This window comes from Arthrobacter sp. KNU-44 (assembly GCF_051843155.1).
In the GTDB taxonomy this organism is placed as follows: domain Bacteria; phylum Actinomycetota; class Actinomycetes; order Actinomycetales; family Micrococcaceae; genus Arthrobacter.
The window spans coordinates 686,866-744,536 of the sequence record NZ_JBPXNG010000002.1; the positions used below are offsets into that span (position 1 = coordinate 686,866).

At 64.4% G+C, this 57,671-nt stretch carries 47 protein-coding genes (2 of these 47 only partly in view); 31 read left to right on the plus strand and 16 right to left on the minus strand.

Annotated features, from left to right (window positions below):
- From ACSVHC_RS04020 to ACSVHC_RS04050, 7 genes are all read left to right on the plus strand, one after another.
- Positions 1–776, plus strand: the final stretch of a protein-coding gene (locus tag ACSVHC_RS04020) for a DUF885 domain-containing protein (RefSeq protein WP_437772979.1). Its footprint begins 910 nt before the window's first position; the window shows 776 of its 1,686 coding nt (coding positions 911–1,686); its start codon lies beyond the left edge, outside the window; its stop codon occupies positions 774–776.
- 285 nt (positions 777–1,061) lie between these two features.
- Positions 1,062–2,474, plus strand: a complete 1,413-nt coding sequence (locus ACSVHC_RS04025) for a dicarboxylate/amino acid:cation symporter (protein ID WP_437772978.1) — start codon at positions 1,062–1,064, stop codon at positions 2,472–2,474.
- A 90-nt stretch (positions 2,475–2,564) separates the two neighbouring features.
- The gene (locus ACSVHC_RS04030) at positions 2,565–3,005 is read left to right on the plus strand and encodes a YbjQ family protein (protein ID WP_437772977.1); all 441 of its coding nucleotides are present in this window, start codon (positions 2,565–2,567) and stop codon (positions 3,003–3,005) included.
- Between the two features lie 37 nt (positions 3,006–3,042).
- The gene (locus tag ACSVHC_RS04035; protein ID WP_437772976.1) at positions 3,043–3,729 is read left to right on the plus strand and encodes a TetR/AcrR family transcriptional regulator; all 687 of its coding nucleotides are present in this window, start codon (positions 3,043–3,045) and stop codon (positions 3,727–3,729) included.
- 26 nt (positions 3,730–3,755) lie between these two features.
- On the plus strand, positions 3,756–6,278 hold the full coding sequence (locus ACSVHC_RS04040; protein ID WP_437772975.1) for an MMPL family transporter: 2,523 nt from the start codon (positions 3,756–3,758) through the stop codon (positions 6,276–6,278).
- 170 nt (positions 6,279–6,448) lie between these two features.
- A complete protein-coding gene (locus ACSVHC_RS04045) occupies positions 6,449–7,123 on the plus strand; it encodes a Maf family protein (protein WP_439180606.1) in 675 nt (224 codons plus the stop codon).
- Between the two features lie 149 nt (positions 7,124–7,272).
- Complete coding sequence (locus tag ACSVHC_RS04050; RefSeq protein WP_437772973.1) at positions 7,273–9,081, plus strand: acetyl/propionyl/methylcrotonyl-CoA carboxylase subunit alpha; 1,809 nt, start codon at positions 7,273–7,275, stop codon at positions 9,079–9,081.
- Positions 9,082–9,227: 146 nt separating this feature from the next.
- Here ACSVHC_RS04050 and ACSVHC_RS04055 read toward each other — a convergent pair whose 3' ends face one another.
- The gene (locus ACSVHC_RS04055) at positions 9,228–10,637 is read right to left on the minus strand and encodes an MFS transporter (protein WP_345449649.1); all 1,410 of its coding nucleotides are present in this window, start codon (positions 10,635–10,637) and stop codon (positions 9,228–9,230) included.
- 292 nt (positions 10,638–10,929) lie between these two features.
- Between ACSVHC_RS04055 and ACSVHC_RS04060 the strand changes: the two genes are divergently transcribed.
- The 3 genes from ACSVHC_RS04060 to ACSVHC_RS04070 are packed head-to-tail and all read left to right on the plus strand — an operon-like array spanning position 10,930 to position 16,155.
- Positions 10,930–12,336, plus strand: a complete 1,407-nt coding sequence (locus ACSVHC_RS04060) for an MFS transporter (RefSeq protein ID WP_437772972.1) — start codon at positions 10,930–10,932, stop codon at positions 12,334–12,336.
- A gap of 1 nt (position 12,337) precedes the next feature.
- Positions 12,338–14,596 (plus strand): molybdopterin oxidoreductase family protein, encoded by a 2,259-nt coding sequence (locus ACSVHC_RS04065; protein ID WP_437772971.1) that lies wholly within the window; start codon positions 12,338–12,340, stop codon positions 14,594–14,596.
- Positions 14,593–16,155, plus strand: a complete 1,563-nt coding sequence (locus ACSVHC_RS04070; protein ID WP_437772970.1) for an FAD-dependent oxidoreductase — start codon at positions 14,593–14,595, stop codon at positions 16,153–16,155. The genes ACSVHC_RS04065 and ACSVHC_RS04070 overlap by 4 nt, the downstream gene beginning before the upstream one ends.
- 12 nt (positions 16,156–16,167) lie before the next feature.
- Here ACSVHC_RS04070 and ACSVHC_RS04075 read toward each other — a convergent pair whose 3' ends face one another.
- The 3 genes from ACSVHC_RS04075 to ACSVHC_RS04085 form a co-directional block, all read right to left on the minus strand.
- Complete coding sequence (locus tag ACSVHC_RS04075; protein ID WP_437772969.1) at positions 16,168–16,935, minus strand: tyrosine-protein phosphatase; 768 nt, start codon at positions 16,933–16,935, stop codon at positions 16,168–16,170.
- Between the two features lie 121 nt (positions 16,936–17,056).
- Entirely contained in the window at positions 17,057–17,452 is a 396-nt protein-coding gene (locus ACSVHC_RS04080; RefSeq protein ID WP_437772968.1) for a YybH family protein, read from the minus strand.
- 47 nt (positions 17,453–17,499) lie between these two features.
- Positions 17,500–19,296 (minus strand): HNH endonuclease signature motif containing protein, encoded by a 1,797-nt coding sequence (locus ACSVHC_RS04085; RefSeq protein WP_437772967.1) that lies wholly within the window; start codon positions 19,294–19,296, stop codon positions 17,500–17,502.
- Positions 19,297–19,417: 121 nt separating this feature from the next.
- Between ACSVHC_RS04085 and ACSVHC_RS04090 the strand changes: the two genes are divergently transcribed.
- The gene (locus ACSVHC_RS04090) at positions 19,418–19,684 is read left to right on the plus strand and encodes a type II toxin-antitoxin system Phd/YefM family antitoxin (RefSeq protein WP_437772966.1); all 267 of its coding nucleotides are present in this window, start codon (positions 19,418–19,420) and stop codon (positions 19,682–19,684) included.
- A complete protein-coding gene (locus ACSVHC_RS04095; RefSeq protein WP_437772965.1) occupies positions 19,681–19,938 on the plus strand; it encodes a type II toxin-antitoxin system RelE family toxin in 258 nt (85 codons plus the stop codon). The genes ACSVHC_RS04090 and ACSVHC_RS04095 overlap by 4 nt, the downstream gene beginning before the upstream one ends.
- A 24-nt stretch (positions 19,939–19,962) precedes the next feature.
- Here the strand turns inward: ACSVHC_RS04095 and ACSVHC_RS04100 are convergent, their stop codons facing one another.
- Positions 19,963–20,949 carry a S66 family peptidase gene (locus ACSVHC_RS04100; RefSeq protein ID WP_437772964.1) on the minus strand — a complete coding sequence of 329 codons (987 nt, stop codon included), beginning with the start codon at positions 20,947–20,949 and terminating at the stop codon, positions 19,963–19,965.
- A gap of 95 nt (positions 20,950–21,044) precedes the next feature.
- The gene (locus ACSVHC_RS04105; RefSeq protein ID WP_345449641.1) at positions 21,045–22,460 is read right to left on the minus strand and encodes an NAD(P)H-quinone dehydrogenase; all 1,416 of its coding nucleotides are present in this window, start codon (positions 22,458–22,460) and stop codon (positions 21,045–21,047) included.
- Between the two features lie 145 nt (positions 22,461–22,605).
- Here ACSVHC_RS04105 and ACSVHC_RS04110 point away from each other — a divergent pair, with 145 nt between their 5' ends.
- From ACSVHC_RS04110 to ACSVHC_RS04135, 6 genes are all read left to right on the plus strand, one after another.
- Entirely contained in the window at positions 22,606–23,406 is an 801-nt protein-coding gene (locus ACSVHC_RS04110) for a purine-nucleoside phosphorylase (protein WP_439180607.1), read from the plus strand.
- A 104-nt stretch (positions 23,407–23,510) separates the two neighbouring features.
- Positions 23,511–24,116 (plus strand): hypothetical protein, encoded by a 606-nt coding sequence (locus ACSVHC_RS04115; RefSeq protein ID WP_437772963.1) that lies wholly within the window; start codon positions 23,511–23,513, stop codon positions 24,114–24,116.
- A 115-nt stretch (positions 24,117–24,231) separates the two neighbouring features.
- A complete protein-coding gene (locus ACSVHC_RS04120) occupies positions 24,232–24,963 on the plus strand; it encodes a YcnI family copper-binding membrane protein (RefSeq protein WP_437772962.1) in 732 nt (243 codons plus the stop codon).
- A gap of 551 nt (positions 24,964–25,514) precedes the next feature.
- Positions 25,515–27,119, plus strand: a complete 1,605-nt coding sequence (locus tag ACSVHC_RS04125) for a glycoside hydrolase family 68 protein (protein WP_437772961.1) — start codon at positions 25,515–25,517, stop codon at positions 27,117–27,119.
- Between the two features lie 106 nt (positions 27,120–27,225).
- On the plus strand, positions 27,226–28,887 hold the full coding sequence (locus ACSVHC_RS04130) for a glycoside hydrolase family 32 protein (protein ID WP_437772960.1): 1,662 nt from the start codon (positions 27,226–27,228) through the stop codon (positions 28,885–28,887).
- Between the two features lie 154 nt (positions 28,888–29,041).
- On the plus strand, positions 29,042–30,826 hold the full coding sequence (locus ACSVHC_RS04135; protein ID WP_437772959.1) for a phospho-sugar mutase: 1,785 nt from the start codon (positions 29,042–29,044) through the stop codon (positions 30,824–30,826).
- On the opposite strand, the gene nirD is transcribed toward ACSVHC_RS04135, so the two are convergent.
- Entirely contained in the window at positions 30,827–31,198 is a 372-nt protein-coding gene (gene nirD, locus ACSVHC_RS04140) for a nitrite reductase small subunit NirD (RefSeq protein ID WP_437772958.1), read from the minus strand.
- Positions 31,199–31,478: 280 nt separating this feature from the next.
- Here nirD and nirB point away from each other — a divergent pair, with 280 nt between their 5' ends.
- Genes nirB through ACSVHC_RS04155 form a run of 3 tightly spaced genes read left to right on the plus strand, consistent with a single transcriptional unit; the run spans position 31,479 to position 36,325 of the window.
- Positions 31,479–34,106, plus strand: coding sequence for a nitrite reductase large subunit NirB (gene nirB / locus ACSVHC_RS04145; RefSeq protein ID WP_437772957.1), 2,628 nt, complete (start codon positions 31,479–31,481; stop codon positions 34,104–34,106).
- Between the two features lie 13 nt (positions 34,107–34,119).
- A complete protein-coding gene (cobA, locus tag ACSVHC_RS04150; protein ID WP_437772956.1) occupies positions 34,120–35,154 on the plus strand; it encodes a uroporphyrinogen-III C-methyltransferase in 1,035 nt (344 codons plus the stop codon).
- A 10-nt stretch (positions 35,155–35,164) separates the two neighbouring features.
- The gene (locus tag ACSVHC_RS04155; protein WP_439180608.1) at positions 35,165–36,325 is read left to right on the plus strand and encodes a uroporphyrinogen-III synthase; all 1,161 of its coding nucleotides are present in this window, start codon (positions 35,165–35,167) and stop codon (positions 36,323–36,325) included.
- Here the strand turns inward: ACSVHC_RS04155 and ACSVHC_RS04160 are convergent.
- A complete protein-coding gene (locus ACSVHC_RS04160; RefSeq protein WP_437772954.1) occupies positions 36,322–37,779 on the minus strand; it encodes a sugar porter family MFS transporter in 1,458 nt (485 codons plus the stop codon). The genes ACSVHC_RS04155 and ACSVHC_RS04160 overlap by 4 nt on opposite strands.
- Before the next feature lie 133 nt (positions 37,780–37,912).
- On the opposite strand from ACSVHC_RS04160, the gene ACSVHC_RS04165 reads away from it, so the two are divergent.
- The 6 genes from ACSVHC_RS04165 to ACSVHC_RS04190 all read left to right on the plus strand — a co-directional run bounded on the left by ACSVHC_RS04165 (position 37,913) and on the right by ACSVHC_RS04190 (position 43,331).
- On the plus strand, positions 37,913–38,923 hold the full coding sequence (locus ACSVHC_RS04165) for a LacI family DNA-binding transcriptional regulator (protein ID WP_437772953.1): 1,011 nt from the start codon (positions 37,913–37,915) through the stop codon (positions 38,921–38,923).
- A 79-nt stretch (positions 38,924–39,002) separates the two neighbouring features.
- Positions 39,003–39,950 (plus strand): acetoacetate decarboxylase family protein, encoded by a 948-nt coding sequence (locus ACSVHC_RS04170; protein WP_437772952.1) that lies wholly within the window; start codon positions 39,003–39,005, stop codon positions 39,948–39,950.
- Between the two features lie 177 nt (positions 39,951–40,127).
- Positions 40,128–41,036 (plus strand): FAD-dependent oxidoreductase, encoded by a 909-nt coding sequence (locus tag ACSVHC_RS04175; protein WP_437772951.1) that lies wholly within the window; start codon positions 40,128–40,130, stop codon positions 41,034–41,036.
- Positions 41,037–41,217: 181 nt separating this feature from the next.
- Positions 41,218–41,922 carry a deoxyribose-phosphate aldolase gene (gene deoC / locus ACSVHC_RS04180; RefSeq protein ID WP_234750836.1) on the plus strand — a complete coding sequence of 235 codons (705 nt, stop codon included), beginning with the start codon at positions 41,218–41,220 and terminating at the stop codon, positions 41,920–41,922.
- 57 nt (positions 41,923–41,979) lie between these two features.
- A complete protein-coding gene (locus ACSVHC_RS04185; protein ID WP_284989806.1) occupies positions 41,980–42,204 on the plus strand; it encodes a hypothetical protein in 225 nt (74 codons plus the stop codon).
- Positions 42,205–42,305: 101 nt separating this feature from the next.
- Complete coding sequence (locus ACSVHC_RS04190) at positions 42,306–43,331, plus strand: OmpL47-type beta-barrel domain-containing protein (protein WP_439180610.1); 1,026 nt, start codon at positions 42,306–42,308, stop codon at positions 43,329–43,331.
- Between the two features lie 9 nt (positions 43,332–43,340).
- On the opposite strand, the gene ACSVHC_RS04195 is transcribed toward ACSVHC_RS04190, so the two are convergent.
- The gene (locus ACSVHC_RS04195; protein WP_437772949.1) at positions 43,341–44,147 is read right to left on the minus strand and encodes a metal-dependent hydrolase; all 807 of its coding nucleotides are present in this window, start codon (positions 44,145–44,147) and stop codon (positions 43,341–43,343) included.
- Positions 44,148–44,150: 3 nt separating this feature from the next.
- Positions 44,151–47,879, minus strand: coding sequence for a transcription-repair coupling factor (gene mfd / locus ACSVHC_RS04200; RefSeq protein ID WP_439180611.1), 3,729 nt, complete (start codon positions 47,877–47,879; stop codon positions 44,151–44,153).
- 159 nt (positions 47,880–48,038) lie between these two features.
- Between mfd and ACSVHC_RS04205 the strand changes: the two genes are divergently transcribed.
- The 3 genes from ACSVHC_RS04205 (at position 48,039) to nhaA (ending at position 50,250) form a co-directional block, all read left to right on the plus strand.
- Positions 48,039–48,536: a DUF2505 domain-containing protein gene (locus ACSVHC_RS04205; protein WP_345449620.1), complete on the plus strand. Its 498-nt coding sequence runs from the start codon at positions 48,039–48,041 to the stop codon at positions 48,534–48,536.
- Between the two features lies 1 nt (position 48,537).
- Positions 48,538–48,759, plus strand: coding sequence for an SCO4848 family membrane protein (locus tag ACSVHC_RS04210; protein ID WP_437772947.1), 222 nt, complete (start codon positions 48,538–48,540; stop codon positions 48,757–48,759).
- Positions 48,760–48,942: 183 nt separating this feature from the next.
- Positions 48,943–50,250, plus strand: coding sequence for a Na+/H+ antiporter NhaA (gene nhaA, locus ACSVHC_RS04215; protein ID WP_437772946.1), 1,308 nt, complete (start codon positions 48,943–48,945; stop codon positions 50,248–50,250).
- Positions 50,251–50,636: 386 nt separating this feature from the next.
- On the opposite strand, the gene ACSVHC_RS04220 is transcribed toward nhaA, so the two are convergent.
- The 5 genes from ACSVHC_RS04220 to ACSVHC_RS04240 form a co-directional block, all read right to left on the minus strand.
- Entirely contained in the window at positions 50,637–50,774 is a 138-nt protein-coding gene (locus ACSVHC_RS04220; protein ID WP_437772945.1) for a hypothetical protein, read from the minus strand.
- Between the two features lie 68 nt (positions 50,775–50,842).
- Positions 50,843–51,355 (minus strand): Fe-S cluster assembly sulfur transfer protein SufU, encoded by a 513-nt coding sequence (sufU, locus tag ACSVHC_RS04225; RefSeq protein WP_437772944.1) that lies wholly within the window; start codon positions 51,353–51,355, stop codon positions 50,843–50,845.
- A complete protein-coding gene (locus ACSVHC_RS04230; RefSeq protein WP_437772943.1) occupies positions 51,352–52,686 on the minus strand; it encodes a SufS family cysteine desulfurase in 1,335 nt (444 codons plus the stop codon). The genes sufU and ACSVHC_RS04230 overlap by 4 nt, the downstream gene beginning before the upstream one ends.
- A gap of 122 nt (positions 52,687–52,808) precedes the next feature.
- A complete protein-coding gene (locus tag ACSVHC_RS04235; RefSeq protein WP_437772942.1) occupies positions 52,809–55,463 on the minus strand; it encodes a LuxR C-terminal-related transcriptional regulator in 2,655 nt (884 codons plus the stop codon).
- Positions 55,464–56,001: 538 nt separating this feature from the next.
- The gene (locus ACSVHC_RS04240) at positions 56,002–56,238 is read right to left on the minus strand and encodes a hypothetical protein (protein ID WP_437772941.1); all 237 of its coding nucleotides are present in this window, start codon (positions 56,236–56,238) and stop codon (positions 56,002–56,004) included.
- A gap of 1 nt (position 56,239) precedes the next feature.
- Between ACSVHC_RS04240 and ACSVHC_RS04245 the strand changes: the two genes are divergently transcribed.
- On the plus strand, positions 56,240–56,977 hold the full coding sequence (locus ACSVHC_RS04245) for a hypothetical protein (RefSeq protein WP_439180612.1): 738 nt from the start codon (positions 56,240–56,242) through the stop codon (positions 56,975–56,977).
- A gap of 128 nt (positions 56,978–57,105) precedes the next feature.
- On the opposite strand, the gene ACSVHC_RS04250 is transcribed toward ACSVHC_RS04245, so the two are convergent.
- Positions 57,106–57,671: the 3' portion of a glycosyltransferase family 2 protein gene (locus ACSVHC_RS04250; protein ID WP_437772939.1), read on the minus strand. It continues 814 nt past the right edge of the window; only the last 566 of its 1,380 coding nucleotides appear in the window; its start codon lies beyond the right edge, outside the window; its stop codon occupies positions 57,106–57,108.

The following is a 57,671-nucleotide window of genomic DNA, read 5'->3' on the forward strand; positions in this document are numbered from 1 at the left end:
GCACCGATGCCCTCAAGGCTTGGATGCAGGACCTCTCCGACCGCGCAGTAGCCGAACTGGCCGACGTGCACTTCGAGATCCCGGACATCATGAAGACGCTCGAATGCCGCATTGCGCCCACGGACGAAGGCGGCATTTACTACACAGGTCCCTCTGACGACTTCTCCCGGCCCGGGCGCATGTGGTGGTCTGTCCCCGCCGGCGAAGATACCTTCACCACCTGGGCCGAAACCACCACGGTGTTCCACGAAGGCGTCCCCGGCCACCACCTCCAGGTGGCCACCGCCGTCTATCGCCGCGAACTCCTCAACAACTGGCGACGGAACGTCTGCTGGGTGTCCGGGCACGGTGAAGGCTGGGCCCTCTATGCCGAAAAGCTCATGCTGGAGCTCGGCTACCTCAAGGACCCGGGCGACCACATGGGCATGCTGGACATGCAGCGCATGCGCGCTGCCCGCGTCGTGTTCGATATCGGCGTCCACCTTGAGCTGGAAGTTCCCGAACGCTGGGGCAGCGGCACCTGGACCTCTGAAAAGGGCTTCGAATTCCTCAAGGCCAACCTTCCCATCAGCGCGGGCCAGCTCCAGTTCGAATTCACCCGGTACCTCGGCTGGCCGGGGCAGGCTCCGTCGTACAAGGTAGGGCAACGGCTATGGGAAGAAATCCGGGCTGAACTCGAACGCCGCGACGGATTCGACCTGAAGGCCTTCCACACGGATGCGCTGAATATCGGCTCGGTTGGCCTGGATACTCTCAAGCGCGCTTTGCTGGGTTGACCCAACTCCCCGCCCGGAGGGCGGACATCCTCTGCGTGCTCGCTCGTTCCTCGCTTAGACGCACGCTGCCGGATGCCCGTCCTCCGGGCTTCGCGACCCAACAATTCGCTCCCATATCGAAGCCCAAACGCTGTTACATTCCCCACATTTGCTCCGGGAATAACTTCATAAATGGGTGGATTGGCCACGAATTCGTGGGCCTCTTTTGTAGTGGGTTGAATTTGGGAATGTAACATTTCTCAACGTCGGGTCGCGGTGGTATTTGTCGGGGCCTAGTTTGTTCCGGTGAGCAATTCATCCAACACTTTGACTTCCGCCGGAAAGACTGGGTCCCGGCTTCCCAAGTGGGCAACGTCTTTCGGCGTCCAGATCATCGCGGCCCTGGTGATCGGCCTGGCGCTCGGTCTCCTGGCCAAAGCCACCGGCAGCACCACGAAGACTCCCAACGGGCTCGGCGCCACGCTGCAGACCATCGGCTCGAGCTACGTCTCGCTGCTGCAGACCGCCGTCGTGCCCTTGATCTTCACCGCTGTAGTGAGCTCCATCGCGAACCTCCGCCAAGTGTCCAATGCAGCGAAATTGGCATGGAACACTTTGCTCTGGTTCGCCATCACCTCGCTCATCGCAGTGATGATCGGCATCGGACTTGGAGTGCTCCTGCAGCCGGGCTCCGGCACCGGCATCACCAAGAAGGCCGCATACGCCGGAAAGACCGGCGACTGGTGGGCGTTCCTCACCGGCCTCTTCCCCAAGAACTTCCTGGGCATCGGCGCGAGCACGAGCGTCACGGACGGCGTCGCCAGCACGTCGATCAGCTTCAACGTGCTGCAGATCCTGGTGATCGCCATCGCCGTCGGCGTCGCCGCCCTCAAGGTCGGCAAGCAGGCCGAACCGTTCCTGAACCTCAACGCTTCTGCCCTTGCGGTCATCCAGAAGGTCCTCTGGTGGATCATCCGCATCGCCCCGCTGGGTACTATCGGCCTGATCGGCAACGCCGTGGCTGTTTACGGTTGGGACACCATCGGTTCGCTCGGCAAGTTCACGGTGGCCATCTACGCGGGCCTGGCCCTGGTGCTCTTCGTCGTCTACCCGATCCTGGTCAAGGCCCATGGACTGTCCGTCAAGCAGTACTTCTCGGGCGTGTGGCCGGCCGTGCAGCTGGCATTCGTCTCGCGTTCCTCGATAGGCACGCTGCCGCTCACGCAGCGCGTCACCGAACGCAACCTCGGAGTTCCCCAGGGTTACGCATCCTTCGCCGTGCCGCTCGGCGCCACCACCAAGATGGACGGTTGCGCCGCCATCTACCCGGCCGTTGCCGCGATCTTCGTTGCCCAGTTCTTCGGCATCAACCTGGACTTCAGCCAGTACTTGCTGATCGTGGTGGTTTCGGTCCTTGGTTCGGCAGCAACGGCAGGCACCACGGGCGCCGTCGTCATGCTCACGCTGACCCTGTCCACGCTGGGACTGCCGCTCGCCGGCGTCGGGCTCCTCCTTGCGATCGACCCGATCCTGGACATGGGCCGCACGGCCGTCAACGTCGCAGGACAAGCGCTGGTTCCGGCCATCGTCGCCAAACGGCAGGGAATCCTGGACGAATCGCTCTACAACGCGCCACGCAAGGGAACAGCGTTCGCAGCCGAGACCGAGTCTGCGGAAGCATCCGGGGACACACGCGAGCTCGCTGACGCCAAGGCCTAGCGGAGGCCCATCGTCGCGCGGACGAATCCCCGGGGAATGCCCCGGGGATTCGTCCTTTTAACAGGGGTGGATTCTGGATAGGCTCTGTCCATGCTGATTGTCACCTCAAACAAGATTCCGGGCCACAGGATCGACGCCGTCTTCGGCGAAGTCATGGGCCTCACCGTCCGCTCCCGGGATCTCGGCTCCCAAATGATTGCCGGTTTCCGCTCCCTCGGCGGCGGCGAACTGCCCGAAATGACCAAGGCACTCTATGAAAGCCGCCAGGAGGTCATGGCCCGTATGGTCAGCGAGGCACAGCAGCGCGGCGCCAACGCTATTGTCGCCATGCGCTTCGACACGTCCGAGATGGGCGGCAACTGGACCGAAGTGTGCGCCTACGGGACCGCAGTGTTCGCCATCCCCCTCGCCGAAGGCGAGCCCGGCGCTACTGGCCAGTCGATCTACCTGACCAGCACCGCTGCCCAGCAGCCCGCACAGCCCGCGACGTCGGCCGCGCCCCGGGAAGACACGGCACCGCCGGAGATTTAACTTGCCCTGAGTGCAAAGTTGCACTTAGTGTAAGTACGTGACAACCTCCGACACCGCCGCCCTGCCCTCGCGCCGGGAACAGAACAAACTGGCTACCCGCCGAGCAATCGCGGATGCGGCCCTCGCCATGCTGCGCAGCAGGGGCGCCGGCAATTTCACGGTGGAGGACCTCGCGGAAGAGGCCGGCGTATCCCGGCGCACGTTCTTCAACTACTTCCCCAGCCTCGAGGCGGCGTTGGCCTCGGTGACCGAGGGCTTCCTGGACCATGCCCTGGAACAATTCCGCCTGCGCCCGTCGGACGAACCCATCCTCGATTCCGCCCGGGCCGCCCTCATGGCACTGGCTGACCCCATGACGGTTTCCCCCATGGCCGAGCTCTTCAGCCTGACCCACGACAACCGCGCCCTGGTGCGTTCCGAACTCGAAGCCTGGGACCACTGCACCATGCAGATCATCGACGCCGCGCGTCTTCGCCTCGGCCCGGATGTCGATGAGCTCTATTTGCGGGCCTTGGCCGGGTCTATCATTTCGTGCGGCAAGGCAGCCATGAGCGTCTGGTTCGAACAACACGGCCCGGACCTTTCCCCTGATTCCCTCGCGAGCCTGCGGCAGTACTTGATCGACGCCATTGGCCTGCTCGGTTCGGGCTTCACGACACCCGCCCCTCGAAGCCCGGCGTCGCGCGGCACTCAGCCCGCGGCTGACCCACAACACTCGGCATAACCACACACCGACAGATCGGTTCCGATATGGCACTCCTGCTCTACCGCCTTGGCAAGTTCTCCTACCGTCGCCGCTGGCTGGTGATCTCCCTCTGGCTGGCCGTGCTCGTGGCAGTCGGCGGCTCCGCAGCCGCCTTCCACGGCACCATGTCCAACAACTTCCAGATCCCGGGTACCGAGACCCAGCAGATGCTGGACAAGCTCAAAAAGGACCTTCCGGCTTCTTCGGGTGGTTCCGCGGGGATCGTCTTCGAAGCCGGCGACGCCGGATTCAACCAGGCCGGCAAGGACGCCATCGCGTCGGCCCTCGCCCAGCTGGAAAAACTGCCCGATGTGCAGTCAACGGTCAACCCGTTCACGACCCAAGCCACCTTGGACAAGGCACCGTCCGATATTGCTGCCGGGGAACAGAAAGCCGCCGCCGGGCAAGCTGAGCTGGACAAGGCGCGGGCCACGCTCGATGCGGGCGATGCCCAACTGAAGGCCGCCGAGCAGCAAATGACCGCTGCGGGCATGCCCGCTGCGCAGATCCAGGCCCAGTTCGCCCCGCAGAAGGCCGAACTTCTGGCCGGACGCCAAAAACTCGACGCCGGCCAGAAACAAGCCACTGACGGTGCCGCCGCCCTTGCGTTGGCCAAGCGCCAGGTGACAGCGTCCCAAGGCATGCGTTTCGTCTCCCAGGACGGTAAAGCGGCGATCGCCCAGGTCCAGTTCAAGACATCGATCAACGGCCTGACCCCCGCCGTCCGGCAGCAAGTCCAGGACATCGTCCACGGAGTCTCCTCGGCAGGTGTCACGGCCCTGGCCAGCAAGGAAATCACCGAGGACGTCTCCCAGTTGTTCGGAGTCTCCGAAATCATTGGCATCGCCGTGGCTGCGATCGCCCTCATCGTGATGCTGGGAACGCTCGTCGCCGCCGGCCTGCCCCTCCTGATGGCGATCATTGGCGTGGCCGTTGGCGTCGGCGGAACCTTTGCCCTCACCGGCGTCATCGACATGAGTTCCATCTCCCCGATGCTCGCGCTCATGTTGGGCCTCGCCGTCGGAATCGATTACTCGCTCTTCATCGTCAACCGCCACCGCGGGCAATTGCTTTCAGGGATGGACGCCGAGGAATCTGTCGCCCTTGCCACCGGCACCTCAGGCAACGCCGTTCTCTTCGCGGGTCTCACCGTCGTCATCGCGCTTGCCGCGCTGGTCGTTCCGGGGCTCCCGTTCCTGGCCGTCATGGGCCTGTCGGCCGCCGCGACAGTTGCAGTCGCCGTCGTCGTCTCCCTGACCCTGACCCCGGCGGTCCTCTCGCTGGTGGGCCGCAAGCTGATCTCGAAGCGGGCGTGGGCGAAGGCGGAGCGCCACAACGCGGAGCCGGAGCATGCCTCGGCGGACCGCGCCGAGGACCAGCGGCGAAGCAGCCGTGGGTGGGGCGGGCTCGTGACCCGGCACCCGGTGGTCTCGCTGCTTGCCGGCGTCGTGCTGCTCGGGGTGCTGGCCCTCCCGGCTTCCCAGCTGCGCCTCGCTTTGCCCGACGGCGGTTCGGAACCGGTCGACTCGCAAGCGTTCAAGGCCTATGACCTCACCCGGACGAGCTTCGGCGAGGGCATGACCGGCCCCATCGTGGTTGTCGGTACTTTCCCGTCCGGGCTCAGCGACGACCAGGCCAAGACCAAGCAGTTCGACGTCGCGGACAAGCTGCGCAGCGTGGACAACGTCGTGGCGGCCGTTCCGGTAGCCCTCAGCCCGGATCACCGCACGGCCGTTTTCCAGGTCATCCCCAAGGACGGCCCCGCGAGTGCCAGCACCGTCCAGGTGGTCTCGGAACTGCGTGCCAAGGGTTCCGAAATCCAGCAGGCCACAGGCGCCACCATCGGGCTGACGGGGCAGACAGCCGGTAACATCGACGTCTCGGCGAAGCTCGGTGCCGCGTTACCGCCATACTTGGCGATCGTCGTCGGGCTCTCGCTGGTCCTCCTGCTCCTCGTGTTCCGCTCGATCGTCGTCCCGCTGCTCGCTACCGGCGGATTCCTGCTCTCGCTCGCGGCAGCGTTCGGCGCCGTGGTGGCCGTGTACCAGTGGGGCTGGCTGGGCACCGTGTTCGACGTGCCCAATCCCGGAGCCGTGCTGAGCTTCCTGCCGATCATCCTGATTGGTGTGCTGTTCGGCCTGGCCATGGACTACCAGGTGTTCATCACCTCAGGCATGCGTGAATCGTTCATGCACGGTGAGAACGCGAAGCAGGCGGTCCGAAGCGGCTTCAGCCATGCCTCAGCGGTAGTCACGGCCGCCGCCATCATCATGGTCAGCGTGTTCGCCGGCTTCATCTTCAGCCACCTGACCATGGTCCGGCCGCTCGGTTTCGCGATGGCGTTCGGCGTGCTCGTGGATGCGTTCGTGGTGCGAATGACCATCGTTCCTGCCGTGATGTACCTGTTGGGCGAGAAGGCCTGGTGGCTGCCGCGGTGGCTGTCCCGGATCCTGCCCGACGTCGATGTCGAGGGCGCCAAGCTGCAGCGCACGACGGCGGCAGGCGGGGCCAAGGAGCTGGTCCACTAAGCGCCTGGTCGTCTTGAGGCGGGCGTCGGTTCTGTGTCCGGAACCGACGCCCGCTCACCTTTAATGCCCTTTCCCCAAACGCCCGCTCACCTCGGTGAGCGAGCGTCCGGCCAAACACCCACATAAGTGAGCGAGCGTCGGTGGAAGGCGCCGCGTATTACGCTTGAGCCGTGACCCGATTGATCCTGGCTTCCCAATCCCCCGCCCGCACCAAGCTCCTCACCGAGGCCGGCATCAACCACGAGGTGCTCGTCTCGGACGTGGACGAGGATGCCGTGCAAGCCCGGTACGGGGTGACAGACGCGCATGACACCGCTCTCCTCCTCGCTCGAGCCAAGGCCGAGGCCGTTGCCTCCCTTCCGGATGCTGAGGGCGCCTTGGTGATCGGCTGCGATTCCGTGTTCGAATTCGACGGCGAGTCGCACGGGAAGCCGTACACGGTGGACGTGGCCAAGGAACGGATGATGCGCATGAGCGGCTCCAAGGGGGTACTCCACACCGGGCACTGGCTCGTGGACTGCCGCGAAACCGCAGCCGACATGAACGACGGCGAGACGGCCGTCGGCACCGGAGCAACAGTCGGCGCCGTATCCAGCGCAGAAGTCCACTTTGCCGAGATGAGCGAGAAAGACATCGACGCCTACATCGCAACCGGCGAGCCCCTGCACTGCGCCGGTTCGTTCACGATCGACGGCTTGGGCGGGGCCTTCATCCGCAAGGTGGACGGCGACCCGCACGCCGTCGTCGGGCTCTCCATTTCGACCCTCCGCGATCTGCTGGGGCAGGCGAACGTTGGAATCACCGAACTCTGGACCCACAACGGTTCCGAAGGGACCAACGAATAGGGACGCGCCGAGGCGCCGGCTTGATAGCCGGATTCCGGTCTTTGTAGCAACCCTACAAAGACAGGCCGTCTCACACACGGAATCCCCCATCAATATGGGCGGAACCCTCAAAATCACGCTAGGCTCCCTGAAGGACAGAAGGAGTCAACTTGTCAGCTAATCCGGCGCAGCCCATTTCCAGCCCTCTCACCAAGGTCTTGATCGCCAACCGAGGCGAAATCGCGGTCCGCATTATCCGCGCAGCCCGGGACGAAGGGATCGCTTCCGTGGCCGTCTACGCGGACCCCGATCGCGACGCCCTGCACGTCCGGCTGGCAGATGAGGCCTACGCGCTGGGCGGCAACACTGCTGCTGAGTCATACCTCGTGATGGACAAGTTGATCGAGGTCGCGAAGCAGTCGGGTGCCGACGCCATCCACCCCGGCTATGGCTTCCTCGCCGAGAACGCCGAGTTTGCCGCCAAAGTCATCGACGCCGGCATCACCTGGATCGGCCCTTCTCCGGACGCCATTTCCGCGCTGGGCGACAAAGTGCAGGCCCGCCACATCGCCGAAAAGGTCGGCGCTCCCCTGGTTCCCGGCACGGCCGACCCCGTGGAATCCGCCGACGAGATCCTGGCCTTCGCCCAGGAGTTCGGGCTGCCGATCGCCATCAAAGCCGCCTACGGTGGTGGCGGCCGCGGCATCAAAGTTGCCCGCACCATCGAGGAAATCCCCGAGCTTTTCGAGTCCGCGGTGCGCGAGGCCATTGCCGCCTTCGGCCGGGGCGAGTGCTTCATCGAGCGCTTCCTGGATTCCCCGCGCCACGTCGAGACCCAGTGCCTCGCCGATGCCTACGGCAACGTTGTGGTGGTCTCCACCCGCGACTGTTCCCTCCAGCGCCGCAACCAGAAACTCGTTGAAGAAGCCCCTGCTCCGTTCCTGAGCCCCGAGCAGAACGAGCGACTGTACGAGTCTTCCAAGGCCATCCTGAAAGAAGCCGGCTACCTGGGCGCGGGAACCTGCGAATTCCTGGTGGGCCAGGACGGCATCATCTCCTTCCTTGAGGTCAACACCCGGCTTCAGGTGGAGCACTGTGTTTCAGAGGAAGTCACAGGCCTTGACCTGGTCCGTGAGCAGTTCCGCATCGCCCGGGGCGAGAAACTCGGCTATGGCGATCCCGAGGTCCGCGGCCACTCTTTCGAATTCCGCATCACCGGCGAAGACCCGGGCCGCAACTTCATGCCCGCACCGGGAACCATCAGCACCCTGAAGAACCCGACGGGTCCGGGCATCCGCATCGATTCCGGCGTCGAACAGGGCGACGTCATCAGCGGGAACTTCGATTCCATGCTGTCCAAGCTGATCGTCACCGGCGCCAGCCGCGAACAGGCCCTCCAGCGCTCCCGCCGCGCCCTTGAGGAAATGGTCGTTGAAGGCATCCCCACCGTCATTCCTTTCGACCTCGCAGTGGTGACCGATCCCGCGTTCGCTCCGGCCGAAGGCCCGTTCAAGGTGCACACGCGCTGGATCGAGACCGAGTTCGTCAACAACATCCCCGCATGGACGCCTACCGGAATCGGAACAGAAGCCGCCGACGCCGGTGAGCGCCAGCGCGTCGTCGTCGAGGTTGGCGGCAAACGGCTGGAAGTTGTCCTTCCCGCGACTCTCGGCTCGGTTTCCTCGGTTGCCAGCGCGGGCGCCAAGGGCACGAAGGTCAAGAAGCGTTCCCGATCTGCGGGCGCCACAGCTGCAGTCGCGGGCGGCAACGCCCTCACCTCGCCAATGCAGGGCACCATCGTCAAGGTGGCTGTAGCCGCCGGCGACGTGGTTGCCGAGGGCGATCTGATCGTGGTCCTGGAAGCCATGAAGATGGAACAGCCCCTCACCGCCCACAAGGCCGGCACCATTCACGGCTTGGTGGCCAAGGCGGGCGAGACCGTCTCCGCGGGCGCCGTTATCGCGACGATCGAAGACTAGTCCCCACTGCCGCCCTAGCCTCGCTTCGCTCGGCCAGGGAACCCGGGCAGCGTGGGCCCAATTAAAGAGCTCCGGCCCCGCACCATTGGTGCGGGGCCGGAGCCATTTAGCGCGAGCCTGCTAAACGCGAGCCTGTTAATACAAGATCAGGCTACGTTGTTCTCGTAGTCCGTGTCCTTGGTTTCCTTGGACAGGAACAGTGCCACGAGCGTCAGGACTGCCATCGCGCTGAGGTAGACACCCACCAGGACCGTGCTGCCCTTGGCCGATTCCCAGAGCCAGACCGCGATGAACGGAGCCACAGCCGCGCCGAGGATGCTGGACATGTTGTAGCTGACGGCAGATCCGGTGTAGCGGACGTTGGTGGGGAACAGTTCCGGAAGCAGCGCACCCATGGGGCCGAAGGTGAGGCCCATCAGCGTGAAACCGATGATCAGCAACGCCATAGTGCCGACAAAGCCGCCGCTGAACAGCGGCACGAAAAGCAAGCCGAACACCAGGATTCCCGCGGTGACCGCCAGAAGCATCTTGCGGCGACCATACTTTTCGGCCAGCGGGCCCGCCACAAGGGTAAAAATGCCGAAGAAGACGACGCCGGCAATCAGCATCCAGAGGAAGTCGTTCCGGCTGAAGCCCAAGCCCGGGACGAACGCCGCGGCGGCCGCGTCGGTCATGGGCTTTCCGGCCTTGACCGCTGCGGCCTGGGCGCCCGCCAGCGTGGGCTTGGTGCCGTAGGTCAGCGTGAACGTGGTCATCAGGTAGAACAAGACATACGTGGCCAACATGATGAAGGTACCGAGGATTAGCGGGCGCCAGCTTTTCTTGAAAACGCGTCCGATGGGCAGCTTTGCCACTTCGTTCGACTCCAGCACCTTGGTGAACGCGGGAGTTTCAATGAGCTTGAGGCGCACGTAGAGGCCGAGGATCACCATGACGGCGCTGAGCAGGAACGGCACGCGCCAGCCCCAGGCGGCGAAGGCCTCGGGAGTCAGGGTGTAGCTGAAGACCAGGAAGATGATGTTGGCCAGGATGAAGCCGATCGGCGCGCCCATCTGCGGAAACGTTCCATAGATGGCGCGTTTCTTGGCCGGCGCGTTCTCGGTTGCGAGCAGCGCGGCGCCGCTCCACTCACCACCGAGAGCCAGGCCTTGGGCGAAACGAAGCACTACCAGCAACGTGGGGGCCAGGAAGGTCCAGCCCGGGACCTGCGCCGTCGGGAGGCAACCGATCAGGAACGTGGCGATACCCATGGTCAGGAGGGACGCAACCAGCGTTCCCTTGCGACCGAACTTGTCACCGAAGTGGCCGAAAATTATGGAGCCGAGCGGGCGGGCGACGAAAGCGACGCCGAACACCGCGAAGGAGCTCAGCAACTGCGTGGTCTCGTCCGCCGTCGGGAAGAAGAGTTTGGGAAAGACGAGGACAGCAGCCGTGGCGTAAACGTAGAAATCGTAGAACTCGATGGACGTCCCGATGAGGCTGGCGAAGATCACCCGTCCCCGCGAGTTGACCGGCTTGACTGACTCGCTTTCCTTGGATTCAGCGATGGAAGACATGTAGTGGTTGCTTTCCGTTCACGCCGGCCCGGCGTTCCTGAGCCTGCCGGCAAAGATTATTGAGAGTTCAATAATAGTTGCCGGTATCCAACAAATGGACAATCAGGTCCAATATGCGGACGCTTTGGAAAGTCTCACTCTGTGGTCCGCGCCACACAACCTCACCATCGCCTCACGCACCGGTGACCCCCTCCGATAGGCAAATGTCACAGCACGTTTACAAACCGCGACGGTCCGCGAAACGCGCCGTCCCTAACGTGGAAGTACAACGTCCCCACAAAGGAGGCACTCCGTGACAGTTGACCGAAGCACCGAAATCCTCACCAACGAGCAGGCGCCCACCGCCCTCGTCCCCGAGCTTGAACACCGCCCTGGCCGCTGGATTGCCAACTGGGATGCAGAGAACAAAGAGCAGTGGGAAGCCGCCGGCCGTTCCATCGCCAAGCGCAACCTGTACTGGTCCATCTTTGCCGAGTTCCTCGGCTTCGTTGTCTGGCAACTCTGGTCGATCGTCGTCGTCCAGCTTCCAGCCGCAGGCTTCAAGTTCGACACCAACCAGATCTTCTGGCTCATCTCGATCCCCAGCCTGGTCGGTGCCACCCTGCGCATCCCCTACACCTTCATGGTTCCGAGGTTCGGTGGCCGTAACTGGACCATCGTCTCGGCCCTCCTGCTGCTGATCCCGACGGCGGGCCTCGCCCTGTGTGTTTCGACCCCCGGCACCCCCTTCGGCGTCATGCTGCTGGTGGCGGGCCTCGCGGGCTTCGGCGGCGGTAACTTCGCCAGCTCGATGGCGAACATCACCTTCTTCTACCCTGCACGTGAAAAGGGCTGGGCGCTGGGCCTGAACGCCGCGGGCGGAAACCTCGGTGCCGCCGTCGCGCAGCTCATCGTCCCGATCGCGGTCACCCTCCTGGCGGCCGGTACCGTCAACCTGCCCATGGCCGGCCTCATCTGGATTCCGCTCATCCTTGTCGCCGCGTTCGGCGCCTGGAAGTACATGAACAACCTCACGAGCGCCAAGGGTGACGTCGCAGGCTCCATCGCCGCACTCAAGGAACCACACCTGTGGGTCATGGCCTTCCTGTACATCGGCACCTTCGGCTCGTTCATCGGCTTCTCCGGAGTCTTCCCCAAGCTCATCAAGGACTACTTTCCGGCTTTCTCCTCCATGCACCTCGGCGCGGTCGTCCTCTCGCTCGCCTTCCTTGGCCCGCTGGTCGGCTCCCTCGCCCGCCCCTACGGTGGACGCATGGCTGACCGCATGGGCGGAGCCCGGATGACCGTCACGGCGTTCGCAGCGATGGCCATCATCACCTTGACCATGATCTGGACCCTTCCGCTCAAGAACTTCTGGCTGTTCCTGGTCTTGTTCCTGTTCCTTTTCACGGCAAGCGGCTTCGGAAACGGCGCCACGTACCGCATGATTCCGGTCATCTTCGCCACCTCCAGCCGGGCCGCCCGCTCCGGTGCAAGCGCCGCCAGCACGGCGCGCCTCGCGTCGTCCTCCCTCGGCCTGATCTCGGCGATCGGTGCCTACGGCGGATTCGTCATCCCCCAGGTGCTCAACGCATCCAGCGCATCCGGCTCCTACACCCCCGCGTTCTATGGCTTCGTCGGCGCCTATGTGCTGATGCTCATCGTCTGCTGGGCCTGCTACCTCCGGAAGGCCAACCGCAACGCGATGGGACACATCTAATATGCCCAATGGCGCCAACACCCACTGCCCGTATTGTGCGCTGCAGTGCGCCATGACCCTGACCCCGGCGGCGCCCTCGGCGCAGCCGGGGTCAGACCCCGCTCCCACAGCAAAGGCACTTCCGCTACTGGAAGTGTCCGGCCGTGACTTCCCCACCAACCGGGGCGGGCTGTGCCGCAAGGGCTGGACATCGCCGTCGTTGTTGAACCACACCGGACGCGTCACGGAACCCATGCTCAAAGGGTCCGACGGCGTCCACCGGCCGGTCACGTGGGACCAGGCACTCATGCTGGTCACCGGAGCAGTCAAGCAGACCCGCGAGCAGTACGGGCCCGACGCCGTCGGCGTGTTCGGCGGCGGCGGACTCACCAATGAGAAGGCCTACCAGTTGGGCAAGTTCGCCCGCTTGGCGCTGGGAACGTCGCGCATCGATTACAACGGACGTTTCTGCATGTCCTCCGCTGCGGCAGCCGGAAACCGCGCGTTCGGCGTGGACCGCGGCCTCCCGTTCCCCGTCGAGGACCTTGATTCGGCCAGCGTCATCTTCCTTCTCGGCTCCAATGTTGCCGAGACCATGCCGCCATTCGTCCAGCACTTGCAGGGCGCGCGCGATTCCGGCGGGTTGATCGTGGCCGATCCCCGCCGTTCCGCGACCGCCGCATTCACCGGCGACGGCGGCGGCATCCACTTGCAGCCGACCCCGGGAACGGACCTCGCACTGCTGTTGGGCATCTCCCACGTGGTAGTGCACGAAGGCCTTGCCGACACCGAATACCTCCAGTCCCGCACCACCGGCTACCCTGCGATCGTTCGTAGCCTCGCCGGCTTCTGGCCGGAGCGCGTCCAGTCGATCACCGGCGTGCCCGCCACGCTCATCCGGGACACCGCCCGCCGCCTCGCCGACGGCGCCCGGCGCGGCGGGAGCTACATCCTCACCGGCCGCGGAGTCGAGCAGCACGTCGACGGCACAGACACAGCCACAGCGGCGATCAATCTCAGCCTTCTTTTGGGCCTGCCGGGATCCTCCCGCAGCGGCTATGGCACATTGACGGGCCAAGGCAACGGCCAGGGTGGCCGCGAGCATGGCCAGAAGGCCGACCAGCTCCCCGGCTACCGCAAGATCACCGATCCCGCCGCCCGCGCCCACGTCGCCAAAGTGTGGGGCGTGGACGAATCCCTCATCCCCGGCCCTGGACTGCCTGCCGTGGAGTTGTTGAAGTCTTTGGGACAGCCCGACGGCGTCCGTTGCCTTTTCGTCCACGGCGCCAACGTGGCGGTATCAGCCCCCGACGCCGGCGCGGTGATCGAGGGCCTGCGCAGCCTGGACTTCCTGGTTGTCTGCGATTTCTTCATGTCCGAGACCGCGCAGGAGGCTGACCTGGTCCTCCCCGTCACCCAATGGGCCGAGGAAGAAGGCACCCTGACCAACCTCGAGGGCCGTGTGCTCCGCCGTCGTAAGGCGCTCACCCCTCCCCCAGGCGTCCGCAGTGAATTGTGGCTCATGGCCCGGCTCGCCGAATCGCTCGACGCTCCTTCAACGTTCAGCGACGATCCCGAGACCGTTTTCGAGGAGCTCCGGCTCGCCTCCGCAGGCGGCTTGGCCGACTACTCCGGAATCGACTACGCCATGCTGGACCGCGGAGAAGCCGCCTACTGGCCTTATCCAACCGGCAGTTCGGGAACGCCGCGACTCTTCCTCGACAGCTTCGCGCACTCCGACGGACGCGCGGTGATGGTCCCGGTGGCACCGCAGAAGCGGTCCCGGCGATCCGCCGTCGTCGGCTCTGATCCCGATCCGCTGACGCTCGTCACCGGACGGCTGCTGGAACATTACCAATCGGGCGCCCAGACCCGCCGCGTGCCCGAACTCGCGGCAGCCCAGCCGGAGCCGCTCTTGCAGATCCACCCGGCGACGGCGGCCGTCAGGGACATCTCCGGCGGCGACTTTGTCCGGGTCTCCAACGAGCGCGGTGAGGTCCTGTGCAAGGTAGAGCTCAGCAACAGCATCCGGACGGACACGGTCTTTCTGCCTTTCCATTTCCCTGGACTGGGAAGCGCTAATCGTCTCACTGAGGCGGTCACGGATCCCATTTCCGGAATGCCGGAATTCAAGACCAGCACAGTCTGGGTCCGGAAGGCGGCACTAGCACATGCCGAACCGGGGTTGGCTGCCCAGTCGGCTGCCCAGTTGACTGTGCCGGCGGCCGTCGGCTCGTCAATGCAGGAGAGCTTGTCAATGCAGGTCAAGGAGGCATCGTGAGCGAGCGAATTGTGGTGGTCGGTTTCGGACCGGTCGCGTCCCGGCTGGTGGACGAGTTGTTGCCGGCCGTGCGCAGCGGCCTTGTCGAGTTGCTCGTCGTCGGGCAGGAAGCCGAAGCCGCGTACAACCGCGTCATGGTGGCGGAACTCGGCGTGGGGCGGACCACCGCGGAGGCTCTCGCGATGGCGGACGCTGCCGATTTGGCGACCGACGGCGTCGAGGTCCGGCTGGGCGTCACCGTCAAGCGGATCGACCGTGCACGTCAGCAAGTGGTCCTATCGGACGGGACCACGCCCGGCTACGACCGTTTGGTGTTCGCCACCGGCTCGAGGCCCGTCATTCCGAACCTCACCGGCATCAACCCTGATCCTTCGCATCCTGTGCTCCCTCTAGGGGTAACGGCCCTCCGCGATCTCCGAGATGCCGGGCAACTGCGCGACGCCGTGACCGCCGGCAAGCGCGTGATCGTCCTCGGTGGCGGCGTGCTTGGCCTGGAAACTGCCTTGGCCGCGGCGGAAGAAGGCGCCCTGACCACAGTGGTGCACAACGGTTCCTTCCCGCTGGGCCGCAATATCGACCGTGGCGGTGGAGCCGTCCTCGCTGCGAGCTTGCGCAACAGCGGGATCACCATGGTGGGCAACGCCCGCTCTACTGCGGTGGAGCACAATGGTCCCGACGGCAAGTTTTCGGCCCTGGTGCTCCACGACGGGTCACGGATCGAAGGCGACCTTCTGGTCCTTTCCTGCGGCGTTCGCCCACGGATCGAACTGGCCGAAGGTTGTGGGTTGCCTGCAGCCACCGGGATCTTGGTGGATCACCACCTGCGGACCTATCACGAGCCGCACATGTTCGCGATAGGCGACTGCGCCGAAGTCCGCTGCGCCGATGCCGAGTGCGCCGAATGCCGCACCGCACTGGGTCCTTCCGGGCTGGTCGGTCCGGGCTGGCGGCAGGCCGAATGGCTTGCCGAGTACCTGATCCTCCTTGCAGAGGGCGGCCAGGGCGCTGCCGACACCTTGGCACCGCTACCGCAGGAGAAGCCCGGCGTCGTGGTGTTGAAGGCGCGCGGCATCAACCTGGCGGTCGCCGGCGACAACAGCGCCGAACCGTGGGATGACGAGCTGTTGACCGTCGGTGTCTCCGAGGGAATGCCGCGGCGCCAGGTTGCCCAATGGGCCGATCCGGAACACGGCCGCTATGTCAAAATGACGACGCGGGGCGGCGCGCTCGAAGGACTCGTCACCGTGGGAATGCCCCGCACGGCCGCGGAGCTCGTGATGCTGTTCGAACGCGGCTCCGAACTGCCCGCAGACCGTTCACTCCTGCTTCGCTTGGATGGGCCGGACCAACTGGATTCATCTGCTTCGAATGATGACCCCCAGCGGACCGTGTGCCGCTGCGCGGGCGTCAGCGGTGCGAGCATCGAGGAAGCCGTGCTGGATGGCTGCTCTTCCGTGCCGGAGGTATCCAAAGCGACCCGCGCGGGGACTGGGTGTGGCGGGTGCCATGGGGACATCAAGGGGATTATCGAGAAGCACTTTCAGGGGGTTGCGGCGTAGGGGGTTTGGTGCTCAGGCTATCGCTTCCCGGTTTGGGGCTGTGGTGGTCGCGCCGCGCCAGGTAAACAAGCCCTCGCGGTCTTCGTCGGTGAGCGCCGCGGAGTCGAGCAAGCCTTTGAGATCGAATTTTGCCAAGGCATCCCGGAACGCGCCCTCGGTTGTTGTACCGTGTTGCCGGCACACTTCCTCAAGCCTTCGTTCGGCGTTGTTTCGCTTGGCGTTCGCTGCCCGTACATCGCCAAGCCTGACGGTTTCGAGATAGTCACCGACGATGCTTTCGGGATCGGTGCCGATCGCATGAAGCAGGGCCATGGCGAGCAGGCCCGTCCTGTCCCTGCCGCCCATGCAGTGGAAGAGGACCGCTCCTGGCGGTGCGTTGACCACAGCGGATATGGCGGCACCGGCCCGTTCGGGCATGGCCGCAAGGTGCGGGAGGAAATAGAGAGCTGTGCCGACCAGACCGTTGTTCCAGTAGTCGGCCCAGAACTCTTTGTTTTCCAAGCCGTCAAGGTCAACATGGACGGTGGTGAGCCAGCCGGGCCGTTCCCGGGTATCTGTGTTGCGTTCACCTTGCTGACGAAGGTCAACCACGGTCCGGATCCCGGCATCGTGGATCTGTTGCCATCCGCTCCCGGTGATCCAATCGACGTTCTCGCTCCGAAAGAACACGCCCCGTGGAGTGACCGTCCCATCTACGCGCCGTAGACCGCCGAGGTCACGTCCGTTGACCAAGCCGTCAACTTTGAGTGTGCGATCTTTGTTTTCTGCCGGATCCCCCATGGCCCTAGTAAACCAGAGGGTGCTTTCCCGTCGGGGTTGTTCGGAATCACCAGTTCGCGACACAAGCGCAGGATCTGGCTACCCCATTTTGCCTCGGGCAACGGTGCCTCCCGGTGCGCTATTACGAATCGGCTGTCAGTTGTTCGTGGACAATCTGCCAGCCTTCGTGTGTGCGCACTAATACGTTGGTGCCGCGTCCTCTTCCGGAGTGTTGTTGCCCGTCAATAATTCCCGTCCAGGAGAATCGGTAGCGGCACACGGCGGCCTCCTCCTGCACGAGCACCCACGTCAGTTCGTCAACGACGTATCGCTCGTCCCGAATCGCAAGGAAGGTCGCCTCGATGGCAGCCCGGACCTGATCGCGCCCCTCGTGGGATCCGTCTGAGAACCAGTAGGTAGCGTCGCTGTCTATGTACGGCAGAACCCGCTCGATGTCGTGTGTATTGTTGGCCGCCTCATACCCGCGCATGACAGCCGTGAGTTCATCGACGAGGATCTCCCGGTTACGAATTTCCATCCCCACACTCTTGCACAGGCCTTGAGGATCAATACCAAGAAACGTGGTCACACCTGAAAGTAGTGGTTTCTGCGCGCTTTTTGGCGCGGGTCGATGTGGGGTGGCGGGATGAACCAGGGCACGCCTGTTTGGACTTGGATGTGCCATTCTTCCTTGTGGATCAGGTGGTGGTGGTGGCTGCAAAGCAAGACACCATTGTCGACGCTGCTTGGTCCACCCCGGGACCAGTAGGTGATGTGGTGGGCTTCGCACCACGGGGCCGGCATCGTGCACGAAGGAAACGCGCAGCCTTTGTCCCGGGCGGTGATCGCTTTACGGATGTAGGCGGGAAAGATCCTGGAGGCCCGGCCGATATCCAACACCTGGCCTTCCCCGCCCAAGACGACAGGAATGATGTCCGCATCGCAGGCGATCTTCCGCAACGTGGCCGCCGGGACCGGACCGCTGAACGTGAAGCTCCCCGTGCCCTGTTTCGGCCCGCCGGAGCGCCCGGGGTGTCCGGATTGCCCGAGGAACGCGAGCTGCCCGATTTCCATCAGCGGTGCCAGCAGGTCCCGGTGGTCGATGGTGGCCATGATCTGGGGGCGCTGGCCTCCGACCGCGGGCAGCGCCCCGGTGGCGAGGGCAATCTTGCAGGCGCCCAGCAACCCGTCCAGAAGTCTCTGCGCCCGTGTGCGGCGATCCAGGGACGCGGCATCATCGCCTGAACCGCCCGGAAGACTGTCGGCCGGAGCATTTGCCAGCGCGCTCCCGCCGCCGGCGTCCACGGTATTGTCCCCCGGTCCGGGCTCCTCGGACGTGCGGGTTCGGGGGTTGGTGGCGGTGTTCATGACGGTGAGCAGGTGCTCGTACTGGTCCTGAGTGGCGAAGATTTCCACATGCTGCAGCCCGTGTTTGGGCCGCCGCAGGAAAGCGCCTTGGAGGTGGCGCAGGGCTTCTTCGCTGGGCTCGGCACCGTCCTGATCGATCGCGTCCGTCCAGCGCCGGGCGATCCTGGCAAGGAAATCGGCGTCGTTCTCGGCCGCCGTCAGGGTCAGTGCGTGTTCCATGTCCGCGGCTGTCTCGGGGCTGCACAGGGGCCGGACGCGATCCAGAGCCATGGTGATGATGGTGGCCGGCCGGGACGCGATGCTCCCGTAGGCCAGGGCCGCGGCCACTTCCCCATACCGCGGCTGGATCCTTTGACCTGTAAGTGAACGGCCGGGCAGCAGATCCTCCGCCAGAGCCAAGCGGCGACGGGCCTCGGCCGCGCTGATCCGCAAAAGCGAGCGGAGGTGCTCGCCCGTGTTCCGGAACTCCTGGAACCCGGCGCGGGCATCGCCCGCAGCGAGCCCACCGCCCTCGACGCCGGCACCGGCTCCGGCTCCGGCTGCCCCGACTTTAGTTTCCGCGCTGCCGGGACCATCGCTGGAGCCGGCCGCCCGCGCTTCGACTCCCCAGCCGGTCGTCCAGCCGGTCCCGCCGGCCGGCTCCTCCTGCCGCACCCGGTCCAACTGCCCCGCGGCGACCAGCTGCAAATAGTCCAGCGTTCGGGAGAGTTCCTCCACGTTGAAGGCAAACGCGGCGGAGTCATTCAGCCCCATCGGCCCGACGTCGTCCACCGCCGTCCGTGCCAAGGAGCGTAACGCTGCAAGAGCACCCTCCAGAACCCGCTGCGGACCACCGCGGCCGCCGTCGCGATCCTCGGGCGGATCCAGCAGAGCGAGCCGGCGCGGCCCCGGCATTTGACCCGGCGCTTGAGCAGCCGCCGTCACCATCCGCGGCTGGCGCGCCTTACGGAAGACGACGAACCCGCCGCCGGGCGCAGCGGCCTGGCGGGTAGTGAGGTGTCCGATCGCTTCCATACCCAAAGCATCTCAGGAGGCTCTGACAAAATAGCCGGCCCACCGACCTGGAACGCACATGCGTTATCGACAGTTCTGTACGCAACGTACATTTTGCTGCACTTACCGCACTATCGAGTCCATGACCGATATCGCCATCACCGAAGCCCGGAATCACCTGGCAACCATTGTGGACACGGCACATCGCGAGCGCGAACCGGTATTCCTCACTCGCCGCGGAATTCGGGTCGCCGCAGTTATCGATTCCGCCGAGCTGGAGCGTCTTCGTGAAGCCGCGGAAGAGCTTGAAGACATCCGGGCCGTGGACGTGGCCTGGGAAGAGATGGAACAGACGGGTCAGACGCCTATCCCTTGGGAGGACGTCAAGCGCGATCTGGGCCTGACGTGAGCTACAACGTCACGGTCCTGCCAGCGGCCCTTCGGCAACTGCGCAATCTTCCTCCCGAGGGCCGCCGCCGGGTCCAAACAGCCATCGAGTTGCTGGCCGAGACTCCGCGCCAGCCCGGCGCCAAGAAGCTGGCAGGGCGGGTCGAGCGGCGCGTCCGAACGGGAGATTATCGGGTGCTCTACCGGATCGACGACGGCCGACTCGTGATCGTCGTCGTTCAGGCCGGTCACCGCCGCGAAATCTACCGGGAGTAAGTCCACTTACAGATTTCTCCGTCGTCAGTGGCGCGTGATCCGCAAAGCGCTCGATTCACCGACAGAAACTTCGGCATCACCGCCGATCGGGAACGTGAAGATAGGCGAGGTGTGACCGAAATCGGCATTGGCGAGCACCGGCAAGCCTGCAAGAACGGATTGTTTGGCCACGATCAACGCCAGTAGCTCCCGGGTCATTCGGCTTGCCCGCTGGAAGCGACCTATCACCAATCCCCGTATGCCCGCTGCCTCAGGCGTCTGCAAAAGCGACGCAAGGTCCCGGGCAAATGTGGCCGGGTGGCTTTCGAAGTCATCCTCCAAGAAGAGCAACGCACCTTCCAAGGACGGCATGTTCGCAGTTCCTTGCAGGAGATTCAGCGTGCACAGATTTCCGCCGACAATCCGCCCGCTCGCAGCGCCACCCTGCAACGGCCACCAGCCGCCGCTGGGAATTGGCGTTCGCCCGTCTTGGTCTCGGAACCAAGCGTCATCGGTCCAAGTCGCGGCGGGACGCACGTCCATGGGCGCCTCGCCAAAGAGCGCGTCCACAAAACACGCTTGAGTTTCCTCAAAGTGGTCCCGCATGCCGAACGTGGACCAGTGCGGCCCGGAGTAGGTAACGAGTCCGGTTCGTGCGTGGATGGCGTTTTGAAGGGCCGTGATGTCTGAGTAGCCACACAGTATCTTCGGGTTCGCCGCGATGAGATCCCAGTCGAGATGTGGAAGCAATTCGTTGCTGCTGAATCCGCCGATCACTGTCAGGATTCCCGCTACTTCCGGATCCGAGAAGGCGGCATGAAGATCGTCAACGCGCGACTGCACCGACGACGAAAGGAGGCCATCCAATTCGTCGACGTGCTCCCCGAAGGAAAGTCGCAGGCCTATCTCGGCGAAACGCCTTTCGATGTGGGTGGTGTTGTCGTGCTCCATGACCACAGCGCGGCTTAGCGCGGGCGCGATCACGCGCACCAGGTCACCGCGACGAAATTTGGGCGGATAGAAAGAAGGCATGTGCCCGACGCTAGCAAACGCAATGCGCGCAACCACGCCGCTAAGCGGAGGTTTTCACCTGAGGCAACGTATCCAGTTCCGCGGCCTTGCAACCGTCACATATGCACGTGCAACCGCCGCGCGGCTTCCGAGATGGAACCGGTCAGCGAGGGGTACACCGTAAAGGTGCTCGCGAGGTCGTCGACGTGCAGTTTCTGCTTGACGGCAACAGCGATCGGGAAGATGAGCTCGGAGGCATTGGGGCCGATGACGACGCCACCGATCACCGTTCCGGAACCCTTGCGCGCAATGATCTTGACGAAGCCATCCTTGGTGTTGCGCATCTTGGCGCGGGCGTTGCTCAGCAGGGACAGCATGACCACGTCGCCCTGGTATTTGCCTGATTCGAGGTCGGCCTCGGAGACGCCCACAGAGGCAATTTCCGGGGAAGTGAAGATGTTGGAAGCCACCTGGTGTAGCTTGATCGGCATGACGGCGTCGCCCAGGAAGTGCGCAACAGCAATGCGGCCCTGCATGGCAGCGACCGAGGCGAGAGCCAGGATTCCCGTGCAGTCGCCAGCGGCGTAAATGTTCGGCGCGGTGGTGCGGGAGACGCCGTCCACCTTGATGTGGCCGGACTCCGTGACAGCCACGCCCGCCTCTTCCAGCCCGATTCCGGCCGTGTTGGGAATAGAACCCACGCACACCAGGCAGTGGCTACCGGTCACCACCGAACCGTCGCCGAGCGTCACCTTCACACCGGCGTCGGTCCTTTCAACTGCCTCCGCGCGTGAGCGGGACAAAACGCGCACGCCGCGGCGTTTGAAGACACCTTCAAGGACCTGCGCTGCGTCCGTGTCCGAGCCGGGCAGAACCTGGTCGCGGCTCGAAATCAGGGTGACGTTAGAACCAAGGCCGTTGTAGGCCGAGGCGAATTCTGCACCGGTGACTCCGGACCCGACGACAATCAGGTCTTCCGGAAGTTCTTCGAGGTTGTAGATCTGCGCCCAGTTCAGGATGCGCTCACCGTCCGGCTTGGCCGTGGGCAGTTCGCGGGGGTGCGCACCGACCGCCAGGAGGATGGCGTCGGCGGTGATTGTCTTGGTGCCGTCCGCGGTGGTGACCTCGATGGTGTGGTTGTCCAAAAGTTTTCCGGAACCCATCAGGATCTCGACATCAAGGTGCTCGAGGCCCACCCGGATGTCGTCGGACTGCTCCCGCGCGAGGTGCAGGACGCGGTCATTGATGTGGCCCAGGTCCGCGCGCATGCCCGGCGCCACATCGCTGCCGTCGACGGCGAACTTGACTCCCAGCTCCCCCGCCTCGCCGACGCGGGTCATGAGATCCGCCGTCGCGATCAGGGTTTTGGAAGGTACGACGTCGGTGAGGACGGCTGAGCCGCCGAGCCCGGCGCGCTCGATGAGGGTTACCCGCGCTCCCAAGTGGGCCGCGACCATGGCCGCTTCATATCCGCCTGGACCTCCGCCCAGGATCGCGATTCGTGGTGAGCTGAAGTCAGGATGCATGGTCACAATGTTCAATTCTCACTTAATGCCGGCGGACCTGCCACTAAGCCCCACCTGAGAACGCCCCCAGAGGCCGCTTTCCTGCCCAGCTGCGCTCTGTTCAACAGCGCGCGCCGCACTGTAGTTTGTACCAGTGAGTAACACAGAGCTGATGATCACAGACCCATTCGAGGCCGCCAAAGCTGCGGCCGACTACATCGCGGCGGAGACCGGCGTCGAATCCCACGACGTCGCGCTCGTGCTCGGCTCAGGCTGGGGCGCGGCTGCGGATCTCATAGGCGAGACGACGGCGACCCTCACGGCGTCGGAAGTTCCCGGCTTCCACGCGCCTGCCGTTGAGGGGCATGTGGGCACCATCCGTTCGGTCCTGACGAAAGAGGGCAAGCGGGCCCTTGTCCTCGGCGCGCGTACCCACTACTACGAAGGCAAGGGCGTTCGGGCCGTAGTGCACGGCGTTCGCACTGCCGCGGCAGCCGGATGCAAGACCCTCGTAGTGACCAACGGCTGCGGCGGTCTGAACGAAGCCTGGACGCCCGGCACTCCGGTGCTGATCAGTGATCACATCAACCTGACCGCGGCTTCTCCCCTTGAAGGTGCCACGTTTGTGGACCTCACGGACCTGTACTCCTCGCGCATCCGCGGCCTGGCACGCGAAGTGGATCCCACGCTCGACGAAGGTGTCTACGCCCAGTTCACCGGCCCGCACTACGAAACTCCGGCTGAGGTCCAATACGCCAAGCGAATCGGCGCGGACCTGGTGGGCATGTCCACCGCTTTGGAAGCTATCGCCGCCCGGCACGCAGGCATGGAGGTCTTCGGCATCTCCCTCGTGACCAACCTGGCCGCAGGCATCAGCCCGGTACCGCTGAGCCATCAGGAAGTCATCGAGGCAGGCCAGACGGCGGGCGCACGCATCTCGCGCCTCCTGGCGGACATCATCGCCAAGCTTTGATCCAATGGCCGGGGAGTCAAGGCTCCCCGGCCATTCCGGAGTTCGTAGCACAGTAGAATTTGAGTGATTCTCCGCCGTAGCGCTCGAGCCGGAAAGGACCGCCGATGACCACATCCGCGCCTTTCCGGTTCTTGCGAACGGGCCTGATCGGTTCAATCATTCTGGGCTTCGCCGCGGGCGGGCACCTGGCTGTTGGCGGAGAACTTCCGGCGCCAGCCATTTTGACGGCGCTGTGTGCCCTGACAATCCTCCCCGTCGCCATACTGACGCGCGTCCGGCTTTCGCTGCCCGCCCTAGCCGGGCTACTGGGGGCCGGGCAGCTCTGCCTTCACTGGGCGTTCTGCGCCCTGTCCGGAACTTCCACCGCGGCACCGCTGCTGTCCGGGCATGCAGGGCATGTTCCCTTGGCGCCCGCTCCGGAAACCGTAAGCGCCATCGTCTCGACCCACGCCGCGGCCAGCGACTGGCAGATGCTCGCGGCGCACACCATGGCAATCTTGGGCACGGCGCTGGTGCTCGCTCGCGGCGAACGAGCACTATGGGCGCTGGCTGCGTGGCTACGTCCGCTGGTCCAACTGCCCGTCGCCACAGTGGTCCAGCCACTTCGCGCCCCCAGCCCCCGTTCGAGCCGCAATGTTCGTCCTCGGGGCCTTCCCTGCCTCCGGCTTCCTTCCCGGCGCGGTCCCCCAGCCCTCGTGTCCGCCGTCTAAGACTCTCCCTTTCACACATGGGCAGGGACGGGCGGCAGCTCCTTGCCTTCACCGGTCTGGACCTCCGTCCGCCCCGGTCCCAACCGCTTTTCCTTTGTGAAAGGGCACCATTGCCATGAAGACCTCCCAACGCCGTACCCTCAAAACCGCCTGCGCCGCCACCATGGTCGCCGGGCTGCTCGCCTTCGGCGTCTCGGCCGCCTCCGCACACGTCAACGTCAATCCCGACGACCCGGCAGCGGGCGGCTACACCCACCTGACCTTCAACGTCCCCAACGAGTCCCCGACGGCCAAGACCAACAAGCTCGAAGTCTCGCTCCCCACCGACACACCCTTCAACTCGGTGTCCGTGAAGCCGGTCGAGGGCTGGACGGCCGAGCTCGTCACCACCACCCTGCCAAAACCCGTCACGGTCGCAGGAGCAACGGTGACCAAGGCTGTCAGTTCGGTCGTCTGGACTGCGGACGCAGCACACCAGATCGGGCAGAACCAATATCAGGCGTTCTCGATCTCGGTCGGTGTACTGCCCGACGCCGGCACCACCATCACCCTGCCCGCTACCCAGACGTACACCGACGGCACGGTAGTGAAGTGGGATGAGAAGACCGTTGAGGGACAGCCAGAGCCGGAGCACCCGGCTCCCTCGTTCGTGACGACCGCCAGTGATTCGGCTGCATCGGCGGCTCCCACGTCCGCTCCAACCGTGACCCCGGCTCCGTCAGCTGCGGCATCGACATCGAGCGACGCCGGATCCACGGCCGGCTGGTTCGGACTCGCGGCAGGCCTCATTGGCCTCGCCGCGGGGGTGACCGCACTCGCGCGAACCCGCTCCACAAAGACCAAATAGCGTCACCACGAACAACTGAACTGCCCGCGCCGGACCCCGGCGCGGGCAGTTTTGCATCTGAAGGCGAGATGGTAGGAACGGTCCGGGGTTGCCCGCCAGCTCACGCGCCCGCGATCCAAGCAAGCAGCACGCGACAGGCGTCGTCACGGCAATTTTCCGACTCCTGTCAAGTCAATTCACCCAAGTGTTAATGGCGTGTGAACTTTTTGAATAAATCAGATTTATTCAGAAATATTTGACCCGCCGCACTTTCCATGGCACGCGCGCGGTGTAAAAATGTAAGCGCTTGCGCACATATGTCTGACATGTGGCCTATGGCCCGGAATGCCTCGCGAAACACGAGTTGCGGCCACATTCAGCGCGCGTCAAGCTTTGATCGGTCCCGGCAAGTCGACGTGCCAGGACCGCAGGATGGGGGCCTCTTATGAATCCTCATCCACCCGAGACGATGGCGTTCCTGACGACGCCATCGGTGTTACCGGGAACGCCGGAGTTCGGACAAGGGCTTGCGCCCATTCCCCCGTAGTCCAACCTCCGCGAGAAGAGCAAGCATGAAATCTCACTCAAACCCCAACAGGCCGCGCCGCCGACTGCGGTCGGCAGCCGCTTTTGCGGCCGCTGCCGGTGTGGCCGCCACGGTACTGATGGCATCCCCGGCAGCCCAGGCGAACCTGCCCGCCGACAAGCCGGCCACCACGATGCCGGCCCCCACGCCGGGATTCCCGCTGCCGACGGTCCACACGCAGGAAGCCTTTGATCCCGCAGCAAGCTTCACGTCCAAATGGACGCGGGCGGATGCCAAGCAGATCATGGCCCAGAGCAACCCGAACGTGACCCCCGGCCAGAACTCCATGAGCCCCAGCGTCACCATGCCGGAGATCCCCAAGGACTTCCCGGCCATGAACGACGACGTTTGGGTCTGGGACACCTGGTCCCTGACAGACCAGAACGCCAACCAGATCAGCTACAAGGGCTGGGACGTCATCTTCTCCCTCGTCGCCGACCGCCACGCGGGTTACGGCTTCGACCAGCGCCACTGGAACGCCCGCATCGGCTACTTCTTCCGCAAGACCAACGCCGACCCGGCGAAGGACAAGTGGAACTACGGCGGCCACTTGTTCCTGGACAACACCTCCATCGGCAACACCGAATGGTCGGGTTCCACGCGCCTTATGCAGGGTGACCACGTCAACGTGTTCTACACGGCCACCACGTTCTACGACCGTGCAGAGCGCAACGCGGGAGGCGGCGGGATCGCTCCGGACGCAGTCATCGCCAAGGCTCTCGGCAACATCCACGCCGACAAGAACGGTGTGACCTTCGACGGGTTCCAGCACACCAAGCTGCTCGAACCGGACGGAAAGCTGTACCAGACCAAGGCCCAGAACGCCGGCTTCGCCTTCCGTGACCCGTACACCTTCGAAGACCCGGCCCACCCAGGCCAGACCTTCATGGTCTTTGAGGGCAACACCGCCGGAAACCGCGGCTCCTACAAGTGCACCGATGCTGACCTTGGTTACCAGCAAGGCGATCCCCACGCCGAGAACACCAACATGGTCAACACCACCACCGGCTCGTGGTTCCAGACCGCGAGCGTCGGCCTGGCTGTCGCCGACAACAAGGACTTGACCCAGTGGCACTTCCTGCCGCCGATCCTGTCCGCCAACTGCGTCAACGACCAGACCGAGCGCCCGCAGATCTTCATCCAGAACGAAAACGGCAAGAACAAGTACTACCTGTTCACCATCAGCCACCAGTTCACCTACGCCGATGGCATGCGTGGCCCGGACGGCGTCTACGGCTTTGTTGGCAACGGTGTCCGTTCGGACTTCCAGCCGGTGAACAACTCGGGACTCGCGCTCGGCTCGCCGACCGACTTGAACCTCCCGGCGAACAACCCGAGCGGCACCCAGTCGGCACAACAGAACGGCCGTCAGTTCCAGGCCTACTCGCACTACGTGCAGCCGGGTGGCCTGGTGCAGTCATTCATCGACAATGTCGACGGAGTCCGTGGAGGGTCCCTCTCGCCCACGGTAAAGATCAACTTCGCCGGTGGCGTCACACAGGTTGACCGCAGCTTCGGCAAGAACGGCCTCGGCCCGTTCGGCTACCTCCCCACCAACGTCCGCGTTGGAGGGGAAGGCCTCTACAAGTAGGCCACCGTCAATTCCAGCCGGGCGGGCAGATGATTTGCTGCCTGCCCGGCGATTATGGGGCGCCCGGTTCACCCCGGGCGCCCCGCTCCACAACCCAGGAAGTCCCATGCTCCACTCTCCCCAATGCCCGCTCCGGCCCGCCCGCAAGGCGGTACTCGCCGTCGTCGCCGTCGTCGTGGCAATGTTCGCGAGCTCCTGCACTCCGACGCCGGACTCCTCGCGGCCTGCGACGAACCCGCCATCCGCCGTCGGAACCTCTGCACCCGCACCGTCCGAATCGGACCCGTGGCGGCCCGCCGCGCACCTGACAGCGTCGCAAAACTGGATCAACGACCCCAACGGGCTTGTCTACGAAAACGGCACCTACCACGCGTTCTACCAGCACAATCCGCACGGCAACTTCTGGGGAGACATGTCGTGGGGCCACTCCACCAGCACCGATCTGGTCCACTGGACCCAGCAGCCGGTGGCCATGGAAGGCTCCGCCAGCGAGGAAATCTTTTCCGGCGCGATCGTTCCGGACACCAAGAACGCCTCCGGCCTGGGCACAGCTGAAAACCCGCCGCTGGTAGCCCTCTACACCAGCTCATACGGAGAAGGCGGGGCTCTGCCCAAGGGTAGCCAGGCCCAGTCCGTGGCCTACAGCCTCGACCATGGGACGTCCTGGACCAAGTACAAAGGCAATCCGGTGCTCAGCCTGCAGCCGGCGTCGAACAACTTCCGCGATCCCAAGATCACTTGGTACGAGCCCGGCAAATACTGGGTCATGACCACGGTGGTAGCGGACGCCCAAGTGGTGAAACTGTTCAAATCCACGGATCTGCTGCACTGGAGCTTCCTCAGCGATTTCTCAGGGGTGGGGGCCCAGGGCGGCCTCTGGGAAGTTCCCGAACTTCTCCAGATGGACGTCGACGGCGCCAACGGACTGAAGAAGTGGGTCATGATCGTGAGCATCAACCCCGGAGGCATCGCAGGAGGCTCGGGCATGCAGTACTTCGTGGGCGATTTCGACGGCACCCGGTTCACGGCGGAAAACGCGGCGAAGCCGGGTGACCCACTGACGGACTCGCAATGGCTGGACCATGGAGCGGACTTTTACGCCGCCAACACCATCTCCGCGGCTCCCGGTGGAAAGCCGGTACTGCTCGGCTGGATGGGGAATTGGGACTATGCGCAGTCCGTCCCGAGCACCCCGTGGCGCGGATCCATGGCCATCCCCCGCCAACTCACCCTCGCAGCTACGGGAAGCCGCTTCGAGCTCCATTCGACCATCGCCCCGCCCGCCGCGGATGCGCTCACGAACGCCAACACCAGTGAAGTACATGGCGAAAACCTCACCGTCACTGACTCCACGAAGTCCCTCGGCAGCGAATTCGGGTCCCGAACCCAGCTTATCGAAGCCGAAATGGACGTTGCGGGCTCAGCGGACGCCGGCATGGTGCTGCGGGCCTCGTCGGACGGAAAGGCAGGCCTCCGGATCTCGTACAACCGCGCAAGCCAGACCCTGAAAGTGGACCGTTCCGCGGCCGGAACCTCCAACTTCTCGCCGAAATTCAGCCCCTACCACCAAGCATCCGTGCCCATGAAGGACGGCAAGGTCCGCCTCCGCATCCTCCTGGATTCCTCGTCCGTAGAGGTCTTCACACAGGACGGCTCGGTAGTCATTTCGGACATTTTCTTTCCGCCATGGGGCAACACGGGTGCGGCCGCCTTCAGCGCAGGTGGCGCGGCGAGCTTCAAACTCAGCAGCACGCGGCAGCAACCCTGACGCTCGAGGAGCCCAACTGACTCGCATTAGTTGTCGTTTAGACGCCTCATAACGACAACAACTGCGAGCCAGTTGGGTGGCGTGGGCCGGACTGTGACGGCTGACATAGCCCGTGACCTCGGCATTCATTCCCTTTGACGATAGCTTTATCCCTATGACATCGAGCGATGCCGAATTTGAAAAGCTGATATCCGACGCCGGCGAATGGGCTGCCCAGGATCCGGACCCAATCACTGCGGCAGCCCTGTCCGAGCTGACCGGACTCGCCTCCAGCGGCGTCGCTGCAGCCCGTCAACAGCTTGAAGACAGCTTCAGTGGAACACTGCAGTTCGGTACCGCGGGACTCCGGGCAGCCCTCGGTCCCGGTCCCAACAGGATGAACCGCGTGGTGGTGCGGCGGGCAGCGGCAGGTTTGGCGTCCTTCCTCAAGGATGCCGTTGAGGCCGCTTCCCCCGGAACGCGGCCGCGCGCCGTCGTCGGCTATGACGCGAGGCACAACTCGGATGTCTTCGCCCTGGAGTCTGCTGCCATCTTCACGGCCGCCGGGATCGACACCTTCCTGATGCCTTCAGCGCTTCCCACCCCACTGCTGGCTTACGCGGTCCGTTCCCTTGATTGCGACGGCGGCGTCATGGTCACAGCGAGCCATAACCCTCCGCAGGACAACGGTTACAAGGTGTACCTGGGCGGCCGGGCCGTGGAGGAAAGCGGCCGTGGATCCCAGATCGTGGCACCTTACGATTCGCAGATCGCCGCAAGCATCGAAGCCGTGGGCCCCTTGGACTCCATTGAACTGGCTGAATCCGGCTGGACTGAGCTGCCCGATTCCATCACCGGCGAGTATGAGGCTGCGATGGCTGGCTTGGCCGACGTCGAGAATTTCCCGGCCCGTGAGCTGAAGATCGTTTTGACCCCCATGCATGGCGTGGGCGGTGAAACCGCGGTCTCGGTTCTCAGCGCGGCCGGCTTCACGGACGTCTCGCTCGTCGAGGAGCAGGCAGCACCGGACCCGGACTTTCCCACGGTCAGTTTCCCCAACCCGGAAGAGCCTGGCGCGCTGGATCTGGCTTTGGCGGCCGCGGCGCGCTTGGATGCCGACATCGTGCTGGCCAACGACCCCGACGCCGACCGCGCGGCTGTGGCGGCAAAGGACCCTGATACGGGTGCTTGGCGGATGTTGCGGGGCGACGAAGTAGGCGCCCTGCTTGGGGCACACGTCGTGGCCCGGCACGCCGCGGATGCCCGGCAAGGCGCGGATGCCCGGCAAGGCGCGGATGCCCGGCAAGGCGACGCGAGCCGGGGCGTTTTTGCCAATTCAATCGTCTCGTCGCGGCTGCTGTCCCGCATCGCGGCGGCGGCTGGATTCGCCCATGAGGAAACGCTGACGGGATTCAAGTGGATTTCCCGGGTACCGGGACTCGTTTACGGCTATGAGGAAGCCCTGGGCTACTGCGTGGCGCCCGAACTTGTCAGGGACAAGGATGGCATTTCCGCGTCCTTGCTCATCGCAGAACTGGCGGCGGCTGCCAAGGCCGAGGGAAAGACGATCTTCGACACCTTGGACGAGATCTACCTTGTGCACGGCCTGCATGCGAGTGATCAGCTCAGCATCCGGGTGGCGGACCTTGGTTTGCTGGACGCCATGATGAACCGGCTCCGGGCCGATCCGCCGGAGTCCTTTGGCGGCTCGGCCATCGAGACCTTTGTGGATTTGGCCGAGGGAACCGAACAACTTCCGCCAACGGACGGCCTCCTCTACCTGACCAAGGACCTAAGCCGCGTCATCATCCGGCCCAGCGGCACCGAGCCAAAGCTCAAGTGCTACCTGGAGGTCATCAAATCGGTCGGTTCCGCGGCGGAACTCGCGGAAACCCGCCACGCCGCGCGGACCACTTTGGACCACATACTCGCGGACGTCCGCGAAGCGCTGGGGCTCTAGTTAGAGTTCGACTTCGATGAAGCCGTCAACCATGCGGGTCCTGAATGCCGCAAGCCGCAGCCCGGGGTTGGAATAGCATTCACCGGTCTGCAGATCGTAGACCTCTTTGTGCAACGGCGACGCGATGGTGGGGCGTGATCCCCGGGAACCGGTGATGCCGCGGGCCATGACGTTGGCCAAGGTTGCAGGGTCCTGCTGGGCGACCGCGTAGACATTGTCGGCGTCGACGCGGAAGAGCGCCACCTGCACGCCGTCGATCAAAGCTGCCTCGCCCCAAGCTGGCTCAAGTTCGTCCAAGGGGCATACGCGGTGCCAGCCGGACGCCGTCGGAGCGCTCGTCAGTTGTTCTTCCCGTTCCAGAATGACGGTCATGTCAACCCCTCTCGCTATGCCTGCGGCCGGACAAATGCTGCCCGTTCCTTTAAGGCGTTGGCCGCCACGCGGCCATACGTTCAAGGTAGGCGGGGAGTGTTTCACCGGAACGCAGTCAATGTGTCCGGTGCGTAAAAGAGACCTCACACGTCCCGACATCCAATCGTGACCCAGAAGTTAAGACCACGAAACAAAAGGGAAACTGAAGAGAAACTGCCCGTCCGTAGTCTGAAGTGACAAGTTGCGGAGCACGTTCTGCGGCGTATGCGAAAGGCCACCAGTGACCGGACACACTTCCACCCCAGAAAACCTGCGCCGTATTGTTGTCGCCGGCGGAGGCCCTGCCGCCCACCGCTTTGCCGATGCCATGCATACCCGCGGTCTCGAGGGCTGGCACGTCACGGTCCTGACCGAGGAAGCGCATCTTCCCTATGACCGGGTCACGTTGAGCAAGGCCCTGACCGATGTGGACTACGACCTCACACTAGGCGACATGTCCATGTGGGCCCACGAGTCGCTGGACCTGCGCACTGGCGAGCGGGTAACCAAGATCAACCCCGAAGCCAAGTCGGTGGAGACCGCGGCCGGCAACACTTACGACTACGACCACCTGGTGGTGGCCACCGGTTCGGACGCGGCGGAACTCCCCTTCCCCGGCGGTGACCTCGCCCATGTCTACCGCACGCTCGACGACGTCTGGGCCATCAACAAGGCCATCGCCGAACTCACGGATAAGCTCGGCCGGACCGTCAAGACCGTGACGATCGGCGGTGGCCTCCTCGGTCTGGAAGCAGCGGCGGGCACCATGGAGTTGGGCGCGCAGGCCACCGTCATCAACGGTTCGCGCTGGCTCATGAACGCCCAGCTTGATGAGGGCGCCGGCCAGGCATTGGGCCGGCTGGTCACTGCCAAAGGACTCGAAGTTCTTACGGGAACCTACCCCGCCGAAGTATTGTCCGACGACGACGGCCAGGTCACCGGCGTCCTCATGAAAGACGGGCGCATCATTCCCGCCGACATGGTCATCGCGTCGATCGGCATCCGCCCCCGCGATGAACTATTCCGCGCCGCTCAAGACCCCACAGCTGGCAAAGAACAGCTGTTCGAACTGGGCAAGAAGGGTGGAGTAGTCATCAACGACCACTGCGCCACCCCGGTTCCCGGCATTTGGGCCATCGGCGAGGTCGCGAACTTCGAGGGCATGTGCCTGGGGCTCGTGGCACCGGCGAACACGATGGCCGAAATCGTCGCGGACCGCCTGCACGGCGGACAAGCGACCTTCCCCGGTTTCGACACGGCCACCAAGCTCAAGCTCTCCGGCGTGGACGTCGCCAGCTTCGGCGACGCGTTCGCCACAACCGAGCACTCCCTGGAAATCGTCTACGCCGACCCCGCCCGCGGCGTCTACCAGAAGATCGTCACCACCGACGACGCCAAGACTCTGCTCGGCGGCATCTTCGTCGGCGACGCCACCCCGTACATGAGCCTGCGCCCCCTGCTCGGCCGCGAACTCCCCGCCGAACCGGGCGCCTACCTCACCGCCGCGGGCGGCGGGGAGGCCCCCGACACCGAACTGCCCGATGACGCGATCCTGTGCTCCTGCAACAACGTCCCCGCCGGCTCCATCCGCGACGCGATCAACGGCTGCGGCTCCTGCGACGGCAACACCCCCGTCCGGGAACTCGGCGAACTGAAGACGTGCTCGCGGGCCGGCACCCAGTGCGGCTCCTGCGTGCCGATGCTCAAGAAGCTCCTCGAGGGGGAGCTGAAGAAGTCCGGCATCGAAGTCTCCAAGGCGTTGTGCGAGCACTTCAGCCTCTCCCGCCAGGAACTCTTCGACGCCATCCGCGTCCTGGAACTGGACTCCTTCGAAGACATCCTGGCCAAATACGGCACCGGAGCGGGCTGCGACATCTGCAAGCCAACCATCGCCTCCATCCTTGCCAGCCAGAACAGCGAATACGTCCTGGGCGCCGGGCGCGGCACCCTGCAGGACACCAACGACCGAGCCCTGGCCAACATGCAAAAAGACGGCACCTACTCCGTGGTCCCTCGCATCGCAGGCGGCGAAATCACGCCGCAGGGCCTGGGCGTGATCGCCCGCGTCGCGGAGAAGTACGGCCTGTACACGAAGATCACTGGCGGCCAGCGCATCGACATGTTCGGCGCCCGCCTCGAACAACTCCCGGAGATCTGGAAGGAACTCGTCGAGGCCGGTTTCGAATCCGGGCAGGCGTACGGCAAGAGCCTGCGCACCGTGAAATCCTGCGTGGGCTCAACCTGGTGCCGCTTCGGCGTCCAGGACTCCGTCGCCATGGCCATCAACCTGGAGATGCGCTACCGCGGCCTTCGCAGCCCGCACAAACTCAAAATGGGCGTCTCCGGCTGCGCCCGCGAATGCGCCGAAGCGCGCGGCAAGGACGTCGGCGTCATCGCCACCGACAAAGGCTGGAACCTCTACGTCGGCGGCAACGGCGGTTTCCTGCCCGCCCACGCGCAACTCCTCGCCCAGGACCTGGACGACGACACCCTGATCAAATACATCGACCGCTACCTCATGTACTACATCCGCACCGCGGACCGGCTCCAGCGCACCGCGCGCTGGCAGGAGGAGCTCGAGGGCGGCCTCAAACACATCGAAGACGTCATCATCCACGACTCCCTCGGCATCGCCAACGACCTCGAAACCGCGATGGCCCGCCATATCGACACCTACCAGGACGAATGGGCCGAAACACTCAAAGACCCGGAACGCCTTCGCCGCTTCCGCTCCTTCGTCAACGCCCCCGACCAGAAAGACGAAGCCATCACCTTCGTCCCCGAACGCGGCCAGATCCGCCCCGCCACCAACGAGGAAAAAGGCGGCGTCCTCATCGCCAGCACGATCCCCGTTCGCGGCCAGGACTAAGGAGCAAGAAGCCATGCAGCTCACCATCGACCTCACAGGCCGCGACGTTCTGGTCATAGGCTCCGCTCACGCCGCGCGGCAGGCCGTCCGGCGCTACGAAGCCGCCGGCGCCGTCGTCCATCGGCTCAGCACCCCCGACGGAGCCGACGCTGACGGCCCGTTGCCCGAACGCCCCTTTTTGGTCGCGGCTGTCGACGACGGCCAGCCCGGCTGGGAACCCCTGCTCGAACGCTGCCGGAAGACGGGGATCCCGGTCGCCAGCGAACCTGCCGCAGGCGAGTCAGGCCACGTCACCTTGGTGGGCGGCGGCCCCGGCGCGCTCGATCTGTTGACCATCGGCGCGGTCAACGCGCTGCGGGACGCCGACGTCGTCTTCTACGACCGGCTCGCCCCCTACGCGGAACTGGCGCAACTGACGTCCGCGGAAATGGTGGACGTCGGCAAACGCCCCGGGCACCACAAGGTAGCCCAATGCGACATCGAAAAACTCATGGTCGACGCCGCGCTGACCGGGAAGAATGTGGTCCGGCTCAAGGGCGGTGATCCTTATGTGTTCGGCCGCGGCGGCGAAGAAGTCAGCGCCTGTGTGCGGGCGGGCATCCCCGTCCGCGTCATCTCGGGCGTCACGAGCGCCATCTCTGTCCCTGCGGCCGCGGGCATTCCCGTCACGCACCGCGAGGTCAGCCACATGTTCACGGTTGTCTCGGGCCACGCACCTCTGACCGAGAAAGAGCACACGCACCTGGCCGGGCTCGGCGGGACCATCGTGGTCCTCATGGGCATCGGGACCCTCCCGCAGCTCGCCGCCGGGCTCCGCCGGGCCGGGATGGACCCGGCAATGCCCATGGCCGTCGTCGAGCGCGGTTACCGACCCGGACAACGCACTACCATCGCCGAACTCGGAACCATTGAAACCGCGGCCGCAGGCTGCACCAACCCGGCCGTCCTGGTTATTGGCGAAGTGGTCCGGGTGGCCGAAGCCAACCGCAATCACACCGAAGCCACCGCAGACCTCAACCTCCTCGCAGCTTCCCTCCTTGAAGCCTGAAAGAACACACATGACTACGTTGAATGCCCTAGACTCCATCGATGCAGGCTCGCCGTTGGCCACCCCCGTACCAACCGACGATGCGCCGCTGGACGGTTTCCGCATCGGAGTGACTTCACACAGGCGTTCACGTGACTTGATTGAGGCGCTTGAACGGCGCGGCGCTTCCGTGTTGCACGCTCCGGCTTTGAAGATCGCGCCGGTCCAGGAAGACGTCACGCTCATCGAGGACACGAAAACGATCATCGCGGCCAAACCCGATATCTGCATCGCCACCACTGCCTACGGCATGCGGCGCTGGTGCGAGGCTGCGGACTCCTTCGGCATCGGCGAGCAACTTCTCGACGTCCTGGCTGCCTGTCGCATGTTCGTGCGGGGGCCAAAAGCCCGTGGTGCGGTCCGCGCGGCGGGCCTTGCCGACGTCGGGATCAGCAGTGACGAAACCACCGCCACCCTGGTGGACATGCTCCTTCAGGAAGGCGTCCGCGGCAAGACCGTCGCCGTGCAATTGCACGGCTACACCGATGTGCGCCAGTTGGAGCGCCTCCGCATGTCCGGGGCAACGGTCCTCACAGTCACCCCCTACCGCTGGGTAAAGCCCGACGGCGAAGACAAGCTGCCGCGCCTGATCGAAGCCGCCTGTAGTGGAGACTTGGATGTGCTCACCTTTACGAGCGCACCGGCCGTAGACGCCATGTGGAGCACTGCCCACGAAATGGGCATGTACCGCCAGCTGATCGAGGCCCTCAAGACCCAGGTGACCGTTGCCGCCGTCGGGCCCGTCACTGCACAGCCACTGATCGACGCCGGGCTTACCCCCCTCATCCCGGACCGCTACCGCATGGGTGCGCTCATCCGGCTCGTCACCGAACATCTGGCCCTGAACCATGTGCGCCGGCTCGACACTCCCGCAGGGAACATCGAGCTGCGCGGGCGTTGCTTGAGGATCAATGGTTCCGTGGTGGAGCTGGCCCCGGCTCCGCTACTCCTGCTGCGGGCGCTTTTGGGAGCCGGGGGAGCCGTGTTGTCCCGCGAAGCGCTTTCCGATCTTCTGGAACTGCGTGGCTCGGTCCATGCCCTAGACATGACGGTGAGCCGTTTGCGGTCCTCGCTGCCGGACGGAAAGCTCGTGGAAACCGTGGTCAAACGGGGTTACCGGCTCCGCGTCTAGCTGTGGTTCTTGTGGACGAGGTAGATGGCACCGGTGGTGACGTCTTCCTCGAGTGCTTCCAGGGTGCGGCCACGGGTTTCGGGGACCTGCTTGACGACGAAGACCAGGGCCAGTGCCCCGACGACGGCGAAGAGGAAGAAGGTGCCGGTGATCCCGACCCCTGCGACCAGCGATGGGAAGAACAGCGAGAGGAAGCCGTTCACGACCCAGAGGAAGAAAATCGAGACGCCGGTGCCGAAGCCGCGCATGTGCAGCGGGAAGACCTCGGACAGGTAGACCCACACCGCGACGTTCAGGAATGTCTGCATGGACCCGACGAAGGCAACCACCAGGAAGAGGATCACGTACGGGCGGATCGGGTTGCCTACGGGCAACATCATTGAGGCGAAGCCGATCAGAAGGTGGCAGCTGGTGGTCAGAGTAAGCCCGAGGATGAAGGTCTTGCGACGGTCGATCCGGTCCATCAAAGACAACGCGATGACGCCGCCGACCACCGCGATCACGCCGGGCGCGATGTTCGCGATGAGCGCGCCGCTCTCGTTGAAGCCCGACTCGACAAGCACCGTCTGGCCGTAATACATGATCGAGTTGATGCCGGTCAGCTGTTGGGCGACGCCCAGGCCGATACCAACGAGCAGAATGCGGAACAGGTTCTTGTTGCTGAAGACCGCGCGCCAGCCGATCTGCTGGCTCTCCTGCTCCTCCTTGGCGACGTTCTCGACCTCGCCGAGCTCTGCGAGCGCGCGGTCCTCGGAGCGGACGGACCGCAGTACCGCGAGGGCCTCATCGTGCCGGCCCTTCTCGACGAGCCAGCGCGGCGACTCAGGCACGCGGAGCATTCCGAAGAACAGCGCGATCGCCGGCAACGCGCAGACCGCAAGCATGATGCGCCACACGCCGGAGACGTCGCCCCATACGATGCCGATGATGGCGTTGACGACGAAGGCCGCCAGCTGGCCGACGACGATCATGAGCTCGTTGCGGCCCGCCAGGGAGCCCCGGATCTCATACGGGGCCATCTCCGCCAGGAACACCGGGACCACCGCTGAAGCGCCACCGACGGCGAGACCGAGCAGGACGCGGCCGACCACGAGCACCCCGAAGCTCGGCGTGAACACGCACACCAAGGTGCCGGCGAAGAACAGCACCGCTAGCAGAATGATCGTCTTGCGGCGCCCCCACCCGTCGGAGATGCGTCCGCCCGAAAGGGCGCCGATCGCCGCCGCGAACACGAGTGAGCTGGCAACGATGCCCTCGGTGAACGGGGTGAGGCCGAGTTCGGCCGTCATTGGCCGGAGCGCCCCATTGATGACACCCGTGTCATAACCGAACAGCAGGCCGCCGAAGGTGGCAATCAGTGCGACCAGGCCAAGGCGCTTACGATGCGGGCCGTTGGTCAGCGGAGGAAGCGCGACTGCGCTGCCGACTCCCCTATGGCTTTGCGTAGCAGACATCAGGACTCCTTTGTCTTGTGATGCGGGTCATACACCCGCTCTGAATAACAGACTAACGCGCGAAAGACTTAAATGTAAGGTCAATCTAACAAATGACTTAATTGAGACTTCCCGGCCATGGGAAGATGAGGGCATGGGTCCTGACCGGCAGCTCCGTCCCGCAACACAGAGCGATGTGGCTCGTGAAGTCGGCGTCTCACGCACGCTTGTGTCTTTCGCCTTCCGCGATGCTCCCGGTGTTAGCGGCGAGACGAAGCAGGCCATCTTCGACGCTGCAAAACGTCTCGGTTACCGGCCCAACGCGGCCGCCGCCGACCTTGCACGCAAGCATCGCTCCGCCGTCGGGCTCTATTTGATGGACATCCACAACGAGGTCTATGCCGACATCCTCAGCGGCGTAAGGATGGCACTCCCCCAAGCCCGCAACCGGCTCATCCTCAGCGTCTCCCAGTCTATCGACGGCGTGGACGCGGGAGCCGTGGACTCGCTGATTGAGGCGCGGGTGGGGATCATCATCGCCGCAACGCTGCTCGACCCGGACGAACGGGTGCAGGAACTTGCACAAATAGTCCCGATCGTCAGCGTCGCGCGGCCCGTACCCGGCGTCGACAGCGTGTATTCGGACGACGACGCCGGCGCCCGCGCCGCCACCGAACACCTTCTCAGCCTTGGACACACCCGGATCGCCCATCTGGCCGGGCCCGACTACGACGGCCATACGGTCCGCCGAAGGAGCTACGAGAAGACAATGCGCGGCGCAGGAATGGTTCCCCGGACCGTACCGGCCGATGACTTCACGCAAGATGCCGGAATGCGTGCCGCAATTGAAATCCTTGACTCCGCGGACCGCCCGACAGCCATCTTCACCCACAATGACCAGTTCGCATTGGCAGCACGAGAAGCCGCCTACGCGAGGGGCATGGCCATTCCCGGGGACCTGTCACTGGTGGGCTACGACAATTCACGGACCGGCCGGCTCCACGGGATCGACCTGACCTCGGTCGATCTCCACGCAATAGAACTGGGAAACATCGCCGGAGCCGCGGCAATGAACCGGCTCAACAATCCCGAGGCTCCCATCGCGGACGAGCGCCTCACGCCCGACCTGGTGGTCCGCAGCTCAACGGCGGCGCCCAGACGCTGATTCCGCGTCGCGTCATGGACAGATGCCCGGCCCGGTGGGACCATGGCCGTAGATTCGCTCTTGGTCCGGAGGAACGGCCATGAAAAACTTCGCACAGCTGCACGCGGCGATGCACAGGTCCTTCCACAGATTGCTTCCCTCGCCGGTCCCACGCCGCCAGATCAAACTCAGCGGCCAGTACGCCAAAGTGGATGGCATCAGTCGCGTGATGCCGCTCAAGTCGAACAACTCCCCCATGCTGATCGCGGCATTTCCCATCAACAAACGCGCCGCCGCTGGGCTGCTTCCAGGCAAGGAAATGCGACCCTTCAGCCTCGGCGGCAAAGCCCTGCTGTTGGTCATGGTGGTCAACCACACGTCGACGGATATCGGCACATACATCGAATATTCCCTGGCCATTGCCATCACCCACGGCAGCCGGCCCGTCCCGCCGCTTCTGCCGCTCCTCTTCCAGAAGTCGTTCAGGCTTGGCCAGTTCGTGGTGGACCTGCCGGTCAACACCGAAATCTCGGTCAAGTGCGGCAAGGGAATCTGGGGCATGCCCCAGCATCAGGCCAACCTCGACTTCGTAGTCACAGACGCCACCGTCTCAGCCCAGTACGACCAGGACGGACGGCTGGGCTGCTATATCGAAATCGAAAAGCCTGCTCCGGTCGGGCTCCCGGTGAGGCTCGCGGTCTCCAACTACTGCGCCTTCCGTGGAATGCTCTGGAAGTCGGTCAGCTATATCGAGGGCACCGCGGACGTCGCCTACGGCAGGCAGGCCCAGGCGCGGCTCATCCTGGGCGACACTCCCGGCGTCGCGCCCTTGAAAACCCTCCACGTGGCACCCAAGCCAGTGTTCACCGCGTGGCTTCCCGAAGCACACAGCCTCCTGGACGACCATGTCGAAGCGTGGTTCCTCACGGCTCCTACGGAAACAGGTGCGGCGGCGCTGAGCGGCGGAGGCACGATGGACAGCGTAGTCGGGCTTGGCCAGAGCGGGGAGTGGCTGGCACCTCCGGACCGCTCCCTCACAGCGCACTAGGCGTGCAGGATTGACGCCGCGGCGGCGCCTGTGTGATCCAACTCATTACCGGCTGGTAACCATCAGGGAACGGGCCACCGCCAAATGGCAACAACAGGGAAACACCACCGAAAAACCCCCCGCCTACGCTGGGCACAGGCACATCAACCACAGCTCAGTTCAGCGAAGGGACCCACCATGTCCATCCCCCCGTCCGCAGGCACGATCCACCTCGTCATCGCAGGAGCCGGGCCGGCAGCCCAGGCCCTGGTCCGTCGACTGACAGGCAGCAGCACTACTTCGCGACAGTCCGGAACGGCAGCGTTCCATGGCACTATCACCGTCCTGAGCAACCGCGACGAGTGCCCCGATGCCCTCCTGGAGCTAGCCGCCCTCCCCCAGGTCTCCGTGCGTTTCGGCCAGGCCGCTAGCTTCATCGATGTCCAGGCCCGCGCGGTCACCACCACCGAAGGCCTCGAATTCCCCTACGATCAGCTGGTGATTGCGACCGGCTCGTCCCCCATGTACCCGCCGGTCCAAGGCGCAGCATGCAGCCTCAACTACTCCACCATCGACGACGCCGAGCAGATCGGCACCGCCGTCAAGGACATCACCAGGGTCCTGGGCCGTCGTCCGCTGGGGATTCTGGTTGGCACCGGTCCGGCGGCTGGCCAGGCCGAGGCCGTGCTGCGCGCCCGCGGAGTACGCCCCATCCGAACCACTTTGCGTCCAGCTGCCGTCATGCCTTCCGTCGCCGGTTCAGTCCTGCCGGCTACCGGGATCGTCTTCGAGGACGGGAGCAGCATGAACGGCGATCTTGTGGTGCTCGCCGAGGAACGGCTCCCCCGCAATGGGCTCGCTGAAAGCGCGGGCCTGCAGACAGCTCCCGACGGCGGTATCAGGGTGGGGCGCGATTTCTCCACATCGGCGCCGGGCATCTGGGCGATCGGGGACGCCGCCTCGCGGGACGGCATGCGCCTTGGGCTCGTTTTCTCCTCGAATGCCGCCGCGGCACACTGCGCTGCCAGGCTTGAGGAAGACGCCAGTCTCCGCACTCCCAGTCCTACGCGGCCTCCGCGTTCCGCACGCTCCGCCGCAGCGGCCTGAGGGGACGCGGGTCTGAGGCGGGGGCCTAAGTGCGGGCCGGGAAGGGAGTCTCAGGGAGCCCGATACCCGGCCCGCCAGCCGCGCTGAAGGAGCCTCCACGGCAGCCGGGCAGTGTGGCAAGATGGTCATTTGACGAGCCGCGACCCTTGCGGCACACCGGGCCCGCCACGGAAGGACCTCCATGAGCAACGAAGCCTCCAGCGCACTGGACAACAGTGCAAGCATCGCTTCATACATCGACCACACTCTTCTCAAGCCGGAAGCCAGCGAAGCCGAAGTGCGCCAAGTCTGCGCCGAGGCGGCCGAGTACAAGTTCAAGTCGGTGTGCGTCAATCCGATTTGGGTCAAGACCGTGACGAAGGCACTCAAGGGTTCCGGAGTGCTCACCTGCTCGGTTGTCGGCTTTCCGCTCGGCGCCACTCCCAGCGACGTCAAGGCCTTCGAAGCACGTGGCGCCGTATTGGACGGTGCGGATGAAATCGACATGGTGATCAACATCGCCGCGGCCCGTGCCGGCGACAAAGGCGCATTGGTGGATGACATCACGACCGTCGCGGAGGCTGTCCACGCCGGCGGCGCCATCCTGAAGGTCATCATCGAGACTGCCCTGCTGAATGACGAGCAGAAGGTCCTGGCTTGCGAGGCATCGGTGGAAGCCGGGGCGGACTTCGTGAAGACCTCAACCGGTTTCAACGGTGGCGGCGCCACAGTGGAAGACGTGGCCCTCATGCGCAAGACAGTGGGTCCGGATCTCGGCGTCAAGGCCTCCGGTGGAGTACGTTCCCTGGCCGATGCACAGGCTATGATTGCTGCTGGTGCAACACGTATCGGTGCGAGCTCCGGAATTGCCATCGTCAAAGGTGAACAAGGTTCATCCGCGTACTGAGTTTCCCGGCAGCCGCCATAGTTTTTGAGCCCCCCCCCCGGGGCCGAGGAGGAAAGCATGTCCCAGAACGCCAGCCAGCCCATCGAAAAAGAAAACCCTATGGGCCAGAGCATTCTGCTCTTTGTCTTTAGCATGGTCCTGTTCCTCGGTGCCATCTACTCCTTGACTTTCCTGACGCTGGAGAACACCTGGCCGATGGCCGTTTGCCTGGTCCTCTTTGGCCTTGCCTTCTGGATCCCGCAGACCATTCTCGGCCGCTCCAACTCGGCTGGCGAAAGCTAAGACCTAAATACAAAAACTGTGGCCCCGGACTTTTCAGTCCGGGGCCACAGTAGTTTAAATGCGACTCCACCACTTCTGATTCGACTCCACCCACCATCAGCGTGACCTCGGTTTCCCCAGCGCCGAATGGCGCGGGCTTCAACCGCGCCGGAACGGTCACGGTCAATCTCGTCGCCGTGGACAACACGGGCGGTTCGGGTGTCGCATCCATTACCTACCACGTGGACAGCCTCACCCCAGTCACCGTCAACGCAGCCACAGCGGCGGTGACCGTCAGCGGCGGCGACGGCACCCACACGGTGTTCTACTCCGCCACGGACGTCGCAGGGAACCCCAGCGATTCCCACACTCAAACGGTTAAGATCGACACCACTTATCCGGTCGTGGGGGCCTCAATCTCCCCAACGCCAAACTCCCTGGGCTACAACAGGACCAGCTCGGTGACTGTAAACCTCAGCGCGACGGACGTCCGCGGTTCGGGGGTCGCGTCCATTAGTTACAAGGTGGACAACGGCACCCCATCCACCGTCAACGCGGCCACAGCGGCAGTGAATGTCAGCGGCGCCGACGGAACCCATACGGTGTCCTACTCCGCCACGGATGTCGCTGGCAACGTCACATCCCAGTCCCAGACAATCAACATCGACACCATGGCCCCTACCGTCAGTTCCGTCACAATGGCCAACGGCGGTCCGCAAAATTCAAAGGAAGCCGACGCGGGAGACACCCTCACCATCGTCTTTCCCCCGGACATGGACCCACGCACACTGTGCAGTGGCTGGGATTCCTCCTCCGCTTCTGCCCAGTCCGCAAGAGGCACCGCCAGCATCGGCCTAGACCACAAGCTGACTTTCGCCAGCCCCGCCACGTGCTCGGCTTGGTCGTTTGGAAGCGTGGACCTGGTCAGTGCCTATGCCACCGGCCAGACGCCCCTGAGCTTCGATTTGTCCACGATGACCTGGACATCCGGGACACTGGTCATCACCCTGCAGGGGAACCGTTCAGGCACAGCGGGATCTACCAGCAACAAGGTAAATCCCGTCTACACCCCGGTGTCAGGCGCTGCGGACAAGGCAGGCAACCCTCTGTCCGGGAGCTTCACGGGCGGCATGACCTCGCGATTCTAGAATCCACCGTCACCCACCCAACCCCAACATGAGCCCGAGGAGTGCCGGCCACTGGTTCCGGAGCAATGCCCACGCCGCCAGGCCAAGTCCAACCATGGCGTAGCCGCTCACGGGAATCAGGACCAGCCATTCCCGCCGCGAACCGGCTTTGCCAAGCAAGGGGACGGAGAAGGCGCCGTTGGCCCGCCAGATCCCGCTGACGAGGGGCAGCTTGCGCCAGAACTTCGGCGGCTTGATGACGATGGGCCACAGCAGCGGCACTCCCCCGGTGGTGATCATGTCGCCGACAATGTGGATCCCGACGCCGGTGAGCATGGACAGGGGCAGCCAGCTCCACTGATGCGGGGCGAACCACGTGACCAGCCCGGCCATTATAAGAGCGAACACCCAGTTGGCGATCCACCCGGTATTCGGGAACAGCTTGAGGGCTTTGGCGGCCAGGTTGATCATGAACATGCACAACAGTCCGGCCCCCACGGACAAACGGCCCACGGGAGTATCAAGCTGGAACTGGGCGGCCATGGCGGCGAGGACCACGAAGGCCGAGGCGCCCAACAGTGAATGGGTTCCCTGCCGGTGCCCTCCGCTGGCCTTCTCGATCCCGACGGCGATCACGTTCGACAGCGGCGGCAGGGAGTGGGCGATGGTGCTTGAGCGGTGGTCCCAATCGCACACCAAAGCAGTTCCCGCCGTCGTCATCGCTCCGATGAGGACTCCGGTGGCGTCCAGCGGGTACCAGCCCAAGGCGTACGGGCCGGTTGAAGCGATAGCTATCCACGCCGCGGCCCCGGACGCGGCGTGGTGTCCTCCCATCATCGCTTAGCCTGCGGTCTGCGAAGCGCTGGACGTCGGCGAAGCCGGGAAGAAGATAGCTTCGATCACTGTGTTGGCCCACTCCAGGATCTCGGCGTCCTGCAGGTCGCGGCCGCCGATCCGCGCCGTCTTGGGCTTGGGGAGCAACACGGCGTCGAGGGCCGGCTTGATCTGCGAGCCGGGGTACATGCGGTTGAGCCGCATGACTTTCGATTCGGGCAGCTGGGCGGGCGAGAAACGGATGAAGTTGCCTTGGAGCGCGACGTCGGACAGCCCGGCCTCGCGGGCACCCACCCTGAAGCGTGCGACGGCGATCAGGTTCTTCGCGGGCAGCGGCGGCTCGCCGTAACGGTCCACGAGTTCAGCCAGCACTTCGTCGATGGCCTCGTTGGTGATGGCCCCGGCCAGCTTCCTGTAGGCCTCGAGGCGCAGGCGTTCGCCGGGCACGTAGTCGTGCGGCAAGTGGGCGTTGACGGGCAGCTCAATCTTCATGTCGGCGGCCTTCTCTTCCGCCTCGCCGCGGTATTCGGCCACGGCTTCGCCGACCAGGCGGATGTACAGATCGAAGCCGACCCCTTGGATGTGCCCGGACTGCTCCCCGCCCAGCAGGTTGCCGGCACCACGGATTTCGAGGTCCTTCATGGCCAGCTGCATGCCTGCCCCCAGCTCGTTGTGGGCCGCGACGGCCTTGAGCCGTTCGAGAGCCACTTCGCCCAGCGGCTTCTCGGAGGGGTACAGGAAGTAGGCGTAGGCGCGTTCGCGGCCACGGCCCACGCGGCCACGCAGCTGGTGGAGCTGGGAGAGGCCGTACTTGTCCGCGCCGTCCACGATCAGGGTGTTGGCATTGGAAATATCCAGCCCGGTCTCGATGATGGTGGTGCAGACCAGGACGTCAAAGCGCTTCTCCCAGAAATCCACGATGATCTTTTCCAGGCGGCTCTCGGACATCTGTCCATGGGCCACTTCGACGCGGGCCTCGGGGACAAGCTCCCGGATCTGGGCGGCGATGCGCTCAATCGAGGACACACGGTTGTGAACGAAGAAGACTTGGCCTTCGCGCATGAGTTCACGCCGGATCGCCGCGGACGTCTGCTTGTTGGTGAACGGCCCGACATACGTCAGCACCGGGTGCCGCTCCTCCGGCGGTGTGGCCAGCGTTGATGTTTCGCGGATACCCGTGAGGGACATTTCCAAGGTACGCGGGATGGGGGTGGCGCTCATGGCGAGGACGTCCACGTTGGTGCGCATCTTCTTGAGCGCTTCCTTGTGCTCCACGCCGAAGCGCTGCTCCTCATCGACGATCACCAGGCCGAGATCCTTGAACTCGAAGTCTTTGGACAGCAGGCGGTGCGTGCCAATGACCACATCCACGGAGCCGTTCTTGACTCCCTCAATGGTCTCCTTGGCTTCCTTCGCGCCTTGGAACCGTGACAGCGGCTTGACGCGCAAGGGGAATCCGGAGAAGCGTTCGGTGAAGGTCTCATAGTGCTGTTGGGCGAGCAGCGTGGTGGGAACCAGCACTGCGACCTGTTTGCCGTCCTGTACCGCCTTGAACGCCGCCCGGACGGCGATCTCGGTCTTTCCGTAGCCGACGTCGCCCGAGACCAGACGGTCCATGGGGATCTCGCGTTCCATGTCGGCCTTGACCTCGTTGATGGTGGTGAGCTGGTCCGGCGTCTCCACATACGGGAATGCTTCCTCCAGCTCCCGCTGCCACGGCGTGTCCGGAGCGAAGGCATGCCCGCGCGAAGCCATGCGTGCCGAGTACAGCCTGATGAGCTCACCCGCGATTTCCTTGACTGCCTTGCGGGCCTTGGACTTGGTGCTCGCCCAGTCCGCCCCGCCCATCTTGCTCAACGACGGCGTATCGCCACCGACGTAGCGGGTCACCTGGTCGAGCTGGTCCGTAGGGACGAAAAGCCGGTCGCCGGGGGCACCGCGCTTGGACGCCGCGTACTCAAGCACGAGGTACTCGCGAAGACCCGCGTCTCCACCGGAAGGACCAGCAGAGGAGCCAGCCACCTTGCGCTGGATCAGCTCCACGAACTTCCCGATTCCATGCTGTTCATGGACCACGAAATCGCCGGCGTGCAGCTGGAGGGGGTCGACGGCGTTGCGCCGCTTGGAGGGCATGCGCCGCATGTCCTTCGTGGACCCGGCGGAAGTACGGCCCAGGAGGTCGGCTTCCGTAAGGAGCCCCAGTTTGAGGCCGTCCAAGACAAAACCGCGTCCGACGGCGGCGGTGGTCACCTCGATGATTCCGGCTTGGGGTTCATGGGCCAGGGATTCGACGCGGGAGCACGGGATGTCGGCATCGTGGAACAACTCGGCGAGACGCTGGGCAGGCCCAGGGCCATCCGTCGCCACCACGATGCGCCATTGGTCCCGCACGTGGGAACCGATGAATTCGAGCATCTCCGCGACGTCGCCCTGGTACCCGCGCGGTTCACGCGCGTGCAGGTTCAGGACGTCGATATCGAGGACAAGTTCTTCGTCCGTGGCCAGTGAGGTGATGGACCACCAGGAAACACCGTGGGCCAGCGCCGCGTGCCGGGTGTCGGTCAAGGACTGGAAGCTGGCCGCATGCAACGCTGAAGCGGCTTGGGAGCCCAGCACCGAGTCGAGATCGAGGGGCGCCGACCCGCCGTCGGACGCCGTGGACCAGGCGGCTTCGAGGAACTCCTCGTTGGTGGCCGCGAGGTCATGCGCGCGGGTGCGGACCTTCTCCGGTTCGATGACCACACCGATGGAACCTGCCGGCAGCTGGTCCACGAAAGGCACCATCGCGTCCACCAAAACCGGAGCCAGGGACTCCATGCCCTCGACGGCGATGCCGCCCGCGATCTTTTCCAGCATGTCGGCGGCGGCTGGCATCTCGGCCTTGAGCTTGGCTGCCCGAGACATGACCGACGGCGTGATGAGGATTTCCCGGCAAGGCGGGGCGTGCAATTCGCTCGGGTGGTGCACGCTCGGTCCGGAGAGCGAACGCTGGTCTGCCACGGCGAACCAGCGCATCTGGTCCACCTCGTCGCCGAAGAATTCCACCCTGATCGGGTGGTCCTCGGTGGGTGGAAAAACGTCCAAAATACCGCCCCTGACGGCGAATTCACCACGGTGGGTAACCATGTCCACTCGCGAATAGGCAGCGTCGGCAAGGCGGCGTACCACGTCGGTGAAGGGCATTTCCTGCCCCACCTTCAACGTCACCGGAACCAGTTCTCCCAGTCCCTCCACCACTGGCTGGACTACTGCGCGAACCGGCGCCACGACCACTCGCAGGGGACCCGCCGTCGAGCTCTCCGGGTGGGCCAGGCGGCGCAAAACCGCGAGCCTGCGGCCCACCGTATCCGAGCGCGGGGAGAGCCGTTCGTGCGGCAGGGTTTCCCAGCTGGGGAAGGCCGCCACCGAGTCCGCGGGGAGATAGGCAGCCAAGGCCGCGGTAAGGTCCTCGGCTTCTCGACCCGTGGCCGTCACGGCCAACACCACAGCGGTGGCTTCAAGATCCTGGGAGGCGAGTCCGTCGGCCATCTCCGCGAGCAGCGCCGCCCTCAAGCCTGCCGGGGCGCTGATCTGGTAATCGGAGCTGCGTTCGGTGAAGGCCCGCGAGGCCTCGGGCCTGACCCGGGCGAAGGTCCGGTCCTCACCCAGGGCCCGCCGCAGTCCACCAAGGGATGCGACAGTGCCGGCAGGGCTGACTCCGGAGTTGACCGCTGACGGTTGGCCTTTGGGGCTCATGGATGGCACTCCTCGGAAGAGGGAAGTCGGATGGGGAAAGGCAGCACGAAAACCCGAAATTCTCTCGAATCCCGGGGCGTTCCTAGCCTACCCCGACCACACCGTAGGATGTTTGGGAGCCGCAAGAGCTTTCAACCGAGATATTCACGGAGGACCCCCATGGCCCTGAACGCATCCACCACCCTGCCCTACGGCGTCGACCGCGTAGCCGCCACTTTCATCGACGAAGACTTCCTGCGCCACACGAGCGAGTACGTCGGCGGCACCTTGGAATCATTCCAGATCGACGGCGACACCTCCGGCGCCTTCACGACCATCACGGTCCGCACCCTGCCCACCACGCGTCTCCCGGAGATCGCCCGCAAGTTCGTGGGCGAGAAGCTCACCGTCACCCAGACCGAGAAGTGGGACGCCCCGACGGCCGATGGTTCCCGGACTAGCAACATCTCCCTTAAGATCTCCGGCGCCCCGCTGGATGTTACGGCAGCGCAGCGCCTGGTGGCCGACGGCGGCAACACCCGCGTCGAGCTCGAAGGTGCCGTCACGTCGTCGGTTCCGTTCCTCGGCGGCAAGATCGCCGACGCAGCCGAACCGATGGTGGGCAAGGCCTTGAACATCCAGTCCCAGCAGGCCCAGGCCTGGCTCGAAAGCCACTAGCGTGCAGCTGGCAGCCGGGCTGTCGATTGTGCTGATCATCGCAGGTGCGTGGTCCCTCATCGTGTGGCCGCAGTTCCTGCGCCGCGTCATGGCAGACTCGCGTGCCCGCGACGCCAACGGGAAAGCCACGAAGTTCCTCACGGTCCACGTCGTGTTGGTCACCATCTCGATGGTGCTCGGACTCGCGACGGCGGTCATCGGGATCGCGGCGCTGCTCACGTAACGCCCCTGCCGTCCCCAACTGGCTCGCATTTGTTGTCGTTTTGACGCCTCATAACGACGTTAACTGCGAGTTAGTTGGGGGCCGCGGCCGGGTGGGTGACCGTTCCGCTAAAGTGGAATACAGGTGCGCCGGGAAGTCTGGTCGGCAACAGTTTTGTCGACCCGCAACTCCCCAAGGAGCCACATGGCTAACCGCCGACGCCCCGCTGCCCCTTCGAAGGTGTTCAGCCGATCCAGTTTCCCGGAATATCAACGGATCCTGGCTATTCTCCGCACTGAAACCGTTGGTGGCGCGCTCTTGCTCGCCGCCACGGTGGCCGCGCTCGTCTGGGCAAACTCACCCCTTGCCAACGGCTACTTCGCGCTGCGCGAAGTCAAGATCGGCTACGCTCCCTGGCATCTGGAATTGAGCTTGGGCCACTGGGCCTCGGACGGGCTCTTGGCCGTTTTCTTCTTCATCGCGGGGCTGGAGCTCAAGCGTGAATTCGTGGCCGGGGAACTGCGGAAGCCCGCAAAAGCGATCGTCCCGGTTGCGGCAGCGGTGGGCGGCGTGATCCTTCCCGCGCTCATCTACATGGTCGTCAACTTCGGCTCGGGCGCGGAAACCCTCAGGGGTTGGGCCATCCCTACGGCCACTGACATCGCCTTCGCTCTGGCAGTGCTGGCCGTCATCAACACACATTTGCCCGCGGCGTTGCGGACCTTCCTGCTGACACTGGCCGTGGTGGACGACTTGATTGCCATCGGCATCATCGCGTTCTTCTACTCGAGCGGTCTTGAGCCCTTCATGCTGATGGCCGCCACTGTGCCCCTGGCCCTCTTTACGCTCTTGGTCCAGAAACGGGTGCGCAGCTGGTACCTCCTCCTCCCCCTGGCCGCAGCCACCTGGGCCTTCGTCCATGCCTCGGGAATCCACGCCACCGTCGCCGGAGTCCTGCTCGGATTCGCCGTGCCAGTCGTGGCCTCAGGCAAGAAGGGTGAGCCAGCGGCCGGGCTCGCCGAAAGCTTCGAACACCGCTTGCGTCCCTTCTCCGCCGGCTTTGCGGTGCCTGTTTTCGCGTTCTTCTCCGCCGGCGTGGCTTTGGGCGGCGCCGAGGGACTGGGTGCCGCCCTGCTCGATCCCGTGGCGGTTGGCATCGTCCTGGCCCTCGTGGTGGGTAAGACGGCAGGAGTCTTCGGCACCACATTCCTCATCACCAAGACCACACGCGCACGGCTGGACGACGGCCTGGCATGGATCGACGTCGCAGGGCTGGCCCTGCTCGCGGGCGTCGGATTCACCGTCTCCCTGCTGATCGCCGAGCTGGGCTTCGGTTCCGGTTCCCCGCACGATGACCACGCGAAAGTGGCCATCCTCGCCGGTTCGCTCGCGGCGGCGGCGATTGCCGCCGTCGTGCTCAAAGCCCGCAACCGGCACTACCGCAGCGTGGCCCAGGAAGAGCAAAGGGACGACGACGGCGACGGCGTGCCTGACGTTTTTACCCGCGCCTGACGTGGCGGGGCCGCACACGAGTAGCCCTCATTTTAATTGGAGTAATGCCGCTTTCAATTGGGGTGGTTGGCACGCTGTTTGGGCGGTATCGGCAGGAATACCTTGCTGCTATGGACGCGAATAGTATGGAACGAGTGTGGCATGGGGCCCACAGGAAAACCCAAGAGAAGAACTGGTCATTGTTCTTTGTTTGGGCAATTCTCGGTCTCATGACGATTTCGGTGCTCATCGCAGCGGTACCCAAATGATGCGGTGACTAGGCCAACGGTACAAAAAAGCTCGGACCGGTTATTGCGGGTCCGAGCTTTTCTTTGCCGTACGGTTTTCCAAAGCTATAAATAGTCAGGCGTGAACGCCGCAGCATGCTGCGTTGGAGCATTCGCCCCTTACTGCACTAGTCCCGCGACGGCGGCAAGAATTGTCGCGGCGACGAGGGCGAGCAACAAACCCACAACAACGAATTCCGCCCGGCGGACCCGATGCTGGCTCTGGCGCCATTCGCGCCTGCTCTCCAAGGTAATCATGCTTCGAGGCTAAGTCCGGACCACTGCCCGGAATAGAGTGGACGGTACTCGACCTCGAACCACCCGCACTAGAGAGCCGGGGACACCCCTTGGCTCGCCTCGGCCTGGCGCAGCGCGTCCTCCGCAGCAACCCACGCGAGCATGGCGCACTTTACCCGGGCAGGATATTTGGCAACGCCGGCCAGCGCGGCAGCGTCTTGGAGCAGTTCCTCATCCGCTTCCAGCTTGCCGCGTGAACGCATCAATTCCCGGAAGTGATCGATCGTGTTGCGGAGGGCCACCGGGGACATGCCCGGTGCCATTTCACTGAGTATGGACGCCGACGCCATCGAAATGGCGCAGCCGTCACCGTCCCAATGGATTTCCGTGACGGCCTGCCCGTCTCCGGCGGTGCCGAGACTGAGCCGGAGGGTGATTTCGTCACCGCAAATCGGATTGAGCTGGTGGCTCTGTCCCGTGTAGCTCTGTTCTGTCCCGGAGATGCCCGTTCCGGCAGCCGGAAGCTTGGCAAGGTCTCCGCCGCTGCGGGCCTTGGAATGCTCCAGGATCAGCTGCTGGTACAGGGAATCCAGGGCGCTCATGATGCGGCTCCGGCGGCGGTTACCCCGAAGTAAGGCCTGACCTGGGCAACGGCCTCCACCAGCAGGTCGACTTCGTCGGATGTGGTGTAGAGGTAGGTACTGGCCCGCGTGGAGGCGCTCAGGCCCAGCCTGCGGTGCAACGGCTGGGCACAATGGTGGCCCACGCGGACAGCGATGCCCAGATTGTCGAGGTACTGCCCGACGTCGTGAGCGTGCACTCCGGCGACATCGAACGCGGCAAGACCGGTCCGTTCCTCCCCCGGCCCGGGGCCCAGCACACGCACCCCATCGATGGCGCTGAGGCCCGTAACAAGCCGTTGGCCGAGCTCCGCCTCACGAAGGGCGATCCGCTGCATCCCCGTTTCGCTAAGGTAGTTCGTCGCGGCAGCGAGGGCCACAGCCTGCGAAATAGGCTGGGTTCCGGCCTCGAAACGCTGGGGGGCAGGCAGGTATTGGGCTTCCTCCATGGTCACTGTGGTGATCATGGAACCGCCGGTCAAGAACGGGGGCATGGCATTGAGCAGTTCGCTGCGGCCATAGACCGCGCCGATTCCCGTGGGCCCCAGCATTTTGTGGCCGGAGAACACGGCGAAGTCCACGTCGAGGGCCTTGAAGTCCAAAGGGAGGTGTGGCGCAGACTGGCAGGCGTCAAGGACCACCAACGCGCCTACTTGCCGTGCCATTCCGACCAACACGTCAACGGGGTTGATATTCCCGAGCACGTTTGAAGTGTGGGTGAAGGCCACGATCCGGGTGCGCGAGGTCATGAGGTGTGCTGCTTCCTCGAGACGCAGCGCACCGGTGCCGTCGAGGGGAATGTACTTGAGGCTCGCTCCGGTCCGCCGGCACAGTTCCTGCCACGGGATCAGGTTGGCGTGGTGTTCCATTTCGGTGACAAGCACTTCGTCGCCCGGCTTGAGGGCGAAGCGCCCGGCTTCCCCGCCCACCCGGCCCACGCTGGCGTTCGAAAACGAATAGGCCAGCAGGTTCAGCCCTGCGGTGGCGTTGGCGGTCCAGATCAACTCATCGTCCTGCACGCCCACAAAACGGGCCACGGTGGCACGCGCGTCTTCGAAGGCGTCCGTGGCCTCTACCGCAAGGTGGTGCGCGCCGCGATGGACGGCTGAGTTCCGCTGTTCATAGAATTCCTGCTCAGCCTCAAGCACGCTCCGGGGGTTTTGCGAAGTTGCGCCCGAATCGAGGTAGACCAGCGGCTTGCCATTGATTTCCTGCCCAAGAACGGGGAAGTCGTTGCGGATGCGGCGGACTTCATCGTCATCAAGTGCGGAAACCTGGGCATCTCCCCACGCGGGGGTGGAAACCATTGTCAAAACCGGTGCTCCTCGTTAGGACTACGTGGCAATCGCCAGCGGCTGACCGCCATGAGTGGCGGCGTCACGTAGTAATTGTCCCACCAATCGGCTTCTCTGCCTTCATCCGCGGAGCGTTGGCCCTACTCCTCCGGCTTCGCCAACTCGTCCCACAGTTCGGAAAGCTTCTGCCTACGTGACACTCCCAGCTTGCCGTAAACCCGCTGCAGGTGGGCGTTGACCGTGTTCACGGCGATACCCAATCGGGCAGCCACCTCCGCGCTGCTTAGGCCTGAGGCCACCAAGGCAGTCACTTCGCGTTCACGCTGTGAAAGCTTGACGACGCCGGGAAGGACCGAGGACGCGGCCTCCGGACTGGCCGGGCGGGGCTCGTCAAAAACGAAAGCCTCCTCCTCGTCTGACCCTTGCTGAGGTTCACCTATACTTAGCTGCCCTGTTCCCATTTCCTGTCCTGCTTCCTGTCCCGACGGCATGCCGGACTCGGCGCTCCACACCAGTTCGGACACTCCCGCCCCAAGCTGCCGGTCTCCCCGGCTGCCGGTTCGGGCCGCGAGGCCGAGATTCAACATTTCAAGCGCCCGGTGCCCCTTCTTGGCGGCAGACCCGGCAAGTTGGAGCAGTTTCCGGTGCGAGTGCTCAGCGCCAATCAGCACTGACCGGGCGGCGGACGAATAGCTTTCGGCGAGCTGCGAAGCAAGATAGTTCCCTCCGCTGGACCTCGAATCGTAGGCCGTCAGTGCCCGGCGTACCTGGTTGACGTCGCCCAGCAACCACGCAGCCGCGGCAAGTCCGCCGAGGGCCGGTGGGAGGAGCCCTTCAGGGTCGGCTTCATCCAGCCGGGCCTTGGCTTGGCGGAACTGTTCACATGCCAGTTCCAGGCTCCCTTGCCTGGCAAGTACAAGTGCCCTGTAGAGATGCGCAGACCCGCCGAAATAGCTCATCCGGTTGCTAAAGCTGGAACTTCCGGCGCAGAACATTTCGGGGCCACCCCATTGCCCGCGCCAGATCAGATTGGACCCGTGGATGGTCAGCACGGTGGAGTGGAAGTCCACGGGGCACCGTGGCAGCCGCCCCACGGCTTCGAGGGCCAGAGTCGAAAGAGCGACGGCGTCAGCGAACCGCCCGCTGACGGCCAGCCCTTGGGAGACGAGCGCCATCAACAGCACGCCGGCCTGGACGGGCGGTGGCGGATGGTGCTCCGTACGCAATCCAGGATCGACCAATTGGCTATGGCAAAGCCTTTGGAACAGCTCACCGTTGGCTGAAGGCCAGCTGCCGTTTTGGGCATCCAGATACAGCTGGAGGACATCCAGTTCGTCCCGGACCGCAGACTCGTCAAGATGGGCTGGCTCGCCCGGCTGGAGGCCGACAGCGGCAGCCTCCAGCCGCCGTCGGGCATCCTGGAGGACCGCCTGCAGGACACTTGCCCCGGGCGATGTCGGCAAAAGGGCACGCAGCAGAAGCCATACCGCGTGGGCGAAGTCAACAGTCAGGACGTCCGGGGTGTTTGCCACCAGACCCTTCAAGACCGTCACAGCCCCGGGGAAATCCCTTGTCTGGTAGAGCGCCCGTGCCAGCTCCACAGCGGCAACCAGTTCGAGTTCCGGCGCCCGCACCGCTTCCGCGGCCCGCCGGGCCCTCCGATTGTCGTGAACATCGTTTGCGGCAATGGCCACGGTCAAAAGATCGGCGTCGGGCACCGGCAAACCGCTTGCCTGTTCAAGGTCCACGCGACGGAACAGGGTCCAGAGCGAGTCATCGGCAACGGTTGAGCTCGTCGCGTAGATGCCCCGTCGAAGTTCGAGGATCCGTTCAGGTCCCAGCTGCTGCCGGGCCAGCCGCGCTTCGATGGCGTGGCTGAGCGTTGCCGTCTTCTGGCCGTCTTTCAGGACTCGGATCGTTCCGTCGGCCCGCAGCGCTTCGATCGCCCGCTTTTGGCCAAGTTGTTCAAGGACGGCCAGCGGTATTGGCTCCCCCACAGCCAGGAAGTCCACGACTTGCCGCTGTGGCACGGAATAGCCCTCAAGCCGGTGGCGGGTCAGCTCGAGCGCTTGCGAGCCGTCTAAGCGGATCGGTCCGGACAACATCCAGGAATCAGCCTGCTCCACGATCTCGCCACGCCCTGCGGCTTCGTCCAACAGCAACTTCGCAGTTTGCACGTTCCCTCCGGTGAGGGCATGGATGTCCCGGACCAGGCTGCGGGCCGCCCGTCCGCCGAGGCGATCATCAAGGAATTCGCGAAGCTGCTCCTGCGTGAGATCGTCCAGCGTCACCACGGACAGCTGCCGCGACACCACGGATTCCATGAGTTCCATTCTCAAGGGCCGGTCGGAGCGGTGGGTGGCAATCAGGCGGATGTCCGGTTCGACAAGCAGCTGGCTCAGGAGCCAAAGAGACATGTCATCCAGGAAATCTATGTTGTCCAGCACCAGCAAGGCGGCAGATCCGGGTGTCGCTGCGCCACGCACTGCTTTGCGGCAAGCCGCCACGATGGAACCCGGCCACACCTTGGCCCTGGCTGGCAGCTCCGGAACAAGTGCCATGGCGATTCCAAACGGAATGTCCGCGAATGACTCCGAGACGTTGTGGGCGATCACGCTGAAGGAACCGCTCAGCACCGAGGCCGCTGCGTCCAAGAGCGTGGTCATTCCTGAACCCCCCGGCCCCGAGATGACTATCCCGGCGGGTTCCGGCCCTGACAAGGCAATAGCAATCTCCTGGAGCTCCGCGGCCCGAATGATCGGGGGCGAGGTGTGGGTCCCTTCGGTATCGTCCATGGTCCTGTCTCATCTTCGGGCCGCCGGACACACGTTCCTGACGGCAGTGGCACGGACCGGTGTCATTTCCAAACGTTACCTTCGGGTTTCGATCCTGGATTGAGTGGTAACTACTTGGTTTTGCGGGGCCACTCGCACGAAACATCCCTGCTCCACGGAGCCTCCCCGCGAGGCACCACGGCGTCGTTTCCAACCCGGGTTTCCCGCGGGATTTGCCTCATCTGTTACCGCCCTGTGATCTGACTGTGTAAGCTGGTGCGGCAAGAGTAAGTTCCGGCTGGCTACTTCTGGGGAGTTGAAGCGCAGCCGATTTTCCCGACAACTCTGTCGTTGCACGCCATTTGGCCGTGCACGACACTGCGGCGTGTGCGCCTGCAGTTCGCCCATCCATTGCCCAGGTCTCGTATGTCTATGTCCCCAACAGATATGTCACCCAAAATATGAAACACCTGTTCACGGCTCTCGTCGCCGTGGCGCTACTTGCCTTCGGCGGGTTCGCCACCATCTCCGCTGTCCAGTCATCACACAAATCCTCCTATCAGGCCGGCGACCGCGGTTCATATTCGTGGCCCAGCTCATCACCCTCCCCTTCATCCGCGCCAACTCGCACCGCCACGCCGGCACCGACGCCGACGCCCAGCAATGCTCCGGCCGCGGCGCCGTCGAGTACGCCCGCTCCAGCTGCGCCGGCTCCGACCGCAACAGCCGCCAGCGCGCCCGCACCAACGGCTGCGCCCCTGCCTGTGACGGGAACATACCCCCTGCACACCAACATCGTGAGCACCACCTTCTGGGTGGGCGAGATCTTCAACGCCAGCCTCTCGGACGGCTCCCAGGTCTGCTCCACTTACAACGGCCAGTGGGCTTTGCAGCACACTGGCGTCAACATGGGAACCACTCCGTCCGGCGCAAGCGGTTGCCCCGGCAGCACTTACGGCGGTTGTGACGGAGTCAGTTCCGGCACCGGCACGAGCTTCCAGTGCGCCACGGAACAGCGCGTAGCCAGCAATGGGTACTTCCCGCTGCACCAGGCCAAGCCTTTGCAGAACCCGTTCTACTTGGATCTGCCTTACGACGACGTCAATGACAGCGTCGCTTTCGCCGAGCGTTGCAAAGTGATTCCGTGGGCCGCCGCGGACAACGCCAAAACCGGCGTCAACCACTGCGCGGACTCGAGCTACAGCTACATGAAGAACGCATGGGTCCAGATCACCGGCCCCAATGGCGGCGTTTGCTACGGACAAGTTGAAGATGCCGGCCCCTCCAGCGGCTCGCTCTACCACGATTCCGCCTACGTGTTCGGCGCGAACAACGCCCGTCCGGCCAACAAGTCCTTCTCCGGCGACCCGAGCCAGGGTGCAGGCATGGACGTGTCCCCTGCCCTGAACGGCTGCCTGGGCTTCGCTCAGTTGAACGGCGACAATGACCACGTATCGTGGCGTTTGGTTGACCGCGCCAGCGTGCCGGCCGGTCCGTGGCTCAACGTTGTCACGACTTCGGGAGTCACCAACTAATATCCCGGGACCCCCGGGTCAGCAGGACACTACGCACTCCGGGAGTGTCGGACGCCCATGCCACACAGCCGCAATGGCTGCCTGGCATGGGCGTCCGCGTGTCCGCACACTAGGCCAACGCCTGTGCCCTAACCTGTCCGCACTACAGAAGGCCCCGGAGTCGCGATTTCCTGAGGTTCGCGTTGGATCCGCCGGACGGGGCTGACCCAGACTCCCGACGAATTCGCCGAGTACGCCCTGGGCAAGACCTGGAGGCAGATGACCGCGTCCAGGATCCGCATCAGCGGAAAGAAGGGAGCCATCAACAGAAAGCGCGGGTTGCGCATCGAAACAGCGGCAAGGACTGTCAAGAAGAGGTCCGGCAGGAAGACTCCGATGAGAACGTCCTGAGGCCGCAGGACACCCGACAGAAAGATAAAAACTTCCGATCGATTGCCAAAAATCCACACTTCGACCGCAGCGAGGGACGATAGCAGGAATGCCGGCACCAGAAGCACGAAGAAGAGGCAGCTGGCTATGAGCTCAACAATGTACAGCCCGAGGACAAACCAGAATCTGCTGAACTGCAGGCCGTGCCGCCTGACGGTCTGCCAGAAACCAAGTGTCCACCGCCGCACCTGCTTGATGTAGTCCTTCAGGTTGTCCGGATCCTGGGTGTACGCAACAGCTGTGGAGGGATGGAACGCGATTCGTC

Coding starts and splice junctions, on each gene's coding strand:
- ACSVHC_RS04030 (WP_437772977.1), top strand. CDS start 2,565: ATGCTGATTGTCACCTCAAACAAGATTCCGGGCCACAGGATCGACGCC.
- ACSVHC_RS04040 (WP_437772975.1), top strand. CDS start 3,756: ATGGCACTCCTGCTCTACCGCCTTGGCAAGTTCTCCTACCGTCGCCGC.
- ACSVHC_RS04055 (WP_345449649.1), bottom strand. CDS start 10,637: ATGTCTTCCATCGCTGAATCCAAGGAAAGCGAGTCAGTCAAGCCGGTC.
- ACSVHC_RS04065 (WP_437772971.1), top strand. CDS start 12,338: ATGCCCAATGGCGCCAACACCCACTGCCCGTATTGTGCGCTGCAGTGC.
- ACSVHC_RS04075 (WP_437772969.1), bottom strand. CDS start 16,935: ATGGGGGATCCGGCAGAAAACAAAGATCGCACACTCAAAGTTGACGGC.
- ACSVHC_RS04080 (WP_437772968.1), bottom strand. CDS start 17,452: ATGGAAATTCGTAACCGGGAGATCCTCGTCGATGAACTCACGGCTGTC.
- ACSVHC_RS04085 (WP_437772967.1), bottom strand. CDS start 19,296: ATGGAAGCGATCGGACACCTCACTACCCGCCAGGCCGCTGCGCCCGGC.
- ACSVHC_RS04090 (WP_437772966.1), top strand. CDS start 19,418: ATGACCGATATCGCCATCACCGAAGCCCGGAATCACCTGGCAACCATT.
- ACSVHC_RS04100 (WP_437772964.1), bottom strand. CDS start 20,949: ATGCCTTCTTTCTATCCGCCCAAATTTCGTCGCGGTGACCTGGTGCGC.
- ACSVHC_RS04110 (WP_439180607.1), top strand. CDS start 22,606: ATGATCACAGACCCATTCGAGGCCGCCAAAGCTGCGGCCGACTACATC.
- ACSVHC_RS04115 (WP_437772963.1), top strand. CDS start 23,511: ATGACCACATCCGCGCCTTTCCGGTTCTTGCGAACGGGCCTGATCGGT.
- ACSVHC_RS04120 (WP_437772962.1), top strand. CDS start 24,232: ATGAAGACCTCCCAACGCCGTACCCTCAAAACCGCCTGCGCCGCCACC.
- ACSVHC_RS04125 (WP_437772961.1), top strand. CDS start 25,515: ATGAAATCTCACTCAAACCCCAACAGGCCGCGCCGCCGACTGCGGTCG.
- ACSVHC_RS04130 (WP_437772960.1), top strand. CDS start 27,226: ATGCTCCACTCTCCCCAATGCCCGCTCCGGCCCGCCCGCAAGGCGGTA.
- ACSVHC_RS04135 (WP_437772959.1), top strand. CDS start 29,042: ATGACATCGAGCGATGCCGAATTTGAAAAGCTGATATCCGACGCCGGC.
- nirD (WP_437772958.1), bottom strand. CDS start 31,198: ATGACCGTCATTCTGGAACGGGAAGAACAACTGACGAGCGCTCCGACG.
- cobA (WP_437772956.1), top strand. CDS start 34,120: ATGCAGCTCACCATCGACCTCACAGGCCGCGACGTTCTGGTCATAGGC.
- ACSVHC_RS04155 (WP_439180608.1), top strand. CDS start 35,165: ATGACTACGTTGAATGCCCTAGACTCCATCGATGCAGGCTCGCCGTTG.
- ACSVHC_RS04160 (WP_437772954.1), bottom strand. CDS start 37,779: ATGTCTGCTACGCAAAGCCATAGGGGAGTCGGCAGCGCAGTCGCGCTT.
- ACSVHC_RS04165 (WP_437772953.1), top strand. CDS start 37,913: ATGGGTCCTGACCGGCAGCTCCGTCCCGCAACACAGAGCGATGTGGCT.
- ACSVHC_RS04170 (WP_437772952.1), top strand. CDS start 39,003: ATGAAAAACTTCGCACAGCTGCACGCGGCGATGCACAGGTCCTTCCAC.
- ACSVHC_RS04175 (WP_437772951.1), top strand. CDS start 40,128: ATGTCCATCCCCCCGTCCGCAGGCACGATCCACCTCGTCATCGCAGGA.
- deoC (WP_234750836.1), top strand. CDS start 41,218: ATGAGCAACGAAGCCTCCAGCGCACTGGACAACAGTGCAAGCATCGCT.
- ACSVHC_RS04185 (WP_284989806.1), top strand. CDS start 41,980: ATGTCCCAGAACGCCAGCCAGCCCATCGAAAAAGAAAACCCTATGGGC.
- ACSVHC_RS04195 (WP_437772949.1), bottom strand. CDS start 44,147: ATGATGGGAGGACACCACGCCGCGTCCGGGGCCGCGGCGTGGATAGCT.
- mfd (WP_439180611.1), bottom strand. CDS start 47,879: ATGAGCCCCAAAGGCCAACCGTCAGCGGTCAACTCCGGAGTCAGCCCT.
- ACSVHC_RS04205 (WP_345449620.1), top strand. CDS start 48,039: ATGGCCCTGAACGCATCCACCACCCTGCCCTACGGCGTCGACCGCGTA.
- nhaA (WP_437772946.1), top strand. CDS start 48,943: ATGGCTAACCGCCGACGCCCCGCTGCCCCTTCGAAGGTGTTCAGCCGA.
- ACSVHC_RS04220 (WP_437772945.1), bottom strand. CDS start 50,774: ATGATTACCTTGGAGAGCAGGCGCGAATGGCGCCAGAGCCAGCATCGG.
- sufU (WP_437772944.1), bottom strand. CDS start 51,355: ATGAGCGCCCTGGATTCCCTGTACCAGCAGCTGATCCTGGAGCATTCC.
- ACSVHC_RS04235 (WP_437772942.1), bottom strand. CDS start 55,463: ATGGACGATACCGAAGGGACCCACACCTCGCCCCCGATCATTCGGGCC.
- ACSVHC_RS04240 (WP_437772941.1), bottom strand. CDS start 56,238: ATGTTGGTGTGCAGGGGGTATGTTCCCGTCACAGGCAGGGGCGCAGCC.